Origin of the sequence: Paenibacillus cookii (genome assembly GCF_018333375.1) — a bacterium.
Classification (GTDB): Bacteria; Bacillota; Bacilli; order Paenibacillales; family Paenibacillaceae; genus Paenibacillus_AQ; species Paenibacillus_AQ cookii.
In genome coordinates this window covers 1-57059 of sequence record NZ_BORW01000022.1, presented here as the reverse complement: position 1 = coordinate 57059, position 57059 = coordinate 1, and the positions used below count along the sequence as shown (strand labels likewise).

Below are 57059 nucleotides of genomic sequence, written 5' to 3'. Positions count from 1 at the left end.
CGCGGAGGCTGGGGACTGGGCAACGCCCTGTTTATCGCTACCGCCTTGTCCGCCATCGTCGGCCTGTCCACGTCCGGCACGGCTAAAGCGATCATCCTGTACGAAGCCGCGCTTGGCCTCGGCATTTCGGTCGGACCGCTGCTTGGCGGGGAGCTCGGCTCCATCAGCTGGCGCGGACCGTTTTTCGGCGTTGCGGTCCTTATGCTTCTTGCTTTCATCTTCATCATCTTTATGCTTCCGTCCATTCCGAAGCCGAAAAAAGCCAGCACCCTGGCCGACCCGTTCAAAGCGCTGTCCTATCCGGCCCTGCTGACGCTCGGAATCACCGCATTCCTGTACAACTTCGGCTTTTTCACGCTGATGGCCTACTCTCCGTACGTCATGGAACTGGATGAGCACGGTCTCGGTTACGTCTTCTTCGGCTGGGGCATCCTGCTTGCCTTCACGTCCGTATTTGTCGCTCCGAAGCTGCAAAAACGGTTTAGCGTCGTGAAATCGATTTGCACGGTGCTTACGCTGTTTACGATCGTCCTCGTCATCATGGGGATCGGCACGTACAACCACTCGCCGAAAACCGTCATCGTCTGCGTCATCGTGGCCGGCATTTTCCTCGGCATCAACAACACGCTGATCACGACGGCCGTCATGCAGGCTGCACCGGTGGAACGTTCCGTCGCTTCCGCGGCATACAGCTTCGTCCGTTTCCTTGGGGGCGCCGTTTCTCCTTGGCTCGCCGGCAAGCTTTCGGAATGGTACCATGCCGAAACGCCGTTTTATTTTGGCGGATTGATGGTATTTATTGGTGTCATCGTTTTACTTGCCAGCCGCCGTCATCTGAAGCATGTTGACCGGGCGGAAGGCCATTAAAAGGAGGTCCTCTTCATGTATAATCGAATTCTCGTGCCGCTTGACGGTTCCGAGCATGCCCGCCGCGCGCTGGATACGGCCGTACGGCTCATGCAAAGCTTGAAAAACATGCCGGAGCTGGCGCTTCTTCATGTGAATCCCTCCATCTCCATCAACGAGCCGCCTGTAGGCATCGATTTGGAGGAGCACATCCGGGAAGAAGGAGAAAAAGTATTGGCTCCGGCCACGGCATCCCTCTCCAAGCAGGGGATCGGTTACGAAACGTACACCAAAACCGGAGACCCCGCTTCCGTCATTTGCAAAACGGCCGAGGAGCAGCACGCCGACCTGATCGTCATGGGCAGCCGGGGCATCGGCCTGATGTCGGAACTGCTGATCGGCAGCGTCAGCCACAGCGTCGTGCAGCATGCCCACTGTGCGGTCATGATCGTCAGATAGCGGGTTCGAAAAGAGCATGCCAAAAAGGGTATCCCCGAAGGTTCAGCGAACCTGGGGGTACCCTTTTTTTTGGCACGGACAGCGGTTCCGGCGGAGAACAATTAACCGAACCTTCCCGAAATGTAATCCTGCGTCATCTGCTGCTCGGGATTCGTAAAGATTTTTTCCGTCGTATCATGCTCCATCAAGCTTCCCAAATAAAAATACGCGGTGTAATCGGAAATGCGCGCCGCCTGCTGCATGTTATGGGTAACGATGACGATGCTGAGTTCCTTTTTCAGGTCTGTAATCAGCTCCTCGACTTTCGCCGTCGATACCGGGTCGAGCGCCGAAGCCGGCTCGTCGAGCAGCAAAATGCCCGGTTTGACGGATAAGGCCCTTGCGATGCAGAGACGCTGCTGCTGGCCGCCGGACAAGGACAAGGCCGACTGCTTCAGGCGGTCTTTGACCTCGTCCCACAGCGCCGCTTTGCGCAGGCTTGTCTCCACGATTTCATCCAGCTCTGCTTTATTTTTGATGCCATGGTATTTCGGCCCGAAGGCGATATTTTCGTAAATGGATTTATAAAACGGGTTCGGCTTCTGCCAGACCATGCCGATTTTTTGGCGAAGCTGAATGACGTCGGTGCCCGGGTCGTTGATGTCCACCCCGTCGATCCAGATGCGCCCTTTGATTTTGGCCTGGGAAATTTCGTCGTTCATCCGGTTCAAGGAGCGCAAAAACGTCGATTTGCCGCAGCCCGAAGGACCGATCAGGGCGGTGACGCTTTTTTCCGGGAAACTCAGGCTGATATTTTTAACCGCTTCGTATTGCCCGTAAAATACGCTGAGATGTTCTGTTCGAAACGTTGCGTTGTTCATGTATGATGTCCCTCCTATCCCATGCGCTTGGATGCCGTCATCGCTTTGTACAACACGCCGCCAAGCCACCTAGCGAACAGATTAAACAGCAGCACGAGAATGACGAGCACGGCCGATGCGCCTGCGGCGATTTGGGCCGCGTCCGGCGCCAGGCCTTCGCTGTTGATTTTCCAAATATGCACGGCCAGCGTTTCGGCCGGACGGAACGGATTGATCGGCGACGTCGGGCTAAGCGGGTTCCAATTGGTGAAATCCAGGCGCGGCGTGGACATCCCTGCCGTAAAGAGCAGCGCTGCCGCTTCCCCGAACACCCTGCCGGCGGCCAAAACCGTACCGGTCACGATGCTTGGAAGAGCCACCGGGAACAGGACCGAGGAAATGATTTTCCATTTGGACAGCCCGAGCGCAAGCCCCGCCTCCTTCTGCTCCTTCGGCACGCTGCGGAACGCCTGCTCCGTAATCCGCACCATCAGCGGCAGGTTGAAAATCGTCAGCACCAGCGCGCCGGAGAACAGCGAAAATCCGAAACCGAACGTATTGACGATCAGCAGCAGGCCGAACAAACCGACCACGATCGACGGAAACGAGGACAACACTTCGACGACCAGCCGGATCGTGCCGGTGATTTTGCCCGGCTTCGCGTATTCGGCCATGTAAATCCCTGCGCCGAGTCCGAGCGGAATCGTAATGATCAGGGTCAGAACCAGCAAAAACAAGGAGTTGAACAGCTGCGGGCCGATGCCGCCCCCTTCGCGGATCGTTTGCGGAACGGAGGTCAGGAAATGCCAGTCGATATGGCTGAGCCCCCGCACCAGAATAAAGCCGATCAGGCCTACAAGCACCGCGACGATCAACAAGGAAAACACCACGATGAAGAAAGTTGCTATTTTGTCGGTCAGTTTCGCTCTCAAATCCGATGTCTCCTTTCCAAAAGCCGGACGATCATAACGAATACGAAGGTCATGAACATCAGCGCAAGCGCCATGCTCCACAGCGCGTTGCTGTGCGCGGATCCCATGACGGTGTTGCCCATATCCAGCGTAATGACGCTCGTAAGCGTCGATGCCGATTCAAACAGCGACCGCGGAATATGCGGCGCGTTGCCGATAACCATCTGCACGGCCAGCGCTTCGCCGAAGGCGCGAGCCATCCCCAGCACGACGCCCGTCAGAATAGAAGGCAAAACGGTTGGCAAAATAACTCTGGAGATCGTCTGCCAGCGGGTCGCCCCCAGCGCAAACGAAGACTCCTTCAAGCCGCGCGGCAGCGACGCCAGCGCGTCCGCCGCCACGCTCGTGATCGTCGGCAAAATCATGACGGAAAGAACGATGGCCCCCGCCGCGATCCCGATCCCTTGTCCGGGGAACACGTTCCGCAAAAAAGGCACGACGACGGTCAGGCCGATAAAGCCGTAAACGACCGAAGGGATGCCGGCGAGCAGCTCGATGACGGGCTGCAGCAGCTTTTTGCCCCAGCCGGGCACGATTTCGGTCATGAACAGCGAAGCGCAGATGCTGAGCGGGCTTGCGATCAGCGCAGCCAGCAGCGACGTGGCGAACGACCCGAAGATAAACGGCAGCACGCCGTACATCGGCTCGCCGTTATTGCCTTCCGGGTCCCAGGTGGTGCCGAACAAAAAATCGCTCAGGCTGACGCCATCGCGAAAGAAAGTCGCAAGTCCTTTGGACGCGACGAAATAGACGATGGATAATATGATGACAATGAGCAGAGCCGCGCAAATGAACGTATAGCTCCGGCCCGCGACATCTTCAGCATGATGTTTTTTCCAGCGGGTGCCGCGCGCAGGCTGAACTTGAACAGGCCTTTCATCAATGGTTTTCATCGTTGTCCTTCTTTCTAATGTGAAAATAGAGGCGAAATTCCCTTTCGCCTCTTTCTTGCCATGAGGTTTTGCGCCCGGTCAGGGCTTACTTCGTAATGTTGCCTTCGGCGTCGCGTTTGACTTCCATTTTGCTGACCGGAATGTAGCCAAGCTCTACGACGTCGCCGTTTTGAACGGCATCCGAAGCGATGTAATCAAGGAATGCTTTGACTTCAGGCTTAGGTTCGCCTTTCGTGTACATATGCTCGTAAGCCCATACCGGATATTTGCCGGACGTTACGTTTTCAACCGTTGCTTCCACGCCTTCGTATTTGAGCACTTTCACTTTGTCGTCCAGGTAAGAGAGTGCCAGGTAACCGATCGCCCCTGGGCTTTCAGCCACGATTTTTTTGACCGTGCCGGAGGATTCTTCCTGGATGGAACCTTTCAGATCTTCGGTCGAAGTACCCAGCGCGTATTTTTCGAAAGTTTTGCGGGTGCCGGAGCTTGCCGGACGGTTGACGATGACGATTTTTTCGTCTTTGCCGCCGACTTCTTTCCAGTTCGTGACTTTACCCGTGAAAATATCGACCAGCTGCTGCTTCGTCAGGCTGTCTACGCCGACGTCCGGATTGGTTACCGCCGCCATGGCCACAACCGCCACCTGGTGGTCAACCAGGTCTTTGGCTTCGTCTTTCAGCTTTTCTTCCGCAAATACGTCGGAGTTGCCGATGTCGGCTTGCCCGCCTGCAACTTGCGTCAAACCGGTGCCGCTGCCGCCGCCTTGCACTTGAACCTGGATTTTGGAGTATTGGGATTCCGCCATGAATTTTTGCGCAGCTTGTTCGACGAGCGGTTGAAGCGCCGTCGAGCCGACCGCCAGGATCGAGCCGCTCAGTTCCGTGGCCGAGGATTTATCGTCTGTCGCAGCGCCGGAAGCGCTGCTCGTGTCTTCGGTATTTTTGCTGCCGCATGCGGCCAGCATAACAACCAGCGCCAACGTGCACAGCATGAGAAGCGATTTTTTCATCTTGATCATCTTTTGGTTTCCCCCTGTTTTTGAGTGATCTCCCGGCAGCTCTCTTGGCTGCCTACAAACTCATTGTAGTTCCCTATCGTTTTATGAAATGTTGCGTTTTGTAAAATGAAGAATAAAAAAATATATAATCTATTTATAATTAAATAGAATAAATCTATAATGGTAGTTAAGAATTTGATGATCACCAGGGGGACCCCCATGAATTTGTTAAAATTGCACATCCTCGTTCTGATCGAGAAACTGAAAAAAGTGACGGACGTGGCACGGGAGCTGGATATGAAGCAGCCGACCGTGACGTTTCATATGAAAAGCCTGGAGGAAGAGCTGGGGGTAGCCTTGTTTGAGACGAAAAGGGGCCGCATCTGGCTGACCGAGGCCGGAAAGGCGCTGTATCCGTATGCGGTGAAAATGACGGCGATGGCGCAGGAAGCCCGCAAAGCGGTTCAGGATTACGCGGATCTCAACAAAGGGCGCTTGCACATCGGGGCCGACGGCATGATGGGGTCTTACGTGCTCCCGGAGCTGATCAGCGGCTTTTGTTGCCTGTATCCGGGCGTCCAAATCGAATTGAACGTCACGCCCACCCGCCTCGCCAAAGAGCGGCTGCTGAACCAGGAGATCGATCTGGCGTTTTATTATGCCGAAGCCGAGGGTTCTCCTGACGGACAGAAGCCGGTAAAAGAAGAAAAGTTCTCCCAAGATCGCATCGAGCTTATTTTTTCCGGAACACATGCGTTTGCCGGACTCAAGTCGGTGACGCAGAAGCTCATTGCCCAGCAGTTTTTCGCGCAGCACGGCGAGGGGGCGTTTATGACGGACTACGCGCGCGCGTATGCGGCCGCTTCCGGGATCCATCTTTGGGAGCGGACGGCGGCCGATTCGCCGGAAATCGTAAAAAACATGGTGCGGTCCGGTGAATTCATCAGCCTGTTCCCGCTTTCCGGCATCCGGGAGGAGCTTGCGTCCGGTGCGCTCCGTTCGCTGCCGCTGCCCGGACAGGCCGATCCAACCGTGACCGGCGTGCTTGCGTACCATGCCGATCAGCCGGCTTCGCCCGTTTGCGAAAGGTTTATCCAATACGTGCGGGAACAGGCCGAAAACTGATAAGGGGCATCTCCCCGGATCATTTGGATCTTGAGAGACGCCCCTTTTTATATTGAAGAAAAACAGCCCCTCTTCGGTTCAAAAGGTGATGCCAACATTTCTAAACCGGCACCGCAAATTTGCTCCGGCTCCACAGCCACATCGGCGTATGAATGTCGATCGGGCACAGCCCGCTGCCCTGCAGCAGCTCTTCCCATCTGGAAGCCGCAAGCTCCCGGGCCTTCGGGGCGGCCGCTTCCTCCTCGGTCAGGACCCCGAGTTTGACGCTGGATTGAAGGACATGGGTGTCGGGTGCCACCGTAATGCATTCCCGATCCGGAAAGGCAACGTCCGTGTACTGTTCCATCACGTACAGCCAGTAGTTCATGATTTTGTCGCCGCCCAGAAAAGGGAAGCTTTTTTTATGCTGCATGATATGCTGCTTGATCCGGAGGACGGAATTCCCGTTTTGGCGGAAAAGGTTCCGCAAGTCCCCGTCCAGCAAATCCACGATCGTGACGCACAGCGTCCGCCAGACGGCGGGGTTGATGAAGTGAAATTAATTCCGTTATATCCCGTAAAATATCGTCCCTGCTCCGCAGCATGCGTCCTTGGCTCCTCTCAAAACGGCGTCCCCTTTTTGACCGTCAGCAGCGGCAGCAGCAAATACAACCCGTAAGCAAACGCCATCCAAATGACGAAGGCCAGCAGCTGTTCATCCGACAACCCTGCAAAAAAGACGCCCTTATTCCATATCACAAACGTGTCCAGGATTAAACCGACGGCGCTGCCCACCACGCCAAGCCTTACGGCCGCGTAGGGACTCGGATCGAATCGGCGAAAAAGGACAAATACGACGTACAGCACGACGCCCGTCGCGGCCTCCAGCAAAAGAAACGGCGGCAAAAAATTTTGCCGGTACGGGCTGACCAACACCAGCGGTCCGAAAAAGACGAAAAACAGCGTCGCCCCCAGCCAAACCAGCACCGAAAACAACAGCGTCAATCCCATTTTTTCCGAAAACATGTCCAATCCCATGCTCCCTTCCATGCAAAAATAGATGTTAGTCCGTTCCAGCCTTCCGAAGCAAACGCTCAAAGAAAACGCCCAGCTCCGCAAACACTTTTTCCCGGTCCAGCTCGGGGGACACCAGGCTCTGCACGGCCAAGCCGTCAAAAATCGCGTTAATGACGACGGCCCACACCTCGAACGACATGCCCATAAGGCGAACATCCGCATCATCTGTTCCGGCATCGGCTTCCTGACGGTCATGGCGCCTAGTTTCGCCGTTCGGCGGGTCCGTTTTCGGCCGCTCCCCGCTCCCGGAAGGCTCCGCCAAAGGCGGCGTTTGTGCCGGGAAGGCAAGCTGCCGCAGCTTCTCCGCCAGCACCCCGTTTTCGAACGAAATCAAGACGCCGAGCTCCTTCCTCGTTTCTTCATGTTTCAGGCCGAACACGACAAGCGATAGAAACAAGCGGTGAAAAAAAGAATCGGGCCCTCCCCGTTCTTTGGCCGCTCCCAGCGCCTCCGGCACGACAAACTCCTTGGTCTGCAAAGCAGAGAACTCATTCCATGAGCGTTCGCATACGTCTTTGACGACGTCCAGCATCAGCCGGTCTTTCGTCTGGAAATGATAATATACCGTTCCTTGCGTCACCCCAATGCGCTCCGCCACCATTTTTAAAGTCAATTTCTCCAAACCCTGCTCCACGATGCATTGTTTGGCTGCTTCGATCAGCTCCTGCTTGGAAACGACATTCGGTTTAGCCATGAGTATGATCTCCTTTTTTTCATCAAGTTAGTTATCTGACTAACTCACTAACAATATATACCATATGCCGAGCAAAAGTAAAGACGGATTTTTAACCTACATTGACCGGAAATCCAAACGGAAATGCCAAAAGGCTCGCAAGCTGCTTTTAAAAGCAGTCTGCGAGCCTGTTTCCGAGAAAGGACCGGGATCGCCAGAGAACCCCTGGAAACATGCCAAAATTCTTACAACAACTCAAACGTAAGGTCCGGCATATTCCCTGCCGCTGCAGGTTCAACGGTCGGTTCTAGATAACCCATTTCCAAAACGGCAACGATCCGTTCATCTTTTTGGACACCCAAACGCCCGGCACAAGTTCTGTCATAGATCCAATCATTCATCGTCATGCGGACATGGAGATTGTTTTCCCGCGCCAGCAGGCGAAAATTCTGCATAAGGCAGCAGGTCGCCGCAAAATCTTCCTCCCTTTTATGAAGGTCATGCTCTTCTTTTACGACCAATACCAGGTAGGCTGGAGCCTGTTCCTGCAATCCGCGCATGATGTCCGTGCTGCCGGGTCCCATGAAGATGAAACGCCAAGGCTCCCGCAGTCCGTCGTTCGGAGCCCATACGGCTACATTCAATAAATCCAGTACGTGATTTTCCGAAACGGATTTATCGCTATATTTTAATGAATGGACTCCGCAGTAACCGGTTTTAGCATGATTCAACAAGTCACCCTCCTCCTCCCGACAAAACAGTCCATTTCTTTTCCGCTCGCGTCCTTGCCCTGGCTTTCGGCATTTTATCAAAAAATCCGAGGTGAAAAATCCCGACAAGCCTCTCTTCGGGCTTCATTTGGAACAGATCGAATAACTCCTTGCTTTGGATCATCGGTTCCGTGTCCCACAGCACTCCAAGCCGCCGCTGCCAGGCCACAAGCTGAAAATTTTGCATGATCCCGCAAACCGCAGCATAATTCAGGTCGCTTTCCCTCCTGTCCGGACCGGTGACGGCAATGACGGCAAGATGGCCCGGTATATCGGTGACCCTTTTCCGGACGAAATCCCGTACTTTCTCCGGCAGCCATTTGACCAGCCTGTTCTTCACCATGGGCTCCAGCATGCAGGCGGCCAGACGCTCCCTGGAATCCGGCGTTCCCGCATACACGCACCGGAAAGCCGCGGCCTCCCCGGATGAATACAGCTGCTGCGCTTCGCGGAGCAATGTGAACACCAGCTCCGGGTCCACGGGGGAGGAACGAAACCTGCGGATGCTTCTGCGCTCCTGGATCGTCTTCATGAAATCCATTTTATTTCCCCCCCGGCTTTTGTTCGCCCGAACCGCCCGTCAAGCTGCTCAAGGCCCCTGCCCAACGAACGACGCCGTCCCTGATCGCGCCTGCCGGATCCGGGTCCGACACGGGCACCGCCCAGGCGATATGGCCGTCCGGACGGATCAAAGCGGTATGAACATCGTCCCAATGGGGCGCTTTCGCCGCCAATGAAGCTTCGATCACTTGAAGATGCCCATAACGATCCCACTCCCCGCTGGTTTTCACCTCCGAAGACAGATGCAGCAAAAGAAACTTTCCTGACCGGAGCAGTTGATACGTGCTGGCCAAATCGCCGTCTTTCAGCCGCAGAATCAATTCTGTCGAACGCTTCCCGTTTAAAGCATGGTACGGCGCTTGGTCATCGGGCGCGTAGTGGACATTGAAGGCGGAAATTTGCTCCGCCATCTGACGGTTCACCTCCGGATGAAGAAGAAGTTTCGACATGATGCTCCGGAGTTCCATGACGCCGGGACTCGTATCCATCAGCGTAAACTGCGCTTCCGTATTGCTCAGCATCGCCGTGCTCCAAGGAAAACGCTCTGCGTGATAGCTGTCGAGCAGCCACTCCGGCGCCCAGCCTTGAACCGCTCCGGCGAGTTTCCATCCCAGGTTCACCGCTTCTTGAAGGCCGACATTCATCCCCTGTCCTCCCGCCGGAAAATGAATACGTGCGGCATCTCCCGCGAGAAACAGCCGATTGTCCCGATAGCGGCTCGCTTGCCGCGTGGCATTCCCGAAACGCGACGCCCACTTCGCCTCAGCCAGCCCAAAATCGCTTCCCGCCGTCCGCATCAGCGACGATCGCAATTCTTCCAACGTAACCGGCTCGTGTTTGGATGCAGACGATCTTTCCGGATCCAGCATTAGGATTCGATAAGTCGTCGAATCGATAGGGAAAATCGATACGATTCCCTTCTCACCCATGCGGGAGACAACGCTCATCGGCGGAAGGCCGGGAAGGGCGGCATCCGCCAAAATAGCCATAAACGTCGCGTCGTGGCCCTCGAACGGTATGCCCGCTTGTTTTCGGACCAGACTTTTGGCCCCGTCCGTGCCGACGACGTACGCGGATCTGAGCGTCCCCTCCCCCTGAGGGCCCGACATGCGCACGGCAACGCCTTCCTCATCCTGATGCACGGACAAAGCTTCCGTTTCCCTCCGTATTTCTACGCCCAAGTCCAGCGCCCATTGCTCCAGCACTTCTTCCGTTTCGCTTTGCGGCAAAAATAGGGTGTGATTGGAGGAAGAATCCAACACCGAAAAGTCCAAGGGCGTATCCAATGAGGCAAAATGCCCCATCGGCAAACGGCGCCCTCTATCCAGCAGCTTCGATTTCAAGCCGCGCATATCCATGATTTCAAGCGTTCGCGGATGAACGGTAAGCGCGCGCGAAAACGGCGTGGCGCTTTTTAATCGTTCCAGTATGCAGACGTTGACGCCGGCCAAAGCCAACTCTCCTGCCAGCATCATGCCAACGGGTCCTCCGCCGATCAGTATCACATCATAATCCATAGCCATGACCTCTTTCCCCAAACCCGAACTTGGAAGATGAAAGCGACAAAGACCAGCCTCGCCAGGCCATGGATGGATCCACCGGCGTCTTTACCGCTGTCCTTAACGATAGAAGTCCGACAGATCTCCCAACAGCCGCTTTATAAAATCAAGTTCGGATTCGCTGTATTTATCCAAAAACTCGTACATCCTCTGCTGTTCCTTGCGATGAAGTTCATCATGAAGGGCAAAAAGCTTTTTCCCGGCCGTCGTGAGCCGGAAATACACTTCTTTTTTGTTATCGTTGAGCTGCGTCTTGCGTACCCAGCCTGCGTTCAATAACTTATTGGTAATTTTCGAGGTGTTCCCTTTGCTTAGATTCATCTTTTCGGCGATCGAAGTGACATTGATCGGCTCCTGCTCCCCAATGCATGCGATGGTGTGCAGCTCCGTCATGTTCAGGGTGGATTCCACTTCGATCGTTTTCCGGAGTTCCTCCAGAAAAACGGCGGTTTCCCGGTTCTCATATTGTTCCTTTTGCTCAAGGAATCGAATGAAATTGTCATGGATCGCAATTTTGACCATCCGGTTCGTATCGTTCATGATTTGGCAAGCTCCTCAAACTCATTTTTTCTTCATTATATCTAAAATTAGTTTCACACGAAACAATATGAGCAAACCGAAGGAATTTCAGCCGTGAATGAAACGGCTAATTCAGTTTTCAGACCATGGACAACCCCCTTAATATTTCATTATTGTTTCCTGAGAATAAATATAAATTGCTTAAATAAAAGGAATTACAGGCATATCATAAAAATATTTATTCATATGAAACAATTTTATTTTATGTTTTGTTTTTTTCTTTGTCAACTCGTTCCCGGGGCGTGAGATCGCTCGACCAAATGCCGGCGGCTCATAAACCCATTATGTTCGAGTTGCCGGTCCATGGCGCGGGAGATCCGCCAGCCGCTTTCCGAGCGCCTGCCATCGAATCATCTGCGGCTATGGGCCAGCGAAAAAAGGCTTGCAAACCGCCTAATAGCCATCTGCAAGCCTTTTTCATTGTGACGAGCGAACGCCGCCCTGTCGCCTTTGTCGGATTTTTGTCTCGAACTATCTTAATTATTAAGATAAATAAGTAAAAAATAGCTTTTTGTCAGTCCTGGAGGACCGCTTTCAAACCGGCTGCGGTTTGCGGCAGCTCCTTTTTCATCGATTGGCGCATAAAAAACTCGGCCACCTTCGGCACGTTGCCGACTTCAATGGCGAAATGAACCCGGCAGGATGCGTCGGAGATCGGCTCAATACGGTAGCTTTCGCGAAAGGATTGTTTTTCATGGGGAGCCGTCTCCAAGATCAGCAACTGATCCTGAACAAGTTCGGTCACGACCATCGTTTTTTCGCTTTTGAAGCCCGAGTATTTTCCGCTTTCGAAATATTCGGTCCCGACCCGGGCCGGTCCTTCAGGCGTCACGCGGGTTTCGATAATGCCTTTAATCCAGGCGGCCCGTTCCTCCAGATCAATGAGACGCGAAAAAACGCCGGAGGCAGGATAATCATAGGTTTCCGTATGCTCAAACGTAAGCATGGTCATCTTCCTTTCCTTCATGGGTACAGGGGTTAACGAAAGAGAATGGTCGATAAGGCCCCCGTTAAAACTCGTTCCATTTCTTCCAGGTCCGTTCCGGCAGCCTTGCTCCGCCATCCGATGTAACCGTCCGGCCGCACGATGACCGCTCCCGCAGAGGCGATTCCGTAAGCATCGAGAAAATCGTTCCCGGGATTGCCGATCCCGCCTTCATCCCCGCCGATCCGATAGATATCCATCGGAAGATGGAGCGCCTCTTGGGCAAGTTGAGCGGCCTCCAGCCAGTTTTGCCCGTCAGGGCCGACGAGCAGCACGAACCGGGAACCAAACAGGTCCAATGTTGAAAAGGTCTGACCGTCCCGCTCCAGAACGACGTGCGCCGCGCGGGTTCCCGGCTGCCCCGTCCATAACTCGGGCGACTGCACGTTAGGGAGGTTTGCCCCGCCGGATTCCGGTACGATGGCGCCTTCCGGATAACGGTAACCCATATTGACGTGCAAGGTGTTGACGGTAATTCCTTCCGATCCTTCATGTTCGCGCTGTTGGGACAACATGACGACCTGCTCCGCCGTGTAATCCGCAACGGGACGCCGCTCCGCATCGTAAGTGCCCAGCAAATCCGGACCGGCTTCCCCGCGCAAGACCGCGGCCAGCTTCCAGGCGAGATTGTGCGCCTCGGCGATGCCGGTGTTGCCGCCCAAACCGCCGCTTGGCGGTTGAACCCTTGCCGAATCGCCGACCAGAAACATCCGGCCTTGTTGGAAGCTGTCCGCGACGCGCGCAGCCATTTCCCAAGTCAACACCTTATGGAGCGTGACGGGAATGTCCGGAATTCCGATCGCTGCCCGAATGAGCTCTATGCATCGTTCCTCCGGATAATCGGCGATGCTTTCCTCCTCCGGGTCATACACGACGTCCAATCGGTACATATGCGGTCTTCTGTGCGTTCCAGGGTACAGCACAAGGCTCCCGCTTGTCGTATCATTGGCAAAAAAACACATATGTGCGTTTTGGCTTGCAAACAGTTCATGAATATCCGCATCGAAAACCATGCTGACCAGATGGCAAAGCGTCCCTTCCCCGTGCTGGCCAATGCCTAATTTGGCGCGGATCCCGCTTTTGCTTCCATCGGCCCCAACCAAATACTTCGCCCGAACCGTGCGCGTTTCCCCGCTGATCCGATCGCGAATGACGGCCGAAACGCCGTCCCCGTCGGCTTCAAAGTCGATCATTTCCGTGTTGTATCGCAAACGGACGCCGGCTTGCTCGGCCTGTTCCCGGAGGACGGGCTCCAGCAGGTCCTGGGCAATGCCGTTTCCTTCCACGGGACTAAGATCCGTAAAATAAGCGCTCATATCCTCCATCAGGTTATCAAACGTTTGTCCGGCCAAGCTTTCGACGAACATGACGCCGAATTCCCGCGGGAAAGGAGGCTCTTCGCGGCGGATCTCATCTTCGATTCCGGCCGAGCGGAATATTTCCAGCGTTCGGGCCGTCAGGCTCGAAACGCGCGGGTGAATCGACGTTCCCGGATGACGCTCGACGACCAAAGGCCGTATTCCCTGGCGCGCCAGTAAAAGGGAGAAGGAAAGCCCCACCAGGCTTCCTCCGACCACGAGGACAGGAACCGTTTCATCAAACGAGGAGTGATCAAGGAGTGTATTCATCCAACATCCGTCCTTTCGGATCCAAAATGGTTTTCATTCAAAGCCGTGCTCCAAACGCCGGGCTGTCTCGCGCAGTTCTTCCATGCTCCATTTCAGCTTTTCGGTTTGGATATCCGCGATCACCGATTGGAGCCAGGCCATTTCAGCCGCAAGCACCGCCCGCTGATATTCGGTCTCCAGCAAAAACAAACGCGGCAGGCCTATCGCCGCTTCCGATTGCATCTGATCTTCGAGCCGGGCGAACATGCCTTCAAGAGTGCCCAATCTTTTGGCGAATAGCGATGCGACCTCTTCCGGCGTTAACAGCGCAAGAAAAGATACGGCGGCGGGAAACTCCAAAAACTCCTGGGCGGGCGTCGAGATCATCTCCCGAATCCATGCATAAGCGGCATTTCGGCCTAAATCCGTAATTTCGTAAACGACTAAATCCGGCTTCCCTTCATTCTTTTTTTTCCCTTGGATCGCAATGGCGTTGTCCCGATGCAGCCGGTCGATCGTTTGGTAAATGCTCGTTCGGTGGCGAACGTTGATGACTTCTTCTTTCCCCCTCTCCTTAATGAGCTGCTGCATACGGTAAGGATGCATGGGCTCCTCGATCAGGAAACAAAGAATGGCTAGTGCGACGGGCGACTTTTTGATCGTGTTGTTTTTCATAGTCATAATATTAATATTAATAATATGACGTGTCAACTGAATAAGTCCACTCAATGGAAATTTTTGTAAAATGGGCGCGATCGGGCAAAAAGAGCTGGAGAGATCGGCCATCCGGCGATCCAATCTCCGCACGCGCTCCGAATACGCAAAAAAGCCCTTGAATTTGTCTTTCGACAAATCAAGGGCTTTTTATTGTGATGCGGTCGAGAGGACTCGAACCTCCACGGGGGGTTAGCCCACACGGACCTGAACCGTGCGCGTCTGCCAATTCCGCCACGACCGCATATTTCCATCGTTGCATTGTTTTGCAGCAACAAAATATATATTATACCCATTTTCTAATAGTGTCAATAATCTTTTTATTTTTGCATGATCAGTTCAAGCGTGGACAAGCCTTGGCGCTCCGGAAGTTGCAGCTCGCAGCCATTTCAACCGCCAATTCGATCGCTCAGCGCATGGACGAGATGCCAAGTTGAAAAGCGAAACGGGTTGTGCTACAATGCTGGTAATTTCATTCGGGGAGATGATGGGAATAATGTAATATTTCTTGCTTATTTACGATGATAAAACAAGATTGTTTTATTTGTTGTTAAGCAAGAAAGTTACTTATTCTTTTCGCTCCATTCAATAACCGGATCTAATCCATTCATGGGGTTAGATGTTGTATTTGTTTGAGCTGCGGGAAAGGTAACTTTCTTGCGGCTCTTTGTTTTTTTCGAGAAAGTGATCTGATTTAGCAAAAATATCGCCAGTTGACGAGGAGGCTGAAATACATGTTTGAGGTCGTAAACAATCGTGTGAATCGTTCATTGTCCGTTGGTACGGTTCACGAACATATGAAACGGATGCCGGAGCGTTATCCATCTATCGATCGATGCACGTAGCGGCCGAAGCTGCAAGCATCACGGATTGTCATATAGTTGGTTAATGTTGGCGTGAAGCATCCTTTACCGGTGCTTTAGGCTTGTTCTCCGGCCCAAGAGGAGAAAAAAACATGAAATCAACTTCAAAATACGAAATGATTCAACGGATATTGACCGAATTGAAGCAGCCCGCCTATCGGTTTCAACAAATCGCGGATGCGATCTTCAAGCAAAAAATCGGTGAATATGACAGAATGACCATCCTGCCCGAGGGAATAAGAAACGAACTGATCAAAAACCTTGGCGAACACGTGTTGAACCTAACCCCTGTCCTGCAAAAGACGTCCAGCCAAGTGAATAAAGTGCTTTTTTCCATTGAAGGCGGCGAACGCATCGAAGCGGTTCAACTAAGCTATGAGCGCGGATGGAAATCATACTGCATTTCCAGCCAGTGCGGATGCGGATACGGTTGCCGCTTCTGTGCCACAGGCACGATCGGACTGAAACGAAATCTGACCGCCGATGAAATTACCGACCAATTGTTATACTTTCATTTGCAGGGCGAAGCCCTGGACAGCGTTTCGTTTATGGGCATGGGTGAGGCGCTGGCCAATCCTTATATTTTCGACGCGCTTAAGATTCTAACGGACCCCCGGACCTTCGGCTTGGGGCACCGGCGAATTACCGTTTCGACCATCGGCATTTTGCCCGGGATCGATCGTTTGACAAAGGAATTTCCGCAGGTGAACCTGACCTTTTCGCTGCACTCTCCGTTCGACGAACAGCGGAGCGAGCTCATGCCCATTAACAACCGCTTTCCGCTTCATGACGTGTTGAACAAGTTGGATCAGCATATTGGGGAGACAGGCAGAAAAGTATATATTGCGTATATCTTGCTCCGGGGACAAAACGATTCAAATGAACATGCGGAAGCCATCGCTGCTTTGCTAAGGGACAGAGGTCCTTGGGAACATTTATACCATGTCAATTTGATCCCCTACAATTCAACCGACGTGACGCCCGAAAGCTTTCGCCAATCGGACAAAGACCGGGTTCGAAAGTTTGCCGGGATTTTAAAATCCCAAGGAATCAAGGTCACTGTGCGAACCCAATTCGGAACGGACATTGATGCAGCATGCGGTCAACTATACGGTCACGACAGTCAATGAGTTAGCACGAAAACATATCGATCAAGGAGAATGAATGATGTCTCGTCACAACCTTGCAATCACCCATGTTCAATTCCATGCAAAGACAGATATTTGGTGATATTTGCATGGAATAACGTCATCACCAATCATGCTGGCTTTGCTGCTTGAGATAGGATATGAATTCAAGGAGTGGGTCTTCATGAGATATATTAACGCGAACGCGATTCTCCCCAAAGAATTGGTCGAAAAGTTGCAAAATTTTGTGCAAGGCGAGTACCTTTATATTCCGGCAATCAAGGATCAGCACAAACATTGGGGGGAATTATCCGGTTCCCGGGAGGAAATCGATCGGCGAAACCGGGACATCATGCACGCTTACGCTTGCGGTGCTTCGATACAAGAACTCGCAGAATCTTACTGCCTTTCGGTTTATGCCATCCGAAAAATCATTTACAGCAAATAAAAACTTGAAGCATCCATTTTCGGCATCGTTCCCCATGAACCGGTTATGCATGAAGCCGTTGTCAATTACCTGGCAAATAAACGCAGAGGAACGCAATCTGCATTAACACGCGGTGAAGTTAGGGGCGGCGGCAGAAAACCGTATAAGCAAAACAAAATCGATCGGTCTAGAGCGGGTTCGATTCGCATGCCGCATTGGCGAGGCGGAGGAGTCGTGTTTGCTCCCAAACCCCGGGACTACAGCTACAAGCTCAATAAAAAGGTGAAGCGGCTCGCTCTAAAATCGGCATTGTCCAGCAAGGTCCAAAACAAAGAATTCATTGTCGTCGACGAGATCAAGTTGGAACATTACAGGACGAAGACCATCGTAGCTATGCTTCATGCTCTTGGGGCGGATAAAAAGGCGCTGATCGTTACGCCTACTATCGATAACATTGTGATGAAAAGCGCCAATAACATCCCTGGCGTGGAAACGGCCGCAGCCGATTCCCTCAACGTATACCAAATTCTGAAATGCGATCGATTCATCATCGCCAAAGAAGCCGTCACGATGATCACGGAAATGTACTCGTAAATGAGGCAAATACCATACATGATTTGAATCCGTACTCATGACTTCTAAGCTCTATGACCGTTTCAAAGTCCCTCTGCCCTGGTAGAGAACAACAACTTCATGATCAAAATACAAAAAAGCTCGCAAACGGCTATAAAAGCAATCTGCGAGCTTTTTCTGATAGAATGCGGTCGAGAGGACTCGAACCTCCACGGGGGGTTAGCCCACACGGACCTGAACCGTGCGCGTCTGCCAATTCCGCCACGACCGCATATCGGTCATCGTCTTCGTCGAAAGCATTCTTTCGCGGCGACAAGATAGATCATATCATGACAAGCCTCTCATCGTCAAGCATTTTGTTAAAAAAGTTTTCGAGAATAAAAGACGCCAATTTCGTCCTCCGCAAATGCCCCGGCCCTCCCCGAAAAAACACGGGCACATCCGCGCAAAGCCCCCGTTCCGGCGGCTCTTTCCGGACATGCCCCATGTTCGTGACCCAATAACGCAAAACATGACTGCGGTATGTTCCGATGTTTATCATTAAGCGGGAACTTCTTCCCTCGTTTTACCCTTTCACCGAACCGCCCATCAACCCTCTGACGAAGTACTTTTGCAGCAGGAAGAAAATCGCCAGCGGCATCAGCATGGAGATGAAGGCTGCGGACGTCAGCAGGTGCCAGTCGTTTCCGCGCGAGCCGACGAGGTCGGCGATCTTCATCGACATGACCTGCACTTCCGGCTGGTTGCCGATAAAGATGAGCGAAACCAGATAATCGTTCCATACCCACAGGAACTGGAAAATGCCGATCGAAGCCAGCGCTGGCACCGACAAAGGCAAAATCAGCCTGCTGAAAATGGTAAAATGGCTCGCGCCGTCGATAAAGGCGGATTCGAACAAATCCTTCGGCAGCTGGCTGATGAAGTTATACATGAAATAAGTGACCAGCGGCAGGCCAAAAGCCGAATGCGCCAGCCAGATGCCGAGATAGCTGCCGTTCAGGCCCAGCGCGGTATAATCCTTCAGCACCGGTATCAGCGCCACCTGCAGCGGAACGACCAGCATCGCGATGATGACCGCAAACAGCGTTTTCCGGCCGGGGAACCGCAGCCAAGCGAAGGCATAAGCGGCAAACGAAGCGATCAGGATCGGGATGACGGTCGCCGGGATGGCGATCGTCAGCGTATTCCAGAACGCTTGCGAGAGGCCCGTTCCCTTTTCCTTCGTTTCGCTGCCGTCCGGTCCTTTCAGCGTGTACTCTTTGCCGGAAATGACGTTTTTGTAGTTGTCGAGCGTCAGCCGGGTGCTAGCCACCCAACCCGGTTTTTGCACGCTGATCTCGCGGTTGCGGCGGTTCTCCCAAATAAGGCGCTCGTCTCCCGACTTCACGCCCGCTTTCAGCTGATCGTCGGAGTAGGTTTTGCCGTTCACTTCGATCGGCTGGCGCAGGTCCACGTCCCTGGACAGCTTGATCGTATCCGTCGTTTTCCATTCCTGATGCGGGAACACCTTCCACCAGCCGGTCTGGAGAATATCCGCGGCAGGTCTGAAGGAAGAAATCAGCAGGCCCACGGTCGGAATCAGCCAAATGAAGCAAATGATGCCAAGGATAAGGTTAACGAGCCACTTTTTGCCCTTTTTCTTCTTTTTTCCGGCCATTTAGAATCCCCCCTGCTTGCGGATTTGGCGAAGGTTGAAGTAGATCACAGGCAGCACCGCGATCAGGAGCACAATCGCCAGCGTCGAACCGTACCCGAAGTTGCGGTACATGAAGAACTGCCGGTAAAACTGCGTCGCCACCACTTCGGTGTCGTATTGGCCGCCCGTCATGACCATGACGACGTCGAATATTTTCAGCGTGAACACGATGATCGTCGTCGTGACCGTCAGCAGCGTCGTCGAGATATACGGGATGATGATGCGGAAAAAGATGCGGATCTCCCCCGCCCCGTCCACGCGCGCCGCTTCAAGGATGTCGTCGGGAACGCCTTTGATCGCCGCCGAAAAAATCACCATCGCAAAGCCTGTCTGCATCCAAATCAGGATGATGATCAGGAAAAAGTTGTTCCATGGCTGCAGCATGGTCACCCAGGCCTGCGGCTCGCCCCCAAGCGCGATCACGATCGCATTCAGGAGGCCGATCTGCTCGGTGCCGGGCTGGTAATAATAAACGAATTTCCAAATGACGCCCGCAGCCACGAAGGAAATGGCCATCGGCATGAAAATAATCGATTTTGCGATCCGCTCATAACTGCTCCGGTCCGCAAGGATGGCAATAAGCAGCCCGAGGGCCACGCAGGCCAGCGTACCGACGAATACCCACAGCAGGTTGTTGCGCAAAGCGGTCGCGAGGAGCCGGTCGCTGAAAATCGCCAGATAGTTGCCCAGACCGACGAACTTATCAGAAGATGCATTAAAAAAGCTTAAATAAAGCGTCCGCAGCGCCGGCAGCACCAGCAGCCAACCCAGCAAAAGAACGGCCGGCCCGATGAAAACGTACGGCAGCATCCTGCGGCTGATCTGCTCCGGAAACTGCTCTACCGCCCAACTGAACGAAAGGTACAGCAAGTAAACGCCCGCGACTCCCCATATGACCGCAAACAGCGCCGTCAACAGCGGATTCAGCGTCGAATCCCGGAACAGCATGAAGATGGCTCCGTGGACAAATATATTAAGCAGCAGCACTACGACAAAGAGCAGCGCGGCTTTCAGGCTGAAATTCTTTTTCGCTTGCGTATTCATAAGTCGTTCCTGCCCTTCGATATCTCAAAACCCCCGGTAAGCGGCTTCGTCGGCATTGCGCGCCGCCGCTACAGCAGGGATCATCGGATATAGATTCTTTGGAAAAAAGGGGCGGCCGCACAGCCGCATACCGCCCCGATTCGTTCGATGGATCCATGATTTGCGTTATTTGTTGTCCCAGCCTTTTTGAATTTGCTGCAGCGCTTCATCCAGCGAAGCGGTTCCGCTGACGTAGTCGGTCATGCCTTTCCAGAAGGAGCCTGCGCCGACTTTGCCCGGCATCAGGTCCGAGCCGTCGAAACGAAGCGTCGTTGCATCCTGCACGAGTTTCGCCATCCGTCTGTCGGATTCGGAATTGTACCATTCCAGCGGGGCGTCGTTCATTGGCGCGATCACGCCGCCGGACTGCACCCAGGACTTGATGGACTCGCCGGTCGTGAAAAATTCCATGACGGCGCGCACTTCCGGACGGTCGTTGAACATTGCATAGATGTCCCCTGCGACGAGCACCGGTTTGCCGTATTTTTCGTCGATCGGCGGCAGGTAGAACCAGTCGTAGTCCTGATCCACTTTCGCGGTTTCAGGGAAGAAGCTGGTAATGAAGTTGCCGGTCAGGTTAAACCAGGCTTTCGGCGGATTTTCGAACATCGGCTTCGGCGCGTCGCCAAAGGCCGTCGTGACGATCGATTTGGTGCCGCCGTACACGTAATCTTTGTTCATCCAGATTTTAGACATGATTTCAAACGCGTTTTTCACTTCCGGCGAAGTGAACGGCAGCTCGCCCTTGACCCATTTGTCGTAGTTTTCAGGCGTTGTCGTGCGCAGCATGATGTTTTCGATCCAGTCGGTGCCCGGCCAGCCGGTGGCGGCGCCGCTTTCGATGCCGATCGCCCATGCCGGATCTCCGTCCTTGGCGATTTGCTCGGTCAAGGCCATCATCTCGTCCCAAGTTTCGGGCACTTTGTAGCCGGCTTCTTCAAATTGCTTTTTCGGATACCACACCAGGCTTTTCACGTTGCTCCGGTTCCAGATCCCGGCCATGATTTTGCCGTCTTTGCCGTCCATGGTGGCCATGTCCAGCCAGCTTTGGTTGTAGTTTTTCTTTAGCTTTTCCTGATCGAGAATGTTCGTCAGATCGACGACTTTGCCGGTTTTCGCGATCGAAGCGAGCAAGCCCGGCTGCGGGAAGTCGGCGATATCCGGCGCGTTGCCGCCGTCGACGCGGACGTTGATCGTCGCCTCGAATTCTTTGGAGCCTTCGTACTGGATGTCGATGCCGGTTTTGTCTTCGAAGTCCTTGATGCTTTCTTCAAATTTCTTCTGGTCGACGTCGACGAACGGTCCGAACATCGTCACTTTCGTTCCTTTATATTTGCCCTGCAGCGCCAGCTCGAGCGGCGAGCCGGTGCCGGTTTCCGGCGCGGCGGTTTCCTGGGCCGTATCTTTTTTGTCTCCTCCGGAGGCGGCAGGTTCCGTTGTCGGCCCGGCATCCCCCGATCCTCCGCAGGCGCTCAGCAGCATCGTAAAAGACAAGCAAAGCGAGAGCAGCAAAGATGTTCTGGCTTTTTTTCCTTTGGTCATACACTAACATCCCCTTTTTAGAAATAGGCTGAAAAACGTCGATTGACTTTTTCTGGCGCCAACGATAGGCAAGCGTCTTCGTCAAACGGCCGCAGGACTGTCTTTTCCGGTCTCGGCGCGTGGTGAACAGATGCAGCGGATGCTCGGATCACCTCCTTGCAAAATCAAGGTTATTTTCAAAATACAGCGTTTTCAATTCATTCAAGTCAAACCATGTTTTTTCATAAGTGCATTGTTATAGGAACCCTCTCTATTACCCGGCTGCGCAGCATGCAAAACCAACCGGGATGCGACATTCTGAAAAGCTTTTCAAATCCAGCGCCGCAAACGCCTCACCTTTCCCGCGAAGACTCCCTGACAATCAATTTATGCTCCATCTTTTCCCTTAGAACCTCGACCTTGCCCGTCGTCACCAATTCGTGGAGCTTCTCGGCCGCGCGGTAGCCCATGTCGTACATCGGCTGCGCGATCGTCGTCAGCTTCGGAATAAACATGTTCGCGAACCGGAGGTTGTCGAAGCCGACGACCGATACCTGGCCCGGAACCAATATGTTGCGGTCTTTCAAATACGAGATGACGCCCATCGCGAATTCGTCGGCCACGCAAAAGACGGCGGTCAGCTCGGGAAAATCGGTGAACAATTCATGCGCGGCTTGATAAGCCTGCTCAAACCTGTGCGCCGCTCCCCTTACCCTCTGGACGTTTCGTTCAAGCCCCGCTTCGAGCATGGCTTTGGCGAACCCTTTGAACCTTGGCGGCCCGGAGATCGAATTTTCGTGGTCGAAACCGATCATCCCGATTTCCCGGTGGCCGAGCTCGATGAGGAACTTCGCCGCGTCGTAAGCCGCTTGCTCGTCATCGATTTCGACGCAGGGAACCTCGAACTCCTCGGAATGCGTCGACAGCAGCACAAACGGAATTTTGCAGCGGACCAGCTTCTCGTGGTATTCCGGAAACATCATGTCGCTTGCGAATACGATCCCGTCCACCTGCTTTTCGTGAAACGCGTCGATATACGAAAGCATCCTGCTTCGGTCCCTGTCGGTATTGCAGATCATCAGGCTGTACCCCAGCTTGATGCATGCGTCCTGCATGCCCCGGATAATCCCGGTGTAATAAACGTTTTCGATATCCGGAATCAGCAGGCCGAACGTAAAGGATTTGTTGTAAATCAGTCCGCGCGCAAACGAATTCGGCTGGTAACCAAGCTTCTCAATGGCCTCCAAAACGCGGATCCTTTTGTTCTCGTTGACCGACTCGGGCGCGTTCATCACCCGGGATACGGTGCTGATGGATACCTCCGCCATTTTGGCAACATCTCTAATCGTTGGCTTCATCGTCAAAACTTCCTTTACAAGAAAACCTTTTCAAGGCGATTATAGCAGGGGATTTTATCGTTGGCAATACATTTTTTGAAGCGCTTTCAGACGGGGTTTGCAGCTTGTTCCGCACAAGCAAAAAGGCCCCTCTCGCAAGGGACCTTGGCGCAAACGCGCTGCATAAACGGATCGCGGTCGTCAGCTGTACAACCGGCCCGGCTGATGTTCCGGCACCGATTTGTACATTTGCTGCATCGGCTGCAGCACGTCCTGTGAAGCCGGCACGGCCGCGTAATAACCTCTGGAAGCCATGTACTGCCAAACTTCGAAAGCCTGGTGCGAGCACATCTGGAATGCGTTCTCCAGGAACGAACGAAGCTGCGGCGTGGAGCATTCGAATGCGGACCAGGCATACTCCCGGCCGGCCCGTTTTAATGTCAGCAGGTAAGAAGTCGCGATCGCGCGGTCGTCCAGCTGATGGAGCTTCACCTGCGGCTGAAGCGGCTGATACTGCTGCGGACCCGGATTCATCGCAGGCATCGGCGGATTCATCGGCATGGCCGGAACGTTGAGCTGATCGGGCGAACTGAAGCGGTTCGCGTATTCGACCTTCATATTGTAATCCTGAACGTGCACGGCATAATGGCGGGTGATCATGTTTCTTAAGACCGGATCGGTCGCCTGATCGATGAAAAGCGCCATGCTTTGGATGGAATTCGTGCAGCTGAGCAGCAATTCGTTGAGTTCGTGGGCTTCGTGTGCACCTAACGGCATCGTCAAAATCTCCTTTAGCGATCATGGTTTTTAGAATTGTTTTCCATCCCATAAACTTCGCTCTTTATCCGGAATTTATGCATGATGCGGCAACGGGTTCAGCCGATTCCTCCCGCTTCTGCCACGTCCCTGCGTTCCTCAGATGGTCGCCCGGCGGATCATGGCGTAAGACAACAGCGCGTACACAACCGCGATCGGAGCCATCCAGACGAAAATGTCCATGTAATGATTCGCGAACCAGCCGAACAGATCGAGCCACAAATTAAAATACGTCAGCGCAAAGGTGGCCACGCTCATCAGGACAAAAAGCGCCGCAAAAAACACGAACATGCCGGTTCTTTTAAACCGCCGGTAGATGCTGGCGATCACGAAGCCCAGGAAAAACATATGCACCATCACGACAAAGTAGATGCCGAGCCGTCCGAGCGGAGAAATGCCGTCCATAAACGGAAGGTTAAAGAAATGCACGCTGACGCCCCAGCCGTCCGACAATTCCTCCGCGAGCGAAAAAAGAAGCAGAACAACCGCCGAAGCCGCCGAGACCAACACGCCCATCGCGCTCGTGCCCGCAAAGAAATCCAGCCGCCGCACGTTCAGCCCCAACGCAAAAGGAAAGGTCTGCCCCTGCACGATCAAGCTGCACACAAAAATATAAATAAATATCGATGAGAGACCGCCCGAGTTGATGTTTTCCTCTCCCCCGGTCAATCCGCCGATGGTCAGGTTGGTCGCAAAACTGAACAGCACGACGACCCACGGGATAAAAATCCAGCTCCATTTGTCTCTCCAATGCATTTTCATGACTCCTGCCATCCGGTTCATCCGAGTTCGGCCACCTTTCCATTCGTTTTGCCGCTCGTTAAATGAACGATCAGCTGCTGCAGCGATACGGGGACCAGTTCGATGCCCTGCGCTTCCGCCTCCCGCCGCTCTGCCGCGCTTAAATTTCCGAGCACGGATGCCGACATCAGGCCGCCGATCGCTTCCTCATGTATAAGCTGTTTCCCTGCCGCCCAAGCGCGGACGGTTGCAGCAGGACCGACGGCGGTAAACGCTTTGCCGCGCAGGCTGTCCGCCTCTTCGTCCAGCAGGATTTTTCCGTTATCGATGACGATGACGTGCTCCAGCATATTGCTGACCTCGTCGATCAAATGCGTCGATAAAATGACCGTTCGCGGATGTTCCGCATAGTCTTCGAGCAGCCGTTCGTAAAACAGGTTCCTTGCGACCGCATCCAGCCCCAGATAAGGCTCGTCGAAAATGGTCAGCGGCGCTCGGCTGGCGAGGCCCACGATGATTCCGACCGAGGAAAGCATGCCCCGCGACAGTTTCTTCATTCGGCGTTTGACGGGGAGCCGGAAATCTTCGATCAGCTGCTCTGCGAAACCTTGATCCCAATTGGGGTAGAGGTCCGCCGCAATGTCCAGCACGTCCGCGATCCGGAACACGTCCGGATATTTCTGGCTTTCCTTGATGAAGCTCATCCGGGTCAGCACCCGGTTGTTTTCGTAAGGATGTTCCCCGAATACCTTCAGCTCCCCGCCCGACGGAAACAGCTGGGCCGTGATCATGTGCATGATCGTCGTTTTGCCCGCTCCGTTCCTGCCGAGAAGGCCGTAAATTTTGTTCTCCTCGATCGTAAAGCTCACGTCTTGGATGACGGTTTCGCTGCCGTACGTTTTATTTAACCGGTTTACTTCTACGATGCGGTTCATTGCTTCCCATCCCCTCTCCGGACCATGTCGGTCAATTGGTCGATCGTAATGCCAAGCTTCCTCGCTTCCTGAACCATCGTGATGACATACTGCTCGAAAAACTGCTCCTTCCGTTTCTCGATCAGCGTCTCCCTTGCTCCCGACGCCACGAACATGCCGATCCCCCTCTTCTTATACAGAATGCCTTGATCCACCAGAAGATTCACTCCCTTGGCCGCGGTGGCCGGATTAATCTGGTAAAAGGACGCAAACTGGTTTGTCGAAGGGACCTGCGACTCCTCCGGCAGCCCCCCTGCAATGATGTCGTCTTCAATCTTCTCGGCGATTTGTATGAATATTGGACGGCCGTCATCCATAATAGGCCCCATTTCTCCACCACCCAACTGGTTAATTACTTAAGTAACTAACCTCAATATATGCCAAAACTTTCCTCCTGTCAACCGGAAAACATAAAAAAGGGCCGGGCCGCGTCACAACGGACTCGGTCCAACCCTCACATTGGTCTCGAACCTAAATAACCACCAAATTCATCTTGCAAGCCATGATATGATAGAGGCCGAAGATTACCGGCGCCATCCGGGATCATACCACCATCGAAAGGGTGTAACAGATGAGCATAGAGACGATAAAAGAAACGAACCTGCTCGACGTTTTCCCCTCCCTGAACGGTCTTTCTCAGGAAGAATGGGAGCAAGCCCGGCCGCATGTCAAACGGTTCCCGGCCAAATCGAACATCTTCCAGCGGGAGGATGCATCGTTGTACGGCATGTTTTTGCTCCGCGGAACGGCCCGGATTACGGCGGTTCACGAAAACGGAAACGAGACGGTGCTCAACAGGCTTTCCGCGGGGGAAATCTGTTCGCTGCTTGTGCTCAGCGGGCTGTGCGGAAGGGACTATCCCGCCTATTTGGTAGCCGAAACGGACGTGGACGTGCTGTTTGTGCTCCGGAGCAGTTTCTTGCGCTGGGTGCAGTTCCATGAGTCGTTCCGCAGCACCGTTTTCGGAGGTTTGCTCGAAAGCACGTTCCGGATGATCGACATGATGGGAGAAAAGGAGCGGATGCCCGTAGAAAAGCGGCTCGCCAAAGCATTGTTGCGCGTGACCACCGAACAGGAGCCGCTCGTAGCCGCGACGCATCAAGAGCTGGCCGAGGAAATGAATTCAGCGCGCGAGGTCGTTTCGCGGACCCTTCTTAAGTTTGCGCGCAGCGGATGGGTGGAAACCGGGCGGGGACGGATCAAAATCTTGCAGAGAAACAGGCTTGAAGACATGTTGTGTGACTAAGTCACAGAGGAGGCGGCACCTTCCTGATAAGGTAGCGGTACGGGCGAGAAACGCCTTTTACCGATCATTAGGAGGGATTCACGATGAACAATCAGCTCCGCCCCGGAGATGCCGCCCCATGGTTTGAAGCGGCGGATCAGAACGGGGAACCCGTCACGCCGGACACCTATTCGGGCCGCAACCTTCTGCTCGCCTTTTTCCGCAACTCCGCTTGCGCTTTATGCAATTTACGGGTGCAGCAATTTATAAAGCGATATGAAACGTGGAAGCGGCAAGGGATGGAGGTCGTCGCCTTTTTCGAATCTCCGGAGGCAAACCTCCGCCAATACGTCGGGCGGCAAAACGCACCCTTCCCGCTTATTGCCGATCCTGAGGCAGAAATTTACGCGCGGTACGGCGTCGAGTCTTCGGAAGCGAAAATGAAGGCAACGTTAGCGCAGCCGGACATTCACGAGATTACGGCCCGGGTGGAAGCAGCCGGATTCAAACTGATTCCGGAGGAAGGCTCCAATTTCAACCGGATTCCGGCCGAATTTCTGATCGATGAACAAGGAATCGTTCAGGTCGCCCACTACGGCAGTCTCATTACCGATCATTTGCCTTTTGAGGCGATTGAACGGTTTGCTGCACGATCCCGATCATAAAACCGTCATACCCTTTGCTGCCCACCGTCTGAATCGCGGTCGCCGATATGCGCGGGTCCCCGGCGATCATATCGAAAAAGGTTCTGACGCCTCGTACCCGGGGATCGGTGCTGTGGCGGCTGGCAACTTCCCCGTCCCGGATGACGTTGTCCCCGACGATGACGGTGCCCGGACGGGAGAAGCGAAGCGCCCACTCCAAATAATGGGGATTGTTCGGTTTGTCCGCGTCGATGAAAATGAAATCGAAAGGCTCCGTCCCTTCCCGCTCCAATTCCTCCAGCAGTTCCAGCGCATTCCCCTGCCGAACTTCGATCGCATGCTCCAGCCCGGCGCGTTTGATGTTGGCATTCGCCACCTCGGCATGATGCGGCTCCAGCTCAAGCGTGATGATTTTGCCGCCCTCCGCCAGCCCTCTTGCCATCCAAATGGTGCTGTAAGCGCCAAGCGTTCCGATTTCCAGCACCCGCTTCGCCCCTTGCATTTGCACCAGCAGCTGCAGCAGCTTTCCCTGGTTTCCCGTCACGTCGATCTCCGGCAGATCCGCCTGCCGGTTCGCGACAAGCACGTCATCCAGAATCGAATCGTTCGGGCAAAGCAAATCCGTAATATACTCATCCACTTGTTCCCACGTTTGTTTCATGTTCCATCTCCTCCTCGGATTTCGCATCCACTTTTTGAAAAGCCGACCTGAAATTAGAGAGAATCAGCTTTTGATTTTATTGTAGCCGGAATATAATGATAAGAATAATATATCTTTTTAACGTTTTCATACATTACATATATGAATCAATCCGAGGTGAGAAACGATGAACCTGCACGCTTTGCGCCTGTTCCACGAAATTGCCAACACCGGCAGCGTCACCCGCGCCTCCGAGCTGCTGAACATCAGCCAGCCGGCCATTACGGCCCAAATCAAAAAATTCGAAAAAGAGCTGGCCTTAACGCTTATGGTCCCGCAGGGCCGGGGCATCGCGCTTACCGATGCCGGGGAGAAGGTCGCCGTTTTGGCCAAACGCCTGTTTGCCGTCGAGCAGCAAATCGAGCAGTTCGCCAAAGATTACCGTCAGGGGATGGACGGGCAAATCCGGCTCGCAGCGACGTATCTTCCCGCGCAGTTCCTCCTTCCTTCATGGCTCGCCAAGTTCAAACAGCGGTACGAGCAGGTCGAAATGTCCATTACGACGACCAATTCCAGCGGAGCGCTGAAGCAGCTGCTGAACGTCGAAGTGGATTTGGCGATTTACGGCGGGCTGCCGGAAGCATATCCGGATTCGGTGAACACCGAAAAATTGTTCGAAGACGAGCTGTGGTTCGTGGTGGCGCCGAGCCATAAATACGCCGGCCGCCGGGTTTCGCTTCACGAGATGGTGAAGGAGCCTTTCGTGATGCGCGAAGAAGGAAGCTCCACCCGGGAAAGGCTGCTGGCTTTATGCCGGACGTACAGCGCTCCCGCACCGAAAATCGCCCTGCAGTTCAACGGGCTGCATGAAGCGATTACGGCCGTCATTGCCGGGTACGGAGCCAACTTCGTATCGTCGCTGGTCGTCCGCGAGCATGTCGCCCGGGGCGAGTTATGCCGCGTATACGTCGATGGCATCGACCTAAAGAACGTCATCGCGATCTGCACGCGCAAAAACGAGCCGCTAAACGCCGCGGCCCGCAATCTCGTGGAGCTGATTCGCCAACATCCGCAATAACCGTCCCCTACGTTCCCATGATTAACGAGGACTATACTGCTTTATCCGTTTCAAGTTGAGCCCTTGCCCTCCATGATGCCGTAACCTTATCACTTGCATGAAGGTCATATAATAAAGGTGAATGACGATTCCATACTCCACTTGGAAAGAAGGAGACATATGAAAATCAACCATTTGAATTTGACGGTGACCGATGTGGCGGCGTCCCGGGCGTTTCTGGAGACCTATTTCGGCCTGGTTTGCCGGGCTACCCGCGGCGACAACTTCGCCGTGCTCTTGGACGATGACGGCTTTGTCCTGACGCTGATGAAGGGCCGCGAGGTGCAGTACCCCAAAACGTTCCACGTCGGCTTCCCGCAGCCAACCGAGGAGCAGGTCGACCGCATCAACCAAAGGCTTCTGGAGGACGGCTACGACGTCAAGCCTCCGCAGCATGCGCACGGGTACACGTTCTATGTCGAGGCGCCGGGCGGTTTTACGGTCGAAGTGCTCTGCTAAACGGCTAAGGGGCGGTTCCGAACGGTCGGCAGGCAGGCGTGGACATGTTCCATCCAAGGCCCTTCCTTACTCTGCCAAAGGAAGGGCTTTTTCCTTTTCTCTGGGCTTGTTTAAAACATCCGGCGCTTCGGGCTTGGCCGCCTTCGCCGCCAGCTGATGAACCGCCGCCATCGCCAGCGTGACGGTCAGCAGCACCGGGATCAGCAGCGCATAGCTGCCCGCAGCATCGTGGATTACGCCGAGCAGCATCGGTCCCAGCGCACCGATCACGTATCCGGCCGACTGGGTCATGGCCGACCAGGCCGTCGCCTGCTCCGTATCGCTTACCGCCTCGATCGGCATCATCAGATTAACCGGAAACAGCACGCCGGGGCCGATGCCGATCAGAATCGCCGCAAGCCACGGCGCCGCCGAAATCCAGAGCATCAGGAAGCCGGCGGCCATCGCCAGCGCGCCCAGCGCCAGCCAGAAACGGCGGGAAGGAAAACGCCGCAGCAGATGAGGGAACAGAAGGCCGACGGGAATCTGCGTCACAGAAAACAGGACGAGCATGTTCGCCGCATATGCTTTGCCGTAACCCATATGCTCCACGACCGGCGGCAGCCAAGCCGTGACCGAGAAGAACAAGACGGCCAGCAGGCCGAAGGACATCGTAAGAACCCATGCTTTTCCGCTGCGCCAGGGCAATCCGGCCGTACGATTCGTCTGCGCCTCTCCAGCGGACGGCCGGGCATGGCGAAGAACCGACCACCGCCATACCGGCAGGGCGATGGCAGCCAGGACGGCCCAAATTGCCAACGATTCGCGCCACGAACCGATCCGGTCCGCCAGCGGCAGGGACATCCCCGATGAAAGCGTGGCTCCGACCGCCATGGATACGGTGTAAAGCGATATCATGAAAGGCACCTTGGTCGGAAAGTACTGCTTAATGAAGCCCGACAGAAGCGGTCCCGCCGCGGCGATCCCGAGCCCGGCCAAAATCGAGGTCATGAGCAGATACGATGGCGACCCGGTAAACCACCGCAGCACCGTACCGATGCCGATGACCGCAATCGACCAGGCGATGACGCGCTCCAGCCCGGCACGCCGGCCCAGCTTGACCGCAAAGGCCGGAAAAATCCCCATGCACAGCACAGGAATGGACGTGAGCAGGCTTGCCGTCAAGGCGCTCATGCCCAAATCCCGCTGGATGGCTTGCAGCATGGGCGCGACGGAGTTCATCGCAGGCCGCAGATTCAAAGAAGCTAAAATAAAGGCCGCAGCCATCATGAACCGTGAAGTTTTTTTCATCATTCCCTCTCCTTGCAGATCGATTTGAACACATCTTACTTGGAGAGGAATCATTTATCAATTATATTGAAGTTATAATAATAATTTGTTATACAAATGATACGAAGAAACCGCCGCCTTCAGGCGGAAAACATTTTGGTTGAGGATCGGAGTGCAGTGGATATATGGAACTGAGACAGTTGGAGTATTTTATGGCCGTTTGCGAGGAGCTGCATTTTACGAAGGCCGCGGATAAGGTGGGCATCTCCCAGCCGAATCTAAGCCTGCAGATCAAAGCGCTGGAGGAAGAGATCGGCATGCCCCTGTTCGACAGGATCGGCAAACGGATCGCGTTGACCGATGCGGGCGCGGTCCTGCTCAAGCACGCACGGGGAATGTTTCAAAATTTGCAGAACGCCAAGCTGGAGATCGGCGAGCTTCGCCATCACCAAGGCGGTACGCTCGGCGTCGGGGTGCTGCCTTCCGAGCTCGATTTCCGCCTGACCCCGATGTTCATCGATTTCCGCAACCGGTATCCGAACGTCCGGCTCAAAATCGTCTCGGCCGTCGATGTGGCGGATCTCGTACTCCGTGCGGAAATCGACATCGGCATCTCGCTCAAGCCGCTTTACGACAACCGGCTCGTGTTACGCTGCCTGCCCCGGGAGGAGTACGGCGTAGTGGTATCTGCAGAGCATCCGTTCGCCGGCAGGGATTCGGTCTCCTTGAACGAGCTGAACGGCCTGCCGGTCATTATGTATCCGAAAGGGTTCTGGGGAAGGGAGCTCGTCGAGCAATTCTGCCGGAAACACGGCTTTAACCTGAACATCGTCGTGGAGACGACGTCCAACCCTTCGCTGTTCCGGTTTGTCCGGGAGAACATGGGGGTCACCGTGCAGACGCCTGCTTTGGTTGAAGCCATCGGCGACCCCAAGCTGCGGTTCCTGCCCATCCATGATGATCCGCCGTACAGGGAAATGAGCATCATTTACCGGGCGGATAAATATTTGGGCCATGCCGCGCAGGCTTTCATCCATCTTGCCGAGGAACGCCTCAAATCATAGCGGAGGAACGGCCGGAAGCCCCGATCTTCGTTGAAGATCAAGGCTCGCTCAAACTACAGCTTCATCCGGTTGACTTGTTTCGTTTCCGCCAAATAGGTCGCGGCCACATACCCGAACGTCATGGCAGGCCCGAGCGTTGCGCCGGGACCGGGATACGTTTCGCCCATAACGGCGGCGGAGCAGTTGCCTGTCGCAAACAATCCGCCGATCGGCGTCCCGTCCTCCTGGAGCACGCGGGCGCATGCATCGGTCACCAGCCCGCCTTTGGTTCCAATATCGCCCGGCACCACGGGAACGGCATAAAACGGTGCTTTCGCGATCGGCGCCAGGCTCGGATTCGGGAGCGTCGGGTCGCCGTAATAACGGTCGTAGGCGCTTTGGCCGCGGTGAAAGTCTTCGTCCTCGCCTTTTTGCGCCATGCGGTTGAAGCGCTCGAACGTTGACGTGAGCCTGGCGGGATCGATGCCGATTTGCCCTGCAAGCTCGGCCGGGGTGCTGCCTTTTTTCACGAACCCGTTTTCCAGCCAGCGTTTCGGGAACGGCTGACCCGGGAACAAGCCGAGAAAAATGTAGCGGTTTTTCGCCTGCTGGTCCAAAATCATCCACGACGGGGTGGTAGGCGCTTCAGGCTTGTTTTGGGCGTACATCGTATCGACGAATTCATGATAGGGCACCGCCTCATTGACGTACCGCTCGCCGGCTCCGTTCACGATCATCATATTGGGAATGCCGCGGTCGGCCACGAGGAAAAACGGCTTTTCCCCGGGCGGAACCGCCGACGGCGCTCCCCAGACGCGATCCATCAAGTCGATTCGGGCTCCCAGGCGAAGCGATGCGGCGAGAATGTCGCCGGTTTGGCCTTCGGCGGCCGAAGTCCATTGCGCGGACGTCGGGTGCGGCAAATACTTTTCCCGTAGCTCTTGGCTGTGCGAAAAGCCGCCCGCAGCCAGGATGACGCCATGTTGGGCCTCGATCCGGACCGGCTTGCCGTCGCGGACCGCATGAATGCCGGTGACGCGGCCTCCTTCCGTCACGTAATCCGAAAAAGCGGTCGACAGCCATAGATCGCCTTTCGCTTCCATCAGCGACAGCCGCAAACGGCCGATCAAGGCTTCCCCCAAGGCCGCCGGGCGGTAGCCGGTACATATCGAACGCATCAGCCGCATGCCGATTTTCAGCGACGTTTTTTTGCCGATCCACGTTCGGGTGATCATGTTGACTTTATGGAATTCGTACGCGTTCATGACCATGCCGTAGGTCGGCAGGTTCGCGCGCCGGATGCGTTTCCGCTCTTCCCCCAGTTTTTTCAGGTCGAACACGACGGGCTCCACCGATCTCCCTTGCGGAAAACCGCCGGGCGCTTCGGGGTAATAATCCGAATAGCCGGGTATGTATTCGAACCGGACATGGTTCGTATGCTCATGCAAAAATTTCACCATTTCGGGCCCGCGGGTTAAATACGCGCGTTTTCTCTCCGCCGGCACCCTGTCGCCGACCGTCGCTTCGATGTAGGCCTCCGCTTTTTCCATCGTATCCTTCAATCCTGCCCGTTCGAGATAAACGTTGTTCGGAACCCAAATCGCGCCGCCCGACAAAGAGCTCGACCCGCCGTACTGATCCGTTTTTTCGATCACCAGCGCTGTAAGCCCTTTCAATTGTGCCGTCAAGGCAGCGGTCAACCCGCCCGCTCCGGAACCTACAACCACCACATCGTAACTCGCATCCCATTTCTCCATACGTATCCCCCTTTTTTGGTTGCTTCAAAATTTATGCAGGTCGCTTGTTGTAGTGGATCATGCGATTTTATTTTACTTTGTGTACATTTAGTGAATTAATGGTCACAATGTAAATATATCAGAAGCAGACCGGCAATGGAAGCGAAAAAATGTGCCCTCAGCCGGACGGCTGAAGGCAAGACATACGGATGCCCTTCTATATTATTTCCAAATCTTGTCGGCGATTTCTTGGATGAACGCGAGTTTCTTCCCATTGCTGCTCTTCGGTCGGGAGGTTGCCATCCTCCGTCGAAACGAATCCGCACGGCAGGCCGAGGCAAATATGCTCCAGATCGATAAATGCGCCGGCCGCCGGAAAGGACTATACCGCCTCTTCGGTGCCGCCCGCATCGCCGTGGATACGGAGAAGCGGAAGCACGGCCAAACAACCGGCCGCCAGACACAAGCCGGCGAATCCGTATATCCATTCAAGCGGAAACATGTTTTTCAAAACGCCCGCCAGCCCCATCATGAGCAGCATCGCCCCCGTCATCAGCGGCGTGCGGATTCCGGTGACCCTGCCGATATATTCGGCTTCGGTATGCTGCATCACCAGCGTCTGGTTGCCGATAAAAATCGCCGGCTGCAGCAGCGCGATGACAAATTGGGCAAGCATGACAAGCCATAACATGCCCGACAAGCCCGTCAGGATCATGCCGGCGGCATTGACCAGCAGTCCCAGCACCAGCAGCCTGCTCGGCGCAATTCGGCTCGCAACGGCGAACGTGACGATGCCGCCGACGATCTCCCCCAGGCCGTAAGGAATGGAGAGCCATTTCAAATCCGACGCCGGAAGGGCCAGCTTCTCCGTGACGACAAAGACGCTAAGCGGAGAGATCAACCCGACGCCGAGTCCAACGAGCAGAAAACAAAGGCTGAGCAGCAACAGCGTTTTTCGGCCGGCAACATATCGAATCCCTGCCTTCATGTCCCGAATCACGGAAAGCGAAGCTGCCGCTTCCTGCCCGCTGCCGGGGCGGTCCGGCGGGAGGAACAGCAGCACAGCGGCCGACATCAGGAAGGAGATCCCCGTCATGCCTATGGCCGCTTGAATCCCGAACGTTTGATAAACGCCCGTTCCAAGGACCGGGCCTAACACCATAAAGACGGCAAACAAGGTCTGCAACAGGGACATCGCCGGCTGGGCCAGTTCGTCCGGGACGTGGATTTTAAACCATTTCATCCCCGCCGGCTGCGAAAACTGGGAAAGCACGGACGAAATCAACGTCGTCAGCAGCACCGCTTCCCAGAGCCCGCTCAACAGAGCCAGCCAAACGATCCCTACCGATGCCGCACTGAGAAAATCACACCAAACCAGCGTTTTCCGGGGTTTCCACCGGTCGGCGAACACGCCGCCTATAAAAGAGAAAATAAACATCGGCGCATATTCGGCAACCGAGACGAGCGAAACGTAAAGCGCATTTCCTTCCGTCTTGTCCATGACGTACAGCAATATCGCGAAATTCCGCACCCAGATTCCGATCTGCGAAAACAAATTCGAGATCAGGATAATCCGGATAAAGCGGTGGCGAAACAGTTTGAATGAAGATAACATCGGGTTGGACTCCTTTCCTTTTCGGTCTTTAGGATTCCATCATGAGGCCTCCTCCAAGGTAAGGGTCAATCCTTAAATACGGCTTTCCTGCATAAACGGCAAAAAGCCCCGTTCTTCCAATATCAGGGCTAAAGGCGTCGCTTTGCCATGGAAGCAAAAAAAGAGCCCTCAGCCGGATGGCTGAAGGCAAAACCTAAGGATTTGCGCTCTATTATTTCCAAATCTCGTCGGCGATTTCTTTGATGAACGCGAGTTTTTTCCACTGCTGCTCTTCGGTCAGGATGTTGCCTTCCTCCGTCGAAGCGAATCCGCACTGCGGGCTGAGGCAAATATGCTCCAGATCGACGTATTGCGTCGCTTCCTTGATCCGGCTGACGATCTGTTCTTTGTCTTCAAGCTCGCCGGTTTTGGAAGAATGGAGTCCCAGCACGACCTGCTGGCCTTTTAGGAAACGCAGCGGCGAAAAATCCCCTGCGCGTTCCGTATCGAATTCAAGGTAAAACGCGTCGATGTTCCCGATGCCGAACAGCTTCTCCGCTACCGGTTCGTATCCCCCCGAGGAAGCCCACGTGGAGTGGTAATTTCCGCGGCAGACATGCGTCGTGACGACCAGGTCCTCCGGCAGATCGCAGATGGCCGCTTCGTTCAGGCGGGCATACGTTTCGGCGATTTGCGACACGTCTTCCCCCGCCGCATGCCGCGTTTTCCAGTAATTTTGGTCGCACAGCATTCCCCACGTGCAATCGTCCAATTGCAGGCTGCGGCAGCCCGCTTCGTAAAATGCCAAAATGGCCGCCCGATAGGCCTGCGCGATATCCGCAATGAGCTCGTCCCGGCTGGCGTAGACCGCTTCGGTGCCCCGAATGTTTTCGGGACGCTGCAGTTCGGCAAGGAACTGGGCCGGTGCCGGAATCGCCTGGCGCGCAACGACGTCGTCGCCGGCAACGCTTTTCAGGAACTTGAAATGTTCCACGAACGGATGGTCTGAAAAACCGATTTTCCCGGTCAGACGCGCGGTTTCCGCTCTTGTTTCCTCACCTTGGAACCGGTAGCCTTTTTCGACTTCCGCTTTCTCGACGCCGTCCAGCCCCCACATGAAGTCCAGATGCCACCAGGAACGTCGGAATTCCCCGTCGGTCACGGCTTTCAGGCCGACCTCCTTCTGTTTGGCGACCAGCTTGACGATTTCCTCGTCTTCGACCTTTTTCAGCTGCTCGGCCGTAATCTCGCCGTTTTGGAATTTTCTTCTCGCGGCTTTCAGCGCTTCCGGGCGAAGAAAGCTGCCTACGATGTCGTGTCTGAACGGAGTTTTGTTTCGTTGCTTGGCTTGATGTTCGATGATGCTCATTTGTCCTATCCCCTTTATCCGATTCGAATGAATGGCTTTTAAAAAAAGATAGCACAATGCTCACGTTATAAAGTAACTCCAATAAACTATATCTGGTTATAGTTTTAGGCTATAGCAAGAAAAATACCCGCCGAGCAATTCCGCAAAACCCGACCGGATCGGGCCGAACCAACCGCCCGCACGAGCGGAAGATTGCAGCCCCACCTTACTTGATAGCTTCATGGAGAGCGTCGATATACGCCAATGCCAGCTTGGACAAGGCAGCGTTCTGGTGGCAAATCCAGCCCACGTTGATCGATTCCTGGCAGTCCAGCGGAACCGGGATGATTTCGTTCCCGTTCAAATCCGCGCTCAGCACGCCGGTCGAAATCGTGTAGCCGTTCAGCCCGATCAGCAAATTGAAAAGGGTCGCCCGATCGTTGACGCGGATGCTTTTCGGATGCGACAGGGTGCTCAGTATTTCCTCCGAAAAATGGAACGAGTTGTACTCCCCCTGCTCAAACGACAAATAAGGATAGGCCTCCAATTGGTCGATCGTGACGATCGACTGCTTGGCGAGCGGGTTGTGGATGCTGATGAAAATATGCGGTTTGGCCGTGAACAAGCTCGTAAATTTCAAGTTCGCGTCTTTCAAAAGGCGGTTGATGACCTTGCTGTTGAACTCGTTCAGGTACAAAATGCCGATTTCGCTGCGCTGGGTTTTGACGTCCTGGATGATTTCATGGGTTTTGGTTTCCCGGAGCGCGAGCTCGTATTCCTCCTGCCCGTATTCGCGGACCAGATGGACGAACGCGTTCACCGCAAAGGCATAATGCTGCGTGGAGACGGAAAAATGCTGCGGCGCGGGTTTGGCGTTCAAATACCGGCTTTCCAAAAGCTCGGCCTGCTCGATGACCTGGCGGGCGTAGCCGAGAAACTCGGCCCCCTCCTTGGATAACGTAATTCCTTTGTTGGTCCGTTCGAAAATGGTGATCCGAAGCTCCGTTTCCAGCTCCTTGATCGCATTGGACAGGCTGGGCTGGGAGATGAATAACCGTTTGGCGGCTTCGTTCATGGACCCCCGGTTCGCGACCTCGATGACGTATTTCAACTGCTGCAGTGTCATGGATTATAATCCCTTCCTTGATATACAATAAGAAAAAGTCGGGCCGTTGCTCCCCGCGATAGACGGCGGCCGTTTTGTGAGAATTATAGCATAAATATCCGTATCCGATATCGAAGTTTGCGAGGTGAAACAGTAATGCCTAGTGCATCCAAAATCCTGATCATCCTTGGCATCGTCCTGATCGCCGCCGGTTTGATCTGGTGGCTGGTGGGGCGCTGGATTCCGCTCGGCCGCCTGCCGGGCGACATCGTCTATGAAAAGGGAAACGTCAAATTCTATTTTCCGATCGTGACCTGCATCCTCATCAGCGTCATCGGGTCGCTTATCATGATGCTGTTCCGGCGTTAAGCCTGTTCGTCGCGGCATGCCGACATTTTGACCCTGTTGCGGTATTCGGTCGGCGATACGCCCGCGTATTTTTTGAACTGCCTGTAAAAGTATCCGGGCTCCAAATAACCGACGCGCCTCGAAATTTCGCTCGTCTTCATCGGGGTATCCGTCAGCAGCGCCTTGGCCTGCTTGATCCGGTGCGAGTTCAGGTAATCGCTGAAGCTGACGCCCGTCTCCTTCTGGAACAGCTGGCCCAAATAAAACGGATGGACGTTAAATTCATGCCCAAGCGTCTTGAGCGACATTTCCTCGGCGTATTTCGTCCGGATCTGGTGCAGCACCTGCTTGACGACCGGGCTGAATTCATCCTCATCGACCGACAAATAATCGATGGCGGCATGGGCGATGAATTTGACGTGCTGGGCCAGCCGGGCGATCGTCTGGGCTTTGAACAAAGCCGTGAACAGCTGCTTGTAACCGCTCGTGGCAAGTTCGAAATTCAGCTTGTTTTCCTTCACGACCTGCTTCGTGCACAGGACCAGCTCGACGGCCATGTTGTGGATGCGGGCCACCGGCACGGCCGTTTTTACGTTAAACGCCTGATCGATGTATTCGTCGACGGCCGTTTTGTTTCTGGCAAGCAGCCGTTTTTCGTACTCCAGCGTATCCAGCGCAGCCCAAGCGGGCGGTTCGTCCGGCGGGGACATCCGGCTTGCCGTTATGATTTCGCCTTCCTCGTGGGTCAGGAAATATTCCTGCAGCCGTTTGGCCTGGCTGTAGCTTTGCGGCATGCCCAAATACCCCGATTCCATGCTCCCGAGCGTCATCATGACGTCGATTTGCCGTCCTTTCAGCGCGTGCCGGATCTGTTCCAGCCGCTCCAGGCTGCCGGCCTGCAAAGATTCCGGGTCGGACCCCGCATAGACGATGACGATGTCGCCCTCCGTATCGCAAAAACAAATGCCGGACCCGCCGCCTTCCGTCATCTCCCTGCAAAGGGAGTACACCTTGCGGTTGTCGGCCTCCGCCTTGTACCAAGGGGTCGCGCCGGCAGGCTCCTCCATTTCGGCAATCTCCCGGACGACGGCGGCCGCATAGCAGGACCGATCGGACGGAATATCCAGAAATTCCAGCCGGTTTTTCAACTCGGCCGGGTCGATCCGTCCCGTTGCCCAGCGGTTCATGACGTTGTCCCGCAAAATATCGAGCTCTTCCGCATTCCAATATGCCGGGCGCTCGGCGTTGTCCATTTTTTGGACCGTGCTCTGGATCGTTTCCGCCAGCTCCTTCATGTTGACCGGCTTCAGCAGGTAATTTTCGATGCCAAGCTTCATGCCTTCCTTCACGTAATTAAATTCGTTGTAGCCGCTCAGCACGATGAATTTCATGTGCGGATGCAGCGGCTTAAGCCGCCGGATCAGCTCCAAACCGTCCATCTCGCGCATCATGATGTCGGTGATCAGAATGTCGCACCCGGTTTCCCGCAGCTGCTCGAAAGCCTCTTTGCCGTCATATGCCTTGCCGCACAGCGTCGTCCCCAGCTCCTCCCATTCGACGACGTTATTCAAGCCTTCCAGTATAAACGGCTCATCATCCACAATAAACACGCTACGCATACAATCGTCCTCCTTGCTCCCCAGATGGTAATTTCATGATGATGACCGTTCCCTGCCGGCTCTCGTCCGAGAGCTCCAGCCCGTAGCGGTCACCGAAGCAGATTTTGATCCGTTCATGCGTGTTGACCAGCCCGATGGAGGCCGAACGCTCCGCGGATTCCCCTTGCAGGCGCCGCCTGATTTCTTCCCGCTTCTGCGGTTCGATGCCCTTTCCGTTGTCCTTCAGGACGATGACCAGATCCCTCCCCCGAAGCTCCGCCTGGATCGAAATCCGGTTGTCCGAACGGGACATGACCAAACCATGGACGATATAATTTTCAATGAGCGGCTGGATCGACAGCTTCAGCACGGGAATGTTCATCAGCTCGGGCTCCACGTCGATTTCGTACGTAAAATTGTTCGCGTACCGGATGCGGAACAGGTCCAAATACAAGCTGCAGTATTCGATTTCGTCGGCCAGCGCAACGATCGTATCCCGTTTGACCGAATACCGGAAGAGCGTGGACAAAATATAGATCATCTCGCCGACGTCATCCGCTTTTTTCGAAAGGGCGCGCATGCGGATGGCTTCCAGCGTGTTGTACAGAAAATGCGGTTTGATCTGCGCCTGAAAGGCCACCAGCTCGGCCTGCTTCTGCTTGATCTCCGACACGTACACCCGGTCGATGTACTCCGCCAGATCCGCGCACATATGATTAAACCGGTCGGATATTTCATACAGCTCGTCTTCCTTTTCCACCGGAATGCGCACCGACAAATCCCCGTTCCTCGCTTTTTCAAGCGCCTTCATGATCGCCCGGGTCCGCCGCGAAAAGTTGACGATCGTAAACCGGGTCAGAATCATCGCCGCCGCGATGCATATGCCCGTCACCAGAAACAGCGTGTTCCGAAGCCCGACCAGGCTTTTGGCGATTTCGGCCTTCGGGATGACCCCGACCACGTAATAGCCGAACCGGTTCGAAACCTGGACGTTCGTATAGGAAGGCTCTTCGAAATGCTGAACGGCGGATGAAGACGACAGCTTGGACAGATAAGGATACGTTTTGCCGTAATAACGGCTGGACGAATCGAAAAGAACGTCGCCTGCGGGCGTGACGACCGCGACATACCCTTTCAGATCGCCCCAATCCATCATGTAATCCCCGTACATGCCGCTCAGGTCGTAATCGATGATCAGGTTCCCGATGCTCTCCTGCCGGGTCATGCTGTTGATGTTGCTGACGGTCGTGAAGCTTTTGTCGGAAACGACGTACCGCTTAAGGGCCGACTGCAGATCCCCGTTCGCCTCATAGTAATTTTGGCTGTCCCGGGTAAGCAGCAGAATGAATTTTTTGTTCTCGCTGTACAGCGCAATCATGCGGATGTCGGGATAATTGTTCAGCTGCAGGCGCAAGTAGGACATGATGTCCCGCCTCCGGACGCCGGTATCGCCGTATTTTTCGAGACGGTCGTCCAAATATTCGGCAAAATCGCTGCGCAGGAAAGAATACACGTCCTCGAGCAGCGTCCCGGATTCGTCGCGGTAGATCTGCTGCACGATTTGCTGGGAGGTCGCGTACCGCATGTCCAAGTATTTGCCGATGTTCGACAGGATGCGGTTGTTCAATTCCAGCTCCTTGCTCGCCTGCACGTTCAGCTGATACGTGTAAACGAAGGCCGACAGGCTGGCCAGCGACAACACGGTGATGATCGAATAAATGAACACGATTTTGTTGAACAGCTTTTTCCTGAAATGTATTTTATAAAAATCAACCAGCTTTTTCATGCCGTAAAATCATCCTTTGCGACAGGCTTCGTTCTATCTTGTATGCGCTTTCAACAAGGCGTTGTTTCCTTTTTCCGCTTCATCTATTACCTTACCATAATTTCCCCGGAGCCGGCCCATGCCCGCCGAACTATTCTTTGGTTTGTGCATCTTTTGTTTGTTTTTTTCACTTTAGACAGCGCTTACAGCTGCGGTAGATTAGGATTATCAACATACACACCACAGACGGGAGGGGCTCTCATGGAACACGGGCCGATGCGCTGGCTCAGGACGCTCAATCGCAACAAAGCTTTGCTGCTTATGGTGCTTCCGGGAACGGTATGGTTCATTCTCTTTTGCTACCTGCCCATGCCCGGCGCGGTCATCGCCTTCAAGGATTACAGGTACGACACCGACGGATTTTTGGCGAGCATATTGCGCAGCGACTGGGTCGGGTTTAAAAATTTTGAATATCTGTTCAAAACGGAAGACGCTTTCATTATCGTGCGGAACACCCTGCTGTACAACGCCGTTTTTATCGTGCTGGGCACGGTGCTTTCGGTGCTTGTCGCCATCCTGGTCAACGAAATCGCCAGCAAAAAAATGGCGAAGATCTACCAGACGGGCATGTTCCTTCCCCATTTTCTTTCGTGGGTCATCGTCAGTTATTTCGTGTTCAGTTTCTTGAGCGTCGACAAAGGCGTGCTGAACCAGGTGCTGAAGTTTTTCGGAGCGGATCCGGTATTCTGGTACTCCGAAACGAAATACTGGCCGTACATCCTCGTCATCGTCAACCTGTGGAAAGGCGTCGGCTATGGAAGCGTCGTGTACTTGGCCGCCATCGTCGGCATCGACAAATCCTATTTCGAAGCGGCGATGATCGACGGGGCAAGCAAATGGCAGCAAATCCGGAAAATCATGATCCCGATGATCACCCCGATTATCGTCATCATGTTCATCCTCGCCATCGGCGGCATTTTCCGGGCGGACTTCGGGCTGTTTTACCAGGTTCCGCGCGACACCGGCGCCTTGTACCCGGTCACGAACGTCATCGATACCTTCGTATACCGCGGGCTGAAGGTAACCGGGGATATCGGCATGAGCACCGCCGCAGGCTTGTACCAATCCGTCGTCGGATTCGTGCTTGTCATCGCAACCAATTTTATCGTTCGAAAAATCAACAAGGAACAGGCTTTGTTCTAAAAGGAGGCATGCCGCATGGAAAACAGCGTGATCTCCCGGCAGCCTGCAAGCCGGCCGGACAAACGCGCAAAAAAAACGCGGGATTTTCACCGGTTGTCGCCGTTTTGGAACGCAGCGGCGCATCTGGTCATCGGGCTTTTTTCCCTCGCCTGCGTATATCCGTTCCTGTTCGTCGTGGTCATCTCGCTGACGGACGAAAAAACGCTGGCGCTGAACGGGTACAGCATTTTTCCCGAAAAATGGTCCTTCCAGGCGTACCAGTATATTTTCCAGACGGGCGACCAGCTGCTCCGCTCCTACGGCGTCACGATTTTGATCACGGTCGTCGGCACGCTGCTGACCGTCGCGATCGTCTCGCTTTACGCTTATGCCATTTCACGGCCTTATTTCAAGTTCCGCGGCCTCTTTTCGTTCATCGCGTTTTTTACGATGCTGTTCGGAGGCGGCCTCGTCCCTTCCTACATCGTCGTTTCCCAGGTGCTCCACCTGAAGGACACGATTTGGGCCCTCATTTTGCCGATGAGCGTAAGCGCGTTTTCGATTTTGATCATGAGGACCTTTTTCAAAACGATGGTGCCCGACGCCATCATCGAATCGGGAAAGATCGACGGGGCGGGAGAATTTCGCGTATTCTTGTATCTGATCCTTCCGATCTCCCTGCCGGGACTCGCCACGATCGGCTTGTTCGCGGCCCTCGGATATTGGAACGACTGGTTCAATGCCCTGCTTTACATCGACAACGCCAAGCTGCTGCCGCTGCAGTCGCTGCTCATGAAAATCGAAACCAACATCCAGTTCATTTTGCAAAACTCCGCGATCGGCAGCGGCACGGACCGTTCGGCCATCGCCCAGAGCATGCCGGCGGAAACCACCCGCATGGCGATGGTCGTGCTTGCGACGCTGCCGATCATATTCGCGTATCCGTTCTTCCAGCGCTATTTCGTGCAAGGGCTGACGATTGGCTCTGTGAAGGAATAGTCATCACATAGGTTTTTACAGCTGCACTACTACCAAATTACAAGGGGATGAAAAAGAAATGAAAAAAAGAAGAGGACTTACGCTCCTGCTCAGCTTGTTCCTGCTGACCTCCATGGCCCTCGCCGGCTGCGGCAGCAAGGATAACGGCGGCTCCGACACGGCCGGCACCAAAACCGACAGCACCGGCAGCGAGGCCAAAAGCACCGAAAAAGAAAAGCCGGTCAAGCTGATCTGGTACACCATCAGCGGTCCGCAAAAGGATCAGGACAAAGTCATGGCGGAGGTCAACAAATACGTCGGCGAAAAAATCAATGCCGAAATCGATTTGCGCCTGATCGACTGGGGCGATTACTCCCAGAAAATGCAGGTCATCGCCGCTTCCGGCGAGCCGTTCGACATCGCCTTTACCTCGTCCTGGGCGTTCAATTACGTGGAAAGCGCAAGAAAAGGCTACTTCTACGAGCTTGACGGCCTGCTGGAAAAATACGGCCAGGGCATCACGAAAGCGCTGAACCCGGCCTTCCTGGAAGGCTCCAAAGTCAATGGGCACAACTACGCCATCCCGACGAACAAAGAGCTTCCGGCGCAAGCCGTATGGCGCTTCAACAAGGTTCTCGTCGACAAATATAAGCTCGATGTGACGAAAGCGACGACGCTCGAAAGCCTGGAGCCGATGCTGAAAACGGTAAAAGACAACGAACCGGACGTCTACCCGATTCCGTCCAACATCGGCCCGTACCTGCCGTACGACTTCGCGCTCGAAGGCCTGCCGGTCGGCGTGTCGATCGACACGAAGGATTTTAAGGTCGTCAACGTATGGGATACGCCGGAGGCGAAGCAGGTATTCGATACGATGCACAAATATTATAAAGCAGGCTACCTGCCGCCGGACGCCGCCACCAAACAGGGCAACGAGCATGAAAAAACCGGCAAATGGCTGGTCGATAAACAGCATACCGTGCCTTTCGCCGACATTTTGTGGTCCGATTCCCTTGGTTATCCGATCGTTTCATCGCCGATTCACGAGCCGATGGTCTTCAACTGGTCCGTCACCGGTTCGATGCAGGCCATTTCCGCCAAATCCAAACATCCGGAAAAAGCGATGGAATTCCTGAACCTGCTGAACACCGACGCATACCTGCGCAACCTGGTAAACTACGGCCTGGAGGGCGTGCATTACAAAAAGCTGTCCGAAGACACGTACGAGCCGATTCCGGATTCCGGATATTCGATGCCTTCGTTTACGCTCGGCAACATGTTCCTGCTCTACAAGCTGAAGGAAGATCCGAAGGATAAGTGGGAGCAATACGAAAAATTCAATTCGTCCGCGACCAACGCGCCTCTGCTCGGCTTCCAGTTCGACCCGACGAACGTGCTGACCGAAATCGCCAACGTCAAAAACGCCGTGGACGAATACGGCCCGTCCTTGAACACCGGCTCCGTCGATCCAAACAAAGTGCTTCCGAAGGCGATCGAAAAGCTGAAAGCGCAAGGCATCGACAAAATCATCGCCGAATGCCAGAAGCAGCTGGACGAATGGAGAGCGCAAAACAACAAGTAAGGCGAAGACATCCAAAAACACCTTCCGTCATTTTTAATGATGGAAGGTGTTTTGTTAGGGACGGAATGTCCCTGAAAGGAAACCCGCCTATCGTCCCTCCCCTTCGGATACGACGGAGTACGCGTAGGTATCGTGCGAAACCCCGGATTGTACGATGTAGTTCCGCAGCACCCCTTCCCGGCGAAAGCCGAGTTTCTCCAGCATCCCGCTGGAAGCGGCATTTTCCGTAAACACGACGGCGCCGATGCGGGCGAGGCGTAAAGCCTCGAACCCATAGCCCACCACGCAGGCCGCCGCTTCCGAGGCGTATCCTTTGCGCCAGTGGTCCGGATGGATTTCATACCCGATTTCCGCGCGCCGATGTTTGGGCGACCATGCATTCAACCCGATCGTGCCGATCAGGCCCGGCGAACGTTTGCGTTCGATCCCCCATCTGATCCCGCGTTGGTCGCGAAAGTTGCCCTCGAAAAAGCCGATAAGCTGCTCCGCTTGCTCGCGGCGCTCAAACGGATCCTGGCCATAATAACGCATCGCCTCCGGGTTCGAAAAGCAAGCAAAGACATCGTCCGTATCCTCTTTCGTGATTTCCCTTAAAACCAATCTCTCCGTCTCGAGTTCCGGAAACATCTCCCGCACATCCTTTATGTAAAATATTGGCGAACACAATACGGATATGATGCCATTGATAGGATCATTTTGCAAAGGTTTTATTGAAAGAATGCGGAGGCGAACATAATGGCCGGCCATCGTTCATACACATCTCACATCTTGGGATACGGATCATGGCACGTTGGATCTGAAAAAAACTGATGAACGGGAGGCATCATGCGATGAGAGACGACCCGAAACGCCCGTCCGGCAGCAACCCGCATATTCCCCAGCCTGTCCGGGCAGACGGAGCAGGCGGTCCGGATTGGGGGCCGCGCGACGTATTAAGGGACCTGGAAAATCCGGATATGTTCGTCCCTCCGGTCACCGACGCGGGACTTTTGCCGAACCTTAAATTTTCTTTTTCCGATACGAATATGAAGCTGGACCATGGGGGCTGGTCCCGGGAAGTGACGGTCCGCGAACTGCCGGTGGCCAAAACGCTTGCGGGAGTCAACATGTACCTGACGCCCGGCGGGGTGCGCGAGCTGCACTGGCATCAACAGGCCGAGTGGGCTTACATGATCCTGGGCAGCGCCCGGGTGACCGCCATGGACCAGAACGGACGGAATTTTATCGCCGACATCGGCCCGGGGGATTTATGGTATTTCCCGGCCGGCCTGCCGCATTCCATCCAAGGCTTAGAAAACGGCTGCGAATTCCTGCTCGTGTTCGATGACGGACATTTCTCGGATCTAAACACCCTCTCGATTTCGGATTGGTTTGCGCATACGCCGAAAGACGTGCTCTCCGCCAATTTCGGCGTGCCCGAGCATGCTTTCGAATCCGTGCCGGACGAACAGGTCTACATGTTCCAGGCCCCCGTCCCGGGTTCGCTGGAAAGCCAGCGCGTCGACTCCCCGTACGGAACGGTGCCGCTCAGCTTCAAGCACCGGCTGCTCGCCCAAACGCCGATCGTGACCCCGGGAGGAAGCGTGCGGATCGTCGACTCCTCGAACTTCCCGATATCCAAAACGATCGCGGCCGCCCTGGTCGAAATCAAACCCGGCTGCATGCGCGAGCTTCACTGGCATCCCAACCAGGATGAGTGGCAGTATTATTTGACCGGCCAAGGGAGGATGACGGTATTTGCCGGCAACGGGGCGGCCAGAACCTTCAACTACAGGGCAGGCGACGTCGGGTACGTCCCGTTCGCATACGGCCATTACATCCAAAATACCGGCACCGAAAGCCTTTGGTTCCTTGAAATGTTCCGCAGCGACCGGTTCGAGGACGTCTCCCTGAACCAATGGATGGCGTTGACGCCAAAGGAGCTTGTCGGCGAAAACCTGCACGTCGGCTCCGAACTGCTTGATGCGCTGCGCAAGGAAAAATGGCCCGTCGTGGAATAACCGGGAAATAAAAAAACGGGCCGCTTTCGTCCAACCCGGATCGGTTCGAACGAAAGGCAGCCCGTTAAGACGTTATTTTATGGCGATATGGCTCAGGCTCCCGCCCTTCGCAAACAAACGCCCGATGTTTTTTTCCACGGCCGGATCGGGTATAAGCGGCGGCGCCTGATGCGGCTTGACGCGCGCGTCGATGATCATGTTGTCGCAGCCCCAATGCTTGTGCCGCACGCCGTCGTTCACGCCGTACATGTCGTGCGACGGGTTGCTGCGCGTAAACGTGACCCACAAAAAATTGGACAACGTGTCGGAAACGAACGCGCTGTCGTCGCATAACACGATCATCGGGCAGCCGTCCAGCGGGCCATGGGCCGCCACGGCTTCGCCCAGAGCTTTCAGTTCCCGCTCCGCCTTCGGATAATCCTCAAAGGCAGGTCCCTGCAGCGCAACGACGCCCGGCATGACCAGACGCGCATGTTCATATCCGCGCAGTTCCCGAAGCACCTGCGGCACTTCGCGGCATAATTCCCGCTTGGCATCCCCGTAAGCCGCCAATACGACTTTGCTCCCGCTGTTTAAACCGGTTCCCGAATAATCGAGCGTATCGATCGTCGTATTCGTGTAAAAATGAATGTCCCGGCGCAGATCGATCCGCTCCAATATATAGGCCATAAATCCGGCGATATCGTGGGTATCGAGCGGGCGGTCGTCTTCGGCGGTAATGAACAGGTATTTGGCGAGGCTCAGCTGCCCCGTCCCCAAAATCCGGTTCGCCAGCGTCAACAGTTCCGTCGGCTGCTTCACCCGCTGATACGGCGTATACCGTTCGCTGCCGATCGCAAGGAGAAGCGGGTGAACCCCGGCCGCATCGACGGCATGCACTTCCTTGACCCCCGGAATTTCCTGCTTGATCGCGTCGCCCGTGAGCTCATGAATCAGCTCGCCGAACGCCGTGTCCTCCTGCGGCGGACGCCCGACGACGGTAAACGGCCAAATCGCGTTTTGTTTTGCGTATACTTTATGGACCTTCATCACCGGAAACGGGTGCGTCAGGCTGTAATATCCCAAATGGTCGCCGAACGGCCCTTCCGGTTTCGTGTCGTCCGGGTAAATGTCGCCGGTAATGACAAAATCGGCGTCATGGCTGATGCAATAACCGTCGGCGTAGCTGTACCGGAAACGGCGCCCGGACAAAAGGCCCGCAAACAGCATTTCGCTCAGGCCTTCCGGCAAAGGCATGACCGCCGCCAGCGTATGGGCCGGAGGACCGCCGATAAAGATGCTGACCTTCAGCGGCTCTCCCTTCTTGCTCGCCTTCGCCTGGTGGACGCCGATGCCGCGGTGGATCTGGTAATGCAAGCCGATTTCCTGATCCTGCACATAATCGTTGCCGCTGAGCTGGATCCGGTACATGCCCAAATTGGAATGCATGAGCCCGGGTTTTTCCGGATCGTCGGAATAGACCTGCGGCAGCGTCACGAAGGCGCCTCCGTCCATCGGCCAATGCTGGATTTGGGGCAGGTCGGAAATCCGGATTTCCCGAAAACCGGCGGGCACCCCGCTTCCTTTTTTGTGCGGCAGAGCTTTCAGCGCCCCGAGTCCGTTCCCGATGTTTTGAAACGGGTGTTTCAGCGCCTTCATCGGATCGTCCCGCAGGGCGATGATCTTTTGGGTGCGGTCCCAGGTGCTCCGGAACATGAACTTGCTGCGCTCGATATCGCCGAACAGATTGGATACCGCCTTATATTTCGAGCCTTTGACGTTTTCGAACAGCAGAGCGGGGCCGCCCGCTTCGTACACCTTCAAATGGATGGCGGCCATCTCCAGATAAGGATCGACTTCTTCTTTGATCCGGACCAAATGTCCGTGTTTTTCCAGGTCAACGATGCATTCTTCCAAATTCCGATACAATGGTATGACTCCAATCTCCATGAGAGTTTGTTCCAGCTGTCTGTTCCAGCTTGTCGCTTCTAGTACGCGCTACTACGTTAAATATAGTTAAAACAAAACTCCCCGTGGATGTCAAACGATATTCACGCACCCGAATGCCTGGAAAGGCAATGTTCATCATTTTGTTACATCCGGCCAAGCAAATGCTACTGGTCGTCTTCAAAACGATCCTTGTCGTTCCACATCCTGTCAAAAGCAGCCTCGAACCTCCGGCCGACTTGATCGTCGCGAATGATGAGCGCCACGTCGTCGTTTTCTTTGACGGAGGAGTCCAAATAGTTAAACGATCCCGCTTCTACATTGACGCCGTCGGCCACCAGCATTTTCAAATGCATTTTGCCTTCATGGCGGTTGATTTTGACCGGGATGCCGGCCTTCTTCAGTCTTTGCAGCGCATCGCGCTGTTTGCTTTTTTCCTCCGCATGCTCCCGGTCGGTCAACATCCGCACCCGAACCCCCCGGTCGGCGGCATCTTCGATCGCATCCACGATCGGCTTGTAGTTCAGGCTGTAGATCGCAATGTCCAGCGTGCTTTTCGCCTCCTCGATAAGTTCGATGATCGCCTCCTCCGGCCGATCCCCCTCCTGGGTAAAATACGCCTGGATGTCTGTGGATGCGTTGTCCCCTGCAGGAGTCGTTTGCGAAGCGTTCGTGCTTGCCGGGTTTGTCGGGCTTGTCCCGTTATCCGCCGGTTGGACGGCTTCGGCCTGTTTCCCGCCTCCGGTGCATCCGGTGACGGCAACGCACAGCAAAGCGATCCAGAAAAGCTGTCGGAAAGCTCTCATAAAATATCCCTCCCCGTGATGAATGTCGGCGTTTTACTGCCTACCATCGTAACAAAATGAGGGCGGATTTCCAATCGGCAGCAGCGTTTGCCGCGACGTGCGAGAACGACAAAACGCAAAAACCGCCTTTTCGGAAAGACGGTTCTTGCGGCATTTTTTTATAATCCGTTAAACGACGCGAATTCGCCGACCGGTTTGCGGTATCCGCGGGGCCTTTGCTTTTCGGTGTCCTCTTTCCCGACGGCAATCAGCATGACGGGCACGTAACGGTCCGGAATGTTCAGCGCCTGCTTCAGCCGTTCCGGATCGAAACCGATCATCGGGCACGTATCCCAGCCTTTGTCCTTGGCAATCAGCATGAACAGCATGGCGGACAGGCTTGCGTTGCGGATCGCCTCGTCCCGTTTGAACGAATCGCCGCCTTCCTCGTACATGCGGGTCACGTCGTTGACGGTGTCGTCGAATTCCCGTTGGTCCATGACCCCCAGATTCAGCAGCCCCTCATTGATGGGCCCGACGTTCCGGTAAGCCTCCAGGTCGCCCAGGACCGCAATGACGGCCGAGCTGGTTTTGACTTTGTACTGCTTATGGGCGGCCTCGTATATTTTATCCTTAAGTTCCTTGTCCGTAACGGCCACATAACGGGCATGCTGCAAATTGAACGCGGAAGGGGCGAATTTGACGAGGCTGAACATGTCGTGAAGCTCCTGCTCGCTGATGGCGACATCCATCTTAAACTTATTGGCCGATCTGCGGGCCTGCACCAATTGTTGAAACTGGCTCATGATGCATCTTCTCCTCTATGTATATTTTTCCAATCGGTATGATTATGCTTATTTTATCACATGAACTTTATAAAAGTAAGTAAAATGTTTCAGCTGCCTTGCTTCTCGGGAAAAAAGCCATCCCCAAAACCTGGACGAATTCGGGATGGCTTCCTTGAGTCGTTTCCGATTGCCGGCCGCCGGCCTAAACAAGTGCCCGAAAACCTCTTTGGACCGCGTCAAACCAGCTTAAACAGCTTCAACGCGATGTAGACGGCCACGCCCCAAATGACCAAGGCGGACAGCTTGTTGATTACGTTTAATATCCGGCCGCCGGTATCAACCGCCCCTACCGTTTTCCCCGCAAACGCCAGCGCGAAAAACCAGATCCAGGACACGGCCATCGTGGCGACGGTAAACATCAGCTTGTCCGCGCCGGCATAGCCGAGGGAGCTGGTTCCGATCACGCCGATCGTGTCGAGGATGGCATGCGGGTTCAGGAGCGATACCGACATGGCGAACATGATTTGCTTTTTGGGCGACAATGCCGCTTCGCGCTTGTCCAGCCTGGCCGGTTTGCTTTTCCAGATCGACCAGCCCATATACAGCAGAAAGGCGAGGCCGACAACAAAGATGGCCGTTTGCAGCACGGGAATCGTAAACACGACGATGGAAACGCCGAGAACGGCAAGCAGGATCAGGAGCGAGTCGCAGCAGGCCGCCGTCACGATCACCGGTATGGCCCCCCTGAATTTCGGCTGCGAAGCGCCTTGGTTGAACACGAACACGTTTTGCGCCCCGAGCGGGAGAATCAGCCCGAAAGCGAGCAGGATACCGTGGATGATTGCAGTAAGCATACGTTCAACAATCCTCTTTCGTCAAAATGATATAAGCTATATCCTACCATGTAATCCCGGATCTGTGTATACCGAAATCCGCACGGACGCATAGATGCATCCGCCGGGCCATAGCCGGGCCGTTCATCGCAAAAAAGCCTCCGGATTTCTCCGGAGGCTTTCCCCTCGATTCACTCGGCAAGGTTCGTTCCTTTCCTGCATGCTTCAACGGCCCGCCGGGCAAGCATGGCGATGACGGAATCGTCCATCGGCGGGTTATGCAGGCCGGCGCGGACGTCGCGGTACATCCGCTCGAGCGGCAGGCTGCGCGACAGGCTCGATCCGCCCACGATCCGCATGGCCAAATCGACGATCCGAATCGCGGCGTTCGTCGCCACCGTTTTGGCGAGGCCCAGCTCCGGCCTCATGGAAGCCCGCTCTTCAGGCAGACGGTCCCAGCGGTCCGCGACGCTGTACAGCAGCGTGCGGGCGGTGATCCGCTCCTGCTCCATCTCCCCTATTTTTTGCTGGATATGCGGCAGCTCCGCGATCGGTCCGGGCAGGCTGCTCGGCCGGTAATCCGCGGCGAATCGCACCGCGAAATCGCGGGCCGCCCAAGCGATGCCCAAATAACATGCGGGGATATGCAGCAGCGCGCCCCCGTGGTCGGACATCCCTTCCCCGGCGTCTTGACCGTCGCCTTCGTTTCCGTCGATTCTTTCCTCCGCCGGCACGAAGACGCCGTCCAGCAGCAAATCATGGCTTCCGGTTCCCCGCATGCCGAGCGTATCCCAGGTTTCGTCGATGCCGACGCCGGGACCTTTGCGCACGAAAAACGTGCCGATGCGTTCCTCGTCTTCGACGAACGCCGTGACCGTAAACTGATCGAGGACCGGAATCAGCGAGCTGAATGTTTTGCGCCCGGTTAACAGGTAACCGCCCCCGGTTTTGGTTGCGGAAGTCTGCGGGCGTCCTCCCCGGCTCGGACTGCCCGTGGAAGGTTCGCTTGCAAACTGGTTGATCATGGCGCCTCGTTCGACGACGCTCCGGCAAAAATCCGCGTACAGCTTCGGCGGCCACGACTGCTTGATCCTCATCTGCAGCACTTGGCTCACATGCCAGCCGACGGCCAGCGCCGTCGACCCGTCTCCTTTGGCAAGCCGCTCTTGCGCAAGCAGCATTTCATACAAGGATGCTTCTTCCCCGCCGAATGTTTGCGGCACCGTTAATGCCAAATACCCGGCTTCGCGCAAATCTTCAAAGTTTTCAAACGGAAACGACCCTTCGCGGTCGTGCAGCGCGGCACGTTCCGCAAACAAGGCCGCAAGCCGGTCGGACCGGGCTGCGATGCCTTTTTCGCGCCCATTTCTTACAAACGGATCCGATTGGATGGAATTCATGCGGCATTCTCCCCTCTGCTGCTTCATTCCTTTTATTGTATACCCTTTTAGTCGGAATTTCCAAAACGTTTATCCGTATTCTCCTCGGGCCCCGACTCCGGACAAAAACATGGGCGCAAAAAAAAGCCGCAACACGCTTTCTGTGTTTGCGGCTTTTGCCGTCATGGACCGGCCGAATCTTATTGCTCTTGATCCAAAGCGCCTGCGACGACAACCCCTTTGTACAAGGTTGCAGCCCGCTTGGATCTTCTGGCGACCGCTTCGGCGGAACAAGAGGCCTCGACCAGCACCAGGTTTGCTTCGTCTCCTGCTTTCGGCCAAGCCTGAACGCCGGCTTCATCCAGCGGGGTCACGCCGCCGGTGATATACCCCAACGTTTGGCCGAGCGCGCGTTCGTTCGCAAAGCCCGAAATTTCGGCCAATCGGCCTGCGCGTTCCAGGATGTCCCCGTTTCCGAACGGCGACCAAATGTCGAACACGTTATCGCAGCCGACGGCGACCGCAACCCCATGGTCATGCAGCAGCCGCACGGGCGGAAATTTCCGGCCCATCGGAACGCTCGTGATGATCGTGATGCCCGCGTCCGCAAGCATATCCGCCATTTCCGCCGCCTGCGCAGCAGGAATGTCCCCGAGGCTGAAGGCATGGCTGACCGCCACTTTGCCTTGCAGCCCGGCTTCGACGGTAAGCTCCGCCAGGCGCTTGATCGTAAAAATGCCCAGACGGTCCGGATCATGCAGATGCAGGTCGATTCCCGCATGTTCCTCGGCGGCGATCGTCACCATCGTTTGCAGCGATCTTTCCACGTCCCCGTCCACCGTCGCCGGATCGACGCCGCCGACATAACCCGCGCCTTGCCGGACGGCTTCCCGCACCAGCTTTTCCGAATTTGAACGAAGCAGCCCCTGCTGCGGAAACGCCACGATTTCGTGGGAAAGCTTGTCCTTGTACAGATGCAGCGCCTGCTGCACCTCTTCCAAGTGGGAAAGCCCGACCTCCGGAAAAATGTCCACATGCGTCCGGATATGGGTGGCCCCCGATCTTAAAGACGCTTCCAGGTAGTTCGCCGCGCTGTCGCGAATCGCGATGGAGCGCGACGCCTCGAAGCTCTTCTCCTCGTCGAGCCGACCGAAAATCGACTTCACCGGCGTGACCGGTCTCCAGCGTCCGCCCAGCAGCGTTTTGTCCAGGTGGCAGTGTTTTTCAATAAAAGACGGCAGCGCAAGGCGGTACCCCGCGTCGATTTGCGGAAGCCCGTCTTCGATCGGCCGGTCCGCCGGAACGATTTGCGCAATGTTCCCTTCCTCCATCAGCAGATGGCGCACTTCCGTTTTCGTGCCGGTCACGACGCCGTCCTTCGTCTCATAACCGCTCTCCAAACGGACATTAATCAACCAATAGCGATGTTCCATCATCGGTCATCCTTTCTATTCGACATAAGTTCAGCGGGCGGCCGGAAGCGCTCCGGCAACGAGATTGCCTTTGAAAAAGACGGCGACCCGCTCAGACCTTCTGGCCACGGCTTCCGCCGAGCAGCCGGCGTCCACGAACACGACGCTTGCTTCATCCCCGACGCGCGGCCACATCCGCTCGCCGTTCCGGTTCAGCGGCGTCACGCCCCCGGTAATAAACCCGAGCGTTTGCCCCAGCTCGACCTCGTCCACGAGGTGAAAACGTTCCGCCAGCGTTCCCGCTTTTTCCAGCACGTCCCCTTTGCCGAACGGGGACCAGTGATCGGTAATGCTGTCGTCCCCAAGCCATACCTTCACCCCGCGCTCATGCAGCAGCGGAATCGGGATCGTCCGCCCGAGCGGCACGGAGGAAGCGATCGATATCCCCAAGCCGGCCAGACGGTCGGCGAAGGCCGCGGCTTTTTCCTGCGGAATGTCGGCCAGCGCCAGCGCATGGCTTATGGTCACTCTGCCCTGCCAGCCTGCTTCTTCCGTCAAATCGGCCAGCCGCTGGAACGTGAACAACCCGAGATGTCCCCCGTCGTGAATATGCAAATCGATGTCCGCATCCGCCTCCACCGCAAGCTCCATCGTGGTCTGCAGCGATTTTTCGATGTCGCCGTCCACGGTCGCCGGATCGACGCCTCCAACCAGCGACGCCCCGTTTCTCAAAGCCTCCCGCATGAGGGAAACCGATTGGCTGAGCAGCAGCCCGTGCTGCGGAAACGCCACGATTTCGATCCCGGCTTTTCCTTTGTAATCCTCGGCGGCTTGGAGCGTTGCCTCCAGGTTTTGAAGCCCGATCGAAGGATCGATGTTGCAGTGGCTGCGGATTCGCGTCGTTCCGGCTTGCAGCAGCAGCTCGATCAGCTTGCCCGCGCGTTCCCTCGCCACCGGAAGCTGCTTCGGCAGCAGTTCCCTTTCCTCTTCAAATCGCGTAAAAATGCCGTTCGTCGCGATGCTTGGAGCCTTCCACGGCCCTCCGTAGTAGGTTTTGTCCAAATGGATATGCATGTCCCGGAACGAAGGAAGCATCAGCTTCCCGTTCATGTCCCGTTTGGGCAGCGAATCCTCGAAAACAAACGTTTCCGGTTCGATTTGCGCGATGTTCCCTTGTTCGACCCTCATATGGAAGATGCCCGTTTCCGTGCCGGTCACGACCCCGTTTTCGAGGCGGTAGCCTGTTTCGAGCCGCACATGGGTGAACCAAAAATGGTCGTTTTGCATCCGTCTTTTGCCTCCTGCCTGTTCGAAATTGGATCTATCGGATTGCGTATCATCTATGCTAACATGGGGATGACTATATGAAAAATATTAATAACCTTTCAATTGCAAACGTTAATCATATAGATAAACCGTCTAACCTCAGCATCATCGATGTACTTTGGACCTATGGAGGGGAATCATGGATATCAGGCAGCTGAAATATTTTATCGCCATCGTGGAGGAGAGAAAGATATCCGCCGCGGCCCAAAGGCTGCATATGTCCCAACCGCCGCTTAGCCAGCAGCTGAAAGCGATGGAAGACGAACTGGGAACGCGCCTTGTCGAACGCAGCGGCAAAACGCTGGAGCTGACCGCATCCGGAAAAGCGCTGTACCGGTATGCCCTGCAAATGACGCAGCTGATGGACGAAGCCGTTTCCGAAGTGATGGAGGTCGGGAAAGGGGCGAAAGGCAGCCTGAACATCGGGATCAACACGTTGTCTTCCGTGGAACTGCCCGGCTTGCTGCACCGGTTCAAGGCCCGTTATCCGCATGTAACGTACAAAATCCAGCAAAACGAATCCTCCCGCCTGTGCGAATTGGTCAAAAACCGGGTGCTGGAGCTTGCGATCATCCGTTTGCCCCTGGAGCTGGACGCGTTTTCGGTCATCCATTTGCATACGGAGCCGTTTTATTGCCTGACGTCGCCAAAGATGCGCGGAAGCGGTTCGGAAGTGTCCCTTTCCGATCTCCAAGACGTGCCGCTGATCCTGCCGAGCACGGAAGGTTTGGGCGTTCACTACACCATTCACATGGCGTTCACCGCCCGGCAGCTGAAACCGAACATCGTCGCCGAATGCTCCGACATTCCGCTGCTTCTCCAGCTTGTTTCTTCCGGATTCGGTTCGGCGATCGTGCCCGAGACGGTTACCCGCCAAATTCCGGGCGGGAACCTCCATGCCGCCAAAATAACGGATCCCCAGCTGACCGGCGCCACCGGTTTGATTTGGCTCAAAGGCCATCATTTGTCCGCAACGGCCCAGCATTTTGTCGAGCTGATTCAAGAGGAGCGCCAGTGATCGTCCTTCGAAATGCAAGGAAAGGAATCCGGTGCAAACGAAAATCATAACCACCCGTCCAACGGGTGGTTTGCACTTGGGGTATAACCCCCTGTTGCCAAACTGCGCCTAAAGACGCTAGCCTGACAATAAATTGTTCAGGCTCAGTGTAATTTGCCTCTTTCACT

Annotated in this window: 55 protein-coding genes, 2 tRNA genes and 1 pseudogene (1 of these 58 running past the window's edge); 17 read left to right on the top strand and 41 right to left on the bottom strand. The window is 55.0% G+C overall.

All coding sequences use genetic code 11. The features are described from left to right. Both KI367_RS18115 and KI367_RS18110 read left to right on the top strand, forming a co-directional pair. On the top strand, positions 1-867 hold the 3' portion of the coding sequence (locus KI367_RS18115; protein WP_036706615.1) for an MFS transporter. 351 nt of this gene lie to the left of the window's left edge; only the last 867 of its 1218 coding nucleotides appear in the window; the start codon falls outside the window, past its left edge; its stop codon occupies positions 865-867. Positions 868-882: 15 nt separating this feature from the next. Then, positions 883-1305: a universal stress protein gene (locus KI367_RS18110; protein WP_212951377.1), complete on the top strand. Its 423-nt coding sequence runs from the start codon at positions 883-885 to the stop codon at positions 1303-1305. Between the two features lie 101 nt (positions 1306-1406). Here the strand turns inward: KI367_RS18110 and pstB are convergent, their stop codons facing one another. The 4 genes from pstB to KI367_RS18090 form a co-directional block, all read right to left on the bottom strand. Next, a complete protein-coding gene (gene pstB, locus KI367_RS18105) occupies positions 1407-2165 on the bottom strand; it encodes a phosphate ABC transporter ATP-binding protein PstB (RefSeq protein ID WP_212951375.1) in 759 nt (252 codons plus the stop codon). Between the two features lie 14 nt (positions 2166-2179). Next, on the bottom strand, positions 2180-3076 hold the full coding sequence (pstA, locus tag KI367_RS18100; RefSeq protein WP_036706608.1) for a phosphate ABC transporter permease PstA: 897 nt from the start codon (positions 3074-3076) through the stop codon (positions 2180-2182). Continuing rightward, entirely contained in the window at positions 3073-4008 is a 936-nt protein-coding gene (gene pstC / locus KI367_RS18095; RefSeq protein ID WP_036706604.1) for a phosphate ABC transporter permease subunit PstC, read from the bottom strand. Before pstC ends, pstA begins: the two co-directional genes overlap by 4 nt. Before the next feature lie 85 nt (positions 4009-4093). Continuing rightward, entirely contained in the window at positions 4094-5017 is a 924-nt protein-coding gene (locus KI367_RS18090; RefSeq protein WP_212951410.1) for a phosphate ABC transporter substrate-binding protein, read from the bottom strand. Positions 5018-5224: 207 nt separating this feature from the next. Between KI367_RS18090 and KI367_RS18085 the strand changes: the two genes are divergently transcribed. After that, positions 5225-6130 carry a LysR family transcriptional regulator gene (locus KI367_RS18085; protein ID WP_212951373.1) on the top strand — a complete coding sequence of 302 codons (906 nt, stop codon included), beginning with the start codon at positions 5225-5227 and terminating at the stop codon, positions 6128-6130. 100 nt (positions 6131-6230) lie between these two features. Here the strand turns inward: KI367_RS18085 and KI367_RS18080 are convergent, their stop codons facing one another. From KI367_RS18080 to KI367_RS18030, 11 genes are all read right to left on the bottom strand, one after another. Further along, positions 6231-6542 carry a hypothetical protein gene (locus KI367_RS18080; protein ID WP_212951371.1) on the bottom strand — a complete coding sequence of 104 codons (312 nt, stop codon included), beginning with the start codon at positions 6540-6542 and terminating at the stop codon, positions 6231-6233. A gap of 188 nt (positions 6543-6730) precedes the next feature. Continuing rightward, on the bottom strand, positions 6731-7135 hold the full coding sequence (locus KI367_RS18075; protein WP_212951409.1) for a hypothetical protein: 405 nt from the start codon (positions 7133-7135) through the stop codon (positions 6731-6733). Positions 7136-7172: 37 nt separating this feature from the next. Continuing rightward, positions 7173-7880, bottom strand: a complete 708-nt coding sequence (locus tag KI367_RS18070) for a TetR/AcrR family transcriptional regulator (RefSeq protein ID WP_212951369.1) — start codon at positions 7878-7880, stop codon at positions 7173-7175. A 224-nt stretch (positions 7881-8104) separates the two neighbouring features. Continuing rightward, positions 8105-8590 (bottom strand): nitroreductase family protein, encoded by a 486-nt coding sequence (locus KI367_RS18065; protein ID WP_212951368.1) that lies wholly within the window; start codon positions 8588-8590, stop codon positions 8105-8107. A 4-nt stretch (positions 8591-8594) separates the two neighbouring features. Continuing rightward, on the bottom strand, positions 8595-9170 hold the full coding sequence (locus KI367_RS18060; protein ID WP_212951366.1) for a nitroreductase family protein: 576 nt from the start codon (positions 9168-9170) through the stop codon (positions 8595-8597). Position 9171: 1 nt separating this feature from the next. Beyond that, complete coding sequence (locus KI367_RS18055) at positions 9172-10707, bottom strand: monooxygenase (RefSeq protein WP_212951364.1); 1536 nt, start codon at positions 10705-10707, stop codon at positions 9172-9174. 102 nt (positions 10708-10809) lie between these two features. After that, complete coding sequence (locus KI367_RS18050) at positions 10810-11289, bottom strand: MarR family transcriptional regulator (RefSeq protein WP_156124486.1); 480 nt, start codon at positions 11287-11289, stop codon at positions 10810-10812. 553 nt (positions 11290-11842) lie between these two features. Beyond that, the gene (locus tag KI367_RS18045) at positions 11843-12274 is read right to left on the bottom strand and encodes an SRPBCC family protein (protein WP_036706589.1); all 432 of its coding nucleotides are present in this window, start codon (positions 12272-12274) and stop codon (positions 11843-11845) included. 32 nt (positions 12275-12306) lie between these two features. Further along, positions 12307-13941, bottom strand: coding sequence for an FAD-dependent monooxygenase (locus KI367_RS18040; protein WP_212951362.1), 1635 nt, complete (start codon positions 13939-13941; stop codon positions 12307-12309). 33 nt (positions 13942-13974) lie between these two features. Next, complete coding sequence (locus tag KI367_RS18035; protein WP_246537066.1) at positions 13975-14526, bottom strand: PadR family transcriptional regulator; 552 nt, start codon at positions 14524-14526, stop codon at positions 13975-13977. Between the two features lie 267 nt (positions 14527-14793). Then, positions 14794-14878 (bottom strand) — tRNA-Leu (locus KI367_RS18030). A 711-nt stretch (positions 14879-15589) separates the two neighbouring features. Here KI367_RS18030 and KI367_RS18025 point away from each other — a divergent pair. The 3 genes and pseudogenes from KI367_RS18025 to rplD form a co-directional block, all read left to right on the top strand. After that, positions 15590-16627, top strand: a complete 1038-nt coding sequence (locus KI367_RS18025) for a Cfr family 23S rRNA (adenine(2503)-C(8))-methyltransferase (RefSeq protein ID WP_212951359.1) — start codon at positions 15590-15592, stop codon at positions 16625-16627. A gap of 181 nt (positions 16628-16808) precedes the next feature. Continuing rightward, positions 16809-17072 (top strand): CD3324 family protein, encoded by a 264-nt coding sequence (locus KI367_RS18020; protein ID WP_212951357.1) that lies wholly within the window; start codon positions 16809-16811, stop codon positions 17070-17072. Continuing rightward, positions 17073-17645 (top strand): annotated as a pseudogene (gene rplD / locus KI367_RS18015) (50S ribosomal protein L4); the annotation flags it as partial. It lies immediately after the preceding gene. 165 nt (positions 17646-17810) lie between these two features. Here rplD and KI367_RS18010 read toward each other — a convergent pair. The 10 genes from KI367_RS18010 to KI367_RS17965 form a co-directional block, all read right to left on the bottom strand. After that, positions 17811-17895, bottom strand: a tRNA-Leu gene (locus KI367_RS18010). 51 nt (positions 17896-17946) lie between these two features. After that, a complete protein-coding gene (locus KI367_RS18005) occupies positions 17947-18165 on the bottom strand; it encodes a hypothetical protein (protein WP_212951354.1) in 219 nt (72 codons plus the stop codon). Positions 18166-18189: 24 nt separating this feature from the next. Continuing rightward, positions 18190-19281: a carbohydrate ABC transporter permease gene (locus KI367_RS18000; RefSeq protein WP_212951352.1), complete on the bottom strand. Its 1092-nt coding sequence runs from the start codon at positions 19279-19281 to the stop codon at positions 18190-18192. Next, a complete protein-coding gene (locus KI367_RS17995; RefSeq protein WP_036706574.1) occupies positions 19282-20364 on the bottom strand; it encodes a carbohydrate ABC transporter permease in 1083 nt (360 codons plus the stop codon). 165 nt (positions 20365-20529) lie between these two features. Next, positions 20530-21945 (bottom strand): ABC transporter substrate-binding protein, encoded by a 1416-nt coding sequence (locus tag KI367_RS17990; protein WP_036706572.1) that lies wholly within the window; start codon positions 21943-21945, stop codon positions 20530-20532. 332 nt (positions 21946-22277) lie between these two features. Then, positions 22278-23282 carry a LacI family DNA-binding transcriptional regulator gene (locus KI367_RS17985; RefSeq protein ID WP_036706570.1) on the bottom strand — a complete coding sequence of 335 codons (1005 nt, stop codon included), beginning with the start codon at positions 23280-23282 and terminating at the stop codon, positions 22278-22280. Positions 23283-23462: 180 nt separating this feature from the next. Next, entirely contained in the window at positions 23463-24038 is a 576-nt protein-coding gene (locus KI367_RS17980; protein WP_036706567.1) for a spore coat protein, read from the bottom strand. Positions 24039-24176: 138 nt separating this feature from the next. Continuing rightward, a complete protein-coding gene (locus KI367_RS17975; RefSeq protein WP_036706563.1) occupies positions 24177-24860 on the bottom strand; it encodes a hypothetical protein in 684 nt (227 codons plus the stop codon). Further along, a complete protein-coding gene (locus KI367_RS17970; RefSeq protein ID WP_036706560.1) occupies positions 24857-25753 on the bottom strand; it encodes an ABC transporter ATP-binding protein in 897 nt (298 codons plus the stop codon). The genes KI367_RS17975 and KI367_RS17970 overlap by 4 nt, the downstream gene beginning before the upstream one ends. Further along, positions 25750-26121 carry a GntR family transcriptional regulator gene (locus KI367_RS17965; RefSeq protein WP_036706557.1) on the bottom strand — a complete coding sequence of 124 codons (372 nt, stop codon included), beginning with the start codon at positions 26119-26121 and terminating at the stop codon, positions 25750-25752. The genes KI367_RS17970 and KI367_RS17965 overlap by 4 nt, the downstream gene beginning before the upstream one ends. Before the next feature lie 242 nt (positions 26122-26363). Here KI367_RS17965 and KI367_RS17960 point away from each other — a divergent pair, with 242 nt between their 5' ends. Both KI367_RS17960 and KI367_RS17955 read left to right on the top strand, forming a co-directional pair. After that, positions 26364-27038 carry a Crp/Fnr family transcriptional regulator gene (locus KI367_RS17960; RefSeq protein WP_212951350.1) on the top strand — a complete coding sequence of 225 codons (675 nt, stop codon included), beginning with the start codon at positions 26364-26366 and terminating at the stop codon, positions 27036-27038. An 83-nt stretch (positions 27039-27121) separates the two neighbouring features. Beyond that, the gene (locus tag KI367_RS17955) at positions 27122-27682 is read left to right on the top strand and encodes a peroxiredoxin family protein (RefSeq protein ID WP_212951349.1); all 561 of its coding nucleotides are present in this window, start codon (positions 27122-27124) and stop codon (positions 27680-27682) included. Here KI367_RS17955 and KI367_RS17950 read toward each other — a convergent pair. Then, positions 27624-28322 carry an O-methyltransferase gene (locus KI367_RS17950; RefSeq protein ID WP_246537064.1) on the bottom strand — a complete coding sequence of 233 codons (699 nt, stop codon included), beginning with the start codon at positions 28320-28322 and terminating at the stop codon, positions 27624-27626. The genes KI367_RS17955 and KI367_RS17950 overlap by 59 nt on opposite strands. A gap of 166 nt (positions 28323-28488) precedes the next feature. Between KI367_RS17950 and KI367_RS17945 the strand changes: the two genes are divergently transcribed. Both KI367_RS17945 and KI367_RS17940 read left to right on the top strand, forming a co-directional pair. Continuing rightward, on the top strand, positions 28489-29379 hold the full coding sequence (locus tag KI367_RS17945) for a LysR family transcriptional regulator (RefSeq protein ID WP_036706553.1): 891 nt from the start codon (positions 28489-28491) through the stop codon (positions 29377-29379). A gap of 159 nt (positions 29380-29538) precedes the next feature. Further along, positions 29539-29877, top strand: coding sequence for a VOC family protein (locus KI367_RS17940; protein ID WP_212951345.1), 339 nt, complete (start codon positions 29539-29541; stop codon positions 29875-29877). A 66-nt stretch (positions 29878-29943) separates the two neighbouring features. Here KI367_RS17940 and KI367_RS17935 read toward each other — a convergent pair whose 3' ends face one another. After that, positions 29944-31167: an MFS transporter gene (locus KI367_RS17935; RefSeq protein WP_212951343.1), complete on the bottom strand. Its 1224-nt coding sequence runs from the start codon at positions 31165-31167 to the stop codon at positions 29944-29946. 164 nt (positions 31168-31331) lie between these two features. Here KI367_RS17935 and KI367_RS17930 point away from each other — a divergent pair, with 164 nt between their 5' ends. Next, a complete protein-coding gene (locus KI367_RS17930) occupies positions 31332-32210 on the top strand; it encodes a LysR family transcriptional regulator (RefSeq protein WP_212951341.1) in 879 nt (292 codons plus the stop codon). Between the two features lie 53 nt (positions 32211-32263). Here KI367_RS17930 and KI367_RS17925 read toward each other — a convergent pair whose 3' ends face one another. From KI367_RS17925 to KI367_RS17910, 4 genes are all read right to left on the bottom strand, one after another. Continuing rightward, on the bottom strand, positions 32264-33946 hold the full coding sequence (locus tag KI367_RS17925; protein ID WP_212951340.1) for an FAD-dependent oxidoreductase: 1683 nt from the start codon (positions 33944-33946) through the stop codon (positions 32264-32266). Between the two features lie 361 nt (positions 33947-34307). Further along, positions 34308-35540 carry an MFS transporter gene (locus KI367_RS17920; RefSeq protein ID WP_212951338.1) on the bottom strand — a complete coding sequence of 411 codons (1233 nt, stop codon included), beginning with the start codon at positions 35538-35540 and terminating at the stop codon, positions 34308-34310. A 211-nt stretch (positions 35541-35751) separates the two neighbouring features. Then, entirely contained in the window at positions 35752-36888 is a 1137-nt protein-coding gene (locus tag KI367_RS17915) for a 5-methyltetrahydropteroyltriglutamate--homocysteine S-methyltransferase (RefSeq protein WP_212951336.1), read from the bottom strand. Between the two features lie 205 nt (positions 36889-37093). Continuing rightward, on the bottom strand, positions 37094-37993 hold the full coding sequence (locus tag KI367_RS17910; protein ID WP_212951335.1) for a LysR family transcriptional regulator: 900 nt from the start codon (positions 37991-37993) through the stop codon (positions 37094-37096). 135 nt (positions 37994-38128) lie between these two features. Here KI367_RS17910 and KI367_RS17905 point away from each other — a divergent pair, with 135 nt between their 5' ends. After that, a complete protein-coding gene (locus KI367_RS17905; RefSeq protein ID WP_036706539.1) occupies positions 38129-38341 on the top strand; it encodes a DUF2905 domain-containing protein in 213 nt (70 codons plus the stop codon). On the opposite strand, the gene KI367_RS17900 is transcribed toward KI367_RS17905, so the two are convergent. After that, positions 38338-39939 (bottom strand): response regulator transcription factor, encoded by a 1602-nt coding sequence (locus tag KI367_RS17900; protein ID WP_212951333.1) that lies wholly within the window; start codon positions 39937-39939, stop codon positions 38338-38340. The two genes, KI367_RS17905 and KI367_RS17900, sit on opposite strands and share 4 nt — an antisense overlap. Beyond that, positions 39932-41704, bottom strand: a complete 1773-nt coding sequence (locus KI367_RS17895; protein ID WP_212951332.1) for a sensor histidine kinase — start codon at positions 41702-41704, stop codon at positions 39932-39934. Before KI367_RS17895 ends, KI367_RS17900 begins: the two co-directional genes overlap by 8 nt. Before the next feature lie 240 nt (positions 41705-41944). On the opposite strand from KI367_RS17895, the gene KI367_RS17890 reads away from it, so the two are divergent. The 3 genes from KI367_RS17890 to KI367_RS17880 are packed head-to-tail and all read left to right on the top strand — an operon-like array spanning position 41945 to position 45425. Continuing rightward, positions 41945-42886, top strand: coding sequence for an ABC transporter permease (locus KI367_RS17890; protein WP_246537063.1), 942 nt, complete (start codon positions 41945-41947; stop codon positions 42884-42886). Between the two features lie 15 nt (positions 42887-42901). Further along, a complete protein-coding gene (locus tag KI367_RS17885) occupies positions 42902-43864 on the top strand; it encodes a carbohydrate ABC transporter permease (RefSeq protein WP_052146749.1) in 963 nt (320 codons plus the stop codon). 58 nt (positions 43865-43922) lie between these two features. Beyond that, a complete protein-coding gene (locus KI367_RS17880; protein ID WP_036706537.1) occupies positions 43923-45425 on the top strand; it encodes an ABC transporter substrate-binding protein in 1503 nt (500 codons plus the stop codon). Between the two features lie 87 nt (positions 45426-45512). Here KI367_RS17880 and KI367_RS17875 read toward each other — a convergent pair whose 3' ends face one another. After that, complete coding sequence (locus tag KI367_RS17875) at positions 45513-46052, bottom strand: GNAT family N-acetyltransferase (protein WP_212951330.1); 540 nt, start codon at positions 46050-46052, stop codon at positions 45513-45515. Between the two features lie 203 nt (positions 46053-46255). Here KI367_RS17875 and KI367_RS17870 point away from each other — a divergent pair, with 203 nt between their 5' ends. After that, positions 46256-47425 carry an oxalate decarboxylase family bicupin gene (locus KI367_RS17870; RefSeq protein ID WP_036706532.1) on the top strand — a complete coding sequence of 390 codons (1170 nt, stop codon included), beginning with the start codon at positions 46256-46258 and terminating at the stop codon, positions 47423-47425. Between the two features lie 72 nt (positions 47426-47497). Here KI367_RS17870 and KI367_RS17865 read toward each other — a convergent pair whose 3' ends face one another. The 7 genes from KI367_RS17865 to KI367_RS17835 form a co-directional block, all read right to left on the bottom strand. Continuing rightward, positions 47498-49333 (bottom strand): UbiD family decarboxylase, encoded by a 1836-nt coding sequence (locus tag KI367_RS17865; RefSeq protein ID WP_212951328.1) that lies wholly within the window; start codon positions 49331-49333, stop codon positions 47498-47500. Between the two features lie 185 nt (positions 49334-49518). Beyond that, complete coding sequence (locus KI367_RS17860; RefSeq protein ID WP_212951326.1) at positions 49519-50157, bottom strand: phospholipase D-like domain-containing protein; 639 nt, start codon at positions 50155-50157, stop codon at positions 49519-49521. Between the two features lie 158 nt (positions 50158-50315). Next, on the bottom strand, positions 50316-50942 hold the full coding sequence (locus tag KI367_RS17855; protein ID WP_036706528.1) for a nitroreductase family protein: 627 nt from the start codon (positions 50940-50942) through the stop codon (positions 50316-50318). A 218-nt stretch (positions 50943-51160) separates the two neighbouring features. Then, entirely contained in the window at positions 51161-51778 is a 618-nt protein-coding gene (locus tag KI367_RS17850) for a LysE/ArgO family amino acid transporter (RefSeq protein ID WP_212951325.1), read from the bottom strand. Between the two features lie 170 nt (positions 51779-51948). Continuing rightward, positions 51949-53157 (bottom strand): acyl-CoA dehydrogenase family protein, encoded by a 1209-nt coding sequence (locus KI367_RS17845; RefSeq protein ID WP_212951323.1) that lies wholly within the window; start codon positions 53155-53157, stop codon positions 51949-51951. A 179-nt stretch (positions 53158-53336) separates the two neighbouring features. Beyond that, positions 53337-54569 carry an amidohydrolase gene (locus KI367_RS17840; RefSeq protein ID WP_212951321.1) on the bottom strand — a complete coding sequence of 411 codons (1233 nt, stop codon included), beginning with the start codon at positions 54567-54569 and terminating at the stop codon, positions 53337-53339. A 30-nt stretch (positions 54570-54599) separates the two neighbouring features. Next, positions 54600-55835, bottom strand: a complete 1236-nt coding sequence (locus KI367_RS17835; protein WP_212951319.1) for an amidohydrolase family protein — start codon at positions 55833-55835, stop codon at positions 54600-54602. Positions 55836-56013: 178 nt separating this feature from the next. Between KI367_RS17835 and KI367_RS17830 the strand changes: the two genes are divergently transcribed. Further along, positions 56014-56892, top strand: a complete 879-nt coding sequence (locus KI367_RS17830; RefSeq protein ID WP_212951317.1) for a LysR family transcriptional regulator — start codon at positions 56014-56016, stop codon at positions 56890-56892. The last annotated feature ends 167 nt before the right edge of the window (positions 56893-57059 follow it).

Bases quoted from the DNA above. Each gene is read 5' to 3' on its own strand.
- KI367_RS18110 (WP_212951377.1), top strand. From the start codon at position 883: ATGTATAATCGAATTCTCGTGCCGCTTGACGGTTCCGAGCATGCCCGC.
- pstB (WP_212951375.1), bottom strand. From the start codon at position 2,165: ATGAACAACGCAACGTTTCGAACAGAACATCTCAGCGTATTTTACGGG.
- pstC (WP_036706604.1), bottom strand. From the start codon at position 4,008: ATGAAAACCATTGATGAAAGGCCTGTTCAAGTTCAGCCTGCGCGCGGC.
- KI367_RS18090 (WP_212951410.1), bottom strand. From the start codon at position 5,017: ATGAAAAAATCGCTTCTCATGCTGTGCACGTTGGCGCTGGTTGTTATG.
- KI367_RS18085 (WP_212951373.1), top strand. From the start codon at position 5,225: ATGAATTTGTTAAAATTGCACATCCTCGTTCTGATCGAGAAACTGAAA.
- KI367_RS18080 (WP_212951371.1), bottom strand. From the start codon at position 6,542: ATGCAGCATAAAAAAAGCTTCCCTTTTCTGGGCGGCGACAAAATCATG.
- KI367_RS18075 (WP_212951409.1), bottom strand. From the start codon at position 7,135: ATGTTTTCGGAAAAAATGGGATTGACGCTGTTGTTTTCGGTGCTGGTT.
- KI367_RS18070 (WP_212951369.1), bottom strand. From the start codon at position 7,880: ATGGCTAAACCGAATGTCGTTTCCAAGCAGGAGCTGATCGAAGCAGCC.
- KI367_RS18060 (WP_212951366.1), bottom strand. From the start codon at position 9,170: ATGGATTTCATGAAGACGATCCAGGAGCGCAGAAGCATCCGCAGGTTT.
- KI367_RS18055 (WP_212951364.1), bottom strand. From the start codon at position 10,707: ATGGATTATGATGTGATACTGATCGGCGGAGGACCCGTTGGCATGATG.
- KI367_RS18050 (WP_156124486.1), bottom strand. From the start codon at position 11,289: ATGAACGATACGAACCGGATGGTCAAAATTGCGATCCATGACAATTTC.
- KI367_RS18045 (WP_036706589.1), bottom strand. From the start codon at position 12,274: ATGCTTACGTTTGAGCATACGGAAACCTATGATTATCCTGCCTCCGGC.
- KI367_RS18040 (WP_212951362.1), bottom strand. From the start codon at position 13,941: ATGAATACACTCCTTGATCACTCCTCGTTTGATGAAACGGTTCCTGTC.
- KI367_RS18035 (WP_246537066.1), bottom strand. From the start codon at position 14,526: ATGCATCCTTACCGTATGCAGCAGCTCATTAAGGAGAGGGGGAAAGAA.
- KI367_RS18025 (WP_212951359.1), top strand. From the start codon at position 15,590: ATGAAATCAACTTCAAAATACGAAATGATTCAACGGATATTGACCGAA.
- KI367_RS18020 (WP_212951357.1), top strand. From the start codon at position 16,809: ATGAGATATATTAACGCGAACGCGATTCTCCCCAAAGAATTGGTCGAA.
- KI367_RS18005 (WP_212951354.1), bottom strand. From the start codon at position 18,165: ATGATAAACATCGGAACATACCGCAGTCATGTTTTGCGTTATTGGGTC.
- KI367_RS18000 (WP_212951352.1), bottom strand. From the start codon at position 19,281: ATGGCCGGAAAAAAGAAGAAAAAGGGCAAAAAGTGGCTCGTTAACCTT.
- KI367_RS17995 (WP_036706574.1), bottom strand. From the start codon at position 20,364: ATGAATACGCAAGCGAAAAAGAATTTCAGCCTGAAAGCCGCGCTGCTC.
- KI367_RS17990 (WP_036706572.1), bottom strand. From the start codon at position 21,945: ATGACCAAAGGAAAAAAAGCCAGAACATCTTTGCTGCTCTCGCTTTGC.
- KI367_RS17985 (WP_036706570.1), bottom strand. From the start codon at position 23,282: ATGAAGCCAACGATTAGAGATGTTGCCAAAATGGCGGAGGTATCCATC.
- KI367_RS17980 (WP_036706567.1), bottom strand. From the start codon at position 24,038: ATGCCGTTAGGTGCACACGAAGCCCACGAACTCAACGAATTGCTGCTC.
- KI367_RS17975 (WP_036706563.1), bottom strand. From the start codon at position 24,860: ATGAACCGGATGGCAGGAGTCATGAAAATGCATTGGAGAGACAAATGG.
- KI367_RS17970 (WP_036706560.1), bottom strand. From the start codon at position 25,753: ATGAACCGCATCGTAGAAGTAAACCGGTTAAATAAAACGTACGGCAGC.
- KI367_RS17965 (WP_036706557.1), bottom strand. From the start codon at position 26,121: ATGGGGCCTATTATGGATGACGGCCGTCCAATATTCATACAAATCGCC.
- KI367_RS17960 (WP_212951350.1), top strand. From the start codon at position 26,364: ATGAGCATAGAGACGATAAAAGAAACGAACCTGCTCGACGTTTTCCCC.
- KI367_RS17955 (WP_212951349.1), top strand. From the start codon at position 27,122: ATGAACAATCAGCTCCGCCCCGGAGATGCCGCCCCATGGTTTGAAGCG.
- KI367_RS17950 (WP_246537064.1), bottom strand. From the start codon at position 28,322: ATGAAACAAACGTGGGAACAAGTGGATGAGTATATTACGGATTTGCTT.
- KI367_RS17945 (WP_036706553.1), top strand. From the start codon at position 28,489: ATGAACCTGCACGCTTTGCGCCTGTTCCACGAAATTGCCAACACCGGC.
- KI367_RS17940 (WP_212951345.1), top strand. From the start codon at position 29,539: ATGAAAATCAACCATTTGAATTTGACGGTGACCGATGTGGCGGCGTCC.
- KI367_RS17935 (WP_212951343.1), bottom strand. From the start codon at position 31,167: ATGAAAAAAACTTCACGGTTCATGATGGCTGCGGCCTTTATTTTAGCT.
- KI367_RS17930 (WP_212951341.1), top strand. From the start codon at position 31,332: ATGGAACTGAGACAGTTGGAGTATTTTATGGCCGTTTGCGAGGAGCTG.
- KI367_RS17925 (WP_212951340.1), bottom strand. From the start codon at position 33,946: ATGGAGAAATGGGATGCGAGTTACGATGTGGTGGTTGTAGGTTCCGGA.
- KI367_RS17920 (WP_212951338.1), bottom strand. From the start codon at position 35,540: ATGTTATCTTCATTCAAACTGTTTCGCCACCGCTTTATCCGGATTATC.
- KI367_RS17915 (WP_212951336.1), bottom strand. From the start codon at position 36,888: ATGAGCATCATCGAACATCAAGCCAAGCAACGAAACAAAACTCCGTTC.
- KI367_RS17910 (WP_212951335.1), bottom strand. From the start codon at position 37,993: ATGACACTGCAGCAGTTGAAATACGTCATCGAGGTCGCGAACCGGGGG.
- KI367_RS17905 (WP_036706539.1), top strand. From the start codon at position 38,129: ATGCCTAGTGCATCCAAAATCCTGATCATCCTTGGCATCGTCCTGATC.
- KI367_RS17900 (WP_212951333.1), bottom strand. From the start codon at position 39,939: ATGCGTAGCGTGTTTATTGTGGATGATGAGCCGTTTATACTGGAAGGC.
- KI367_RS17895 (WP_212951332.1), bottom strand. From the start codon at position 41,704: ATGAAAAAGCTGGTTGATTTTTATAAAATACATTTCAGGAAAAAGCTG.
- KI367_RS17890 (WP_246537063.1), top strand. From the start codon at position 41,945: ATGGAACACGGGCCGATGCGCTGGCTCAGGACGCTCAATCGCAACAAA.
- KI367_RS17885 (WP_052146749.1), top strand. From the start codon at position 42,902: ATGGAAAACAGCGTGATCTCCCGGCAGCCTGCAAGCCGGCCGGACAAA.
- KI367_RS17880 (WP_036706537.1), top strand. From the start codon at position 43,923: ATGAAAAAAAGAAGAGGACTTACGCTCCTGCTCAGCTTGTTCCTGCTG.
- KI367_RS17875 (WP_212951330.1), bottom strand. From the start codon at position 46,052: ATGTTTCCGGAACTCGAGACGGAGAGATTGGTTTTAAGGGAAATCACG.
- KI367_RS17870 (WP_036706532.1), top strand. From the start codon at position 46,256: ATGAGAGACGACCCGAAACGCCCGTCCGGCAGCAACCCGCATATTCCC.
- KI367_RS17860 (WP_212951326.1), bottom strand. From the start codon at position 50,157: ATGAGAGCTTTCCGACAGCTTTTCTGGATCGCTTTGCTGTGCGTTGCC.
- KI367_RS17855 (WP_036706528.1), bottom strand. From the start codon at position 50,942: ATGAGCCAGTTTCAACAATTGGTGCAGGCCCGCAGATCGGCCAATAAG.
- KI367_RS17850 (WP_212951325.1), bottom strand. From the start codon at position 51,778: ATGCTTACTGCAATCATCCACGGTATCCTGCTCGCTTTCGGGCTGATT.
- KI367_RS17845 (WP_212951323.1), bottom strand. From the start codon at position 53,157: ATGAATTCCATCCAATCGGATCCGTTTGTAAGAAATGGGCGCGAAAAA.
- KI367_RS17840 (WP_212951321.1), bottom strand. From the start codon at position 54,569: ATGGAACATCGCTATTGGTTGATTAATGTCCGTTTGGAGAGCGGTTAT.
- KI367_RS17835 (WP_212951319.1), bottom strand. From the start codon at position 55,835: ATGCAAAACGACCATTTTTGGTTCACCCATGTGCGGCTCGAAACAGGC.
- KI367_RS17830 (WP_212951317.1), top strand. From the start codon at position 56,014: ATGGATATCAGGCAGCTGAAATATTTTATCGCCATCGTGGAGGAGAGA.